This window comes from Nocardiopsis sp. iso_237, assembly GCF_056173345.1.
Genome location: NZ_CM149669.1, coordinates 6,459,404 through 6,516,457, shown reverse-complemented (window position 1 = coordinate 6,516,457; position 57,054 = coordinate 6,459,404). Strand labels below are relative to the sequence as shown.

Below are 57,054 nucleotides of genomic sequence, written 5' to 3'. Positions count from 1 at the left end.
GCGCGAGAGATCGCCTTCCGGGCCGAGGGGCTCAACCCCGGCTGACGGCGGTTGTTTCACGTGAAACACTCCGCCCGGTCGGCGTGGCCGACCGGGCGGGCGGAAACTCACAAGGAGTGTGGAGGGAGTTGCCGGTGAGCCAGCAGCGGCGCGGACTGGGCAAGGGGCTGGGGGCGCTCATCCCGCAGGGGCCGGCGGCCCCCGCGCCGGTGGACGTCCGCGACACGGTGGTGTCCGTCCCCGAACCCCCTGCGGCCCAGGGGCCGACGGAGATGCCGGACGGGACCTACATGGAGGAGGTCGAGCTCACCTCGATCACCCCCAACCCCCGTCAGCCCAGGACGTACTTCGACGACGAGGCCCTGGACGAGCTGCGGGACTCGATCATCGAGGTCGGTCTCCTCCAGCCCGTCGTGGTCCGCAAGCTCGAAGGCGGGGACGAGCCCCGCTACGAGCTGATCATGGGCGAGCGGCGGTTCCGGGCGAGCAAGCTCGCGGAGCTGGACCGCATCCCCGCGATCGTCCGCCGGACGGACGACGACGAACTGCTCCGGGAGGCGCTCCTGGAGAACCTGCACCGGCAGCAGCTCAACCCGCTGGAGGAGGCGGCCGCGTACCAGCAGATGCTGGACGACTTCGGCACCACCCAGGGGGAGCTCGCCCAGCAGGTCGGCAAGTCGCGTTCGCACATCGCCAACACACTGCGTCTGCTCAACCTCCCCGGGAGGGTGCAGACGCGGGTGGCGGCCGGGGTGCTCAGCGCCGGCCACGCGCGTGCCCTGTTGTCGATCGACGACCCGGAGGCCCAGGAACGTCTGGCCAAGCGGGTCAACGACGAAGGGCTGTCGGTGCGGTCCCTGGAGGAGATCGTCGCGCTCCGGGAGATCCCGGAGGAGGACAAGCCCCGCAGGGCCTCCGCCGGACGGATCGACAATCCCCCGCAGATCGAGGAGTGGGCCACCCGTCTGGGGGACCGGCTGGACACCACGGTGAAGGTGGACATCGGTCGGAAGAAGGGCAAGATCGTCGTGGAGTTCGCGACGATGGAGGACCTGGAGCGGATCATCGGTCAGATGGACCGCGAGAACTGACCTCTCCACCTCGCGGGCGATGGCGGTGTTTCACGTGAAACACCGCCATCGCCGTGTCCGGAGTCGGCAGGGGTTGGTCGGCCTCCGGAGGTTGTTTCACGTGAAACAGCCGGTCAGGGACTCGCCACTGCCACCCCCGGGCCTCCAGGTGACCGTGGGCGGCCGCGGGGGCGCGACCCCGGGGTGAGTTCGTCGGGACGCCGAGAGGCCCTCAGGATCCACCTGAGGGCCTCTCGTGCGTGTGTGTGGTGCTCCGGGTTACAGGAACTCCGCGAGCTCCTTCTCCAGCAGACGCGTCGGCTTCGCGCCGATGATCTGCTTGACGACCTCGCCGCCCTTGTAGACGTTCATGGTCGGCAGCGACAGGACGTTGTACGCGCGCGGCGTCTCGGGGTTCTGGTCGGTGTTGATCTTCACGACGTCGATCTTGTCGCCATGGTTGGCGGCCAGCTTGTCCAGGACCGGGGCCATCTGCTTGCAGGGACCGCACCAGTCGGCCCAGAAGTCCACCAGGACGGGCTTGTCGTTCTTGAGGACGTCCTCCTCGAAGGAGGCGTCGGTGGTGTTCTTCACGGTGGACACTGCTTGGTTCTCCTTGGTTCGACGAAACCGGACGAGGGGGTCGGGGAAGCTAGTTGCCGATGGCGGCGAGGAAGCGCTCGGCGTCCAGGGCGGCGGAGCAGCCGGTGCCCGCGGCGGTGATCGCCTGGCGGTACTGGTGGTCGACCACGTCGCCCGCGGCGAAGACGCCCTCCAGGTTGGTCCGCGTGGACGGGGCGTCCACCTTCACGTAACCCTCCTCGTCGAGCTCGATCTGCTTCTGGAAGAGCTCCACGCGCGGGTCGTGGCCGATGGCGACGAACAGACCGGTGACGTCCAGCGTGCTGGTCTCGTTGGTCTTGTTGTTGACGAGCCTGAGGCCGCTCACGCGGTCCTCACCCACGACCTCGGTGACCTCGGTGTCCCAGAGGAAGCTGATCTTCTCGTTGGCGAGGGCGCGCTCGGCCATGATCCGGCTGGCGCGCAGCTCGTCGCGGCGGTGGATCACCGTCACGGACTTGGCGAAGCGCGTGAGGAAGAGGGCCTCCTCCATGGCGGTGTCGCCGCCGCCCGCCACGGCGATGTCCTGGTCGCGGAAGAAGAAGCCGTCGCAGGTGGCGCACCAGGAGGTGCCCCGGCCGGACAGTTCCTTCTCACCGGGGACGCCGAGCTCGCGGTAGCCGGAGCCGGTGGCCAGGATGACGGTGTGCGCGAGGTAGGTGTCCCCGCCGACGGTGACCTCCTTGACCGGCTTGGTCAGGTCCACGTCGGTGACGTCCTCGGGGACCAGCTCGGCGCCGAAGCGCTCGGCCTGCTTGCGCAGGTTGTCCATGAGGTCGGGGCCCATGATCCCGTCCGGGAACCCGGGGAAGTTCTCCACGTCGGTGGTGTTCATGAGCGCACCACCGGCCGTGATGGACCCCTCGAACACCAGCGGGCGCAGTTCCGCGCGCGCGGCGTACACGGCAGCGGTGTATCCCGCCGGTCCGGAACCGATGATGATGACATTGCGGACGTCACTCACGCTCTAGGCCCTTCACACAGTCGCTGCCCGGCCACGGTGGTGTGACAGGGAAAGATGGTTAGCACAACCGATGGTAGGCGCACGCCATTCCCGGTCCGACATCCGTGCAGCGTACGGGGGTGGGGTATGGGCCTCAGCCCTTCCGGGACCCCCGCCCCAGGGCCGCCCCGACGGCGAGGGCCAACCCCCCGGCGACCGCGCCCCACACGGCGTTCACGGCCAGCACCGAGACCACGGCGAGGGGATGGGTGAGCGGCCCCTGGAACCCCTCACCGAGGAGCGGCGACAGTACCGCGCCGAGCAGGATCGCGAGCACTCCGTAGGCGACGCCCGCGCAGACGAGGGTGACGAAGGGCCGGGGCACGTGCGCGACGACCACGGCCACCACCCACGCCGCCGTCACCAGCAGTGTGACGCCCAGCTGCGCCCAGGGCGCTCCGATCGCCTCCGTGACCCCGGTGACGCTCATCAGGGGGCGCACCAGGGCCAGCGCGCCCAGGCTCACGACCAGGGGCCAGGGTACGCCGGGCGGGGCTCCGGTGGCCGGGGACGGGTGGCGGTTCATGGGGTTCCCCTCGTGGACGCTGGGCGGCGGACGCCGCACCGACCCCTCGCACGCTACGGACGCGACCCCCTCCGAAGCGTCCGTCCGGGCTCCCCTCCCGGTACGTCGAAACGCGTAGCCGGACGCGCCCGTGAACAGGGGCGCCGAGGGGCCCGGCTCCGTAGAATCGCCGCATGCCCGACCGCCCCGGCCCGCAGGGCCAGCAGGACCAGTCCGGCCACACCGATCCCGCCGACCGTCAGGCCGTCGTCGTCGACGCCCTCCTGGGGTTCGCCGTCTTCGCGGTGGTGGCGATCGCGATCGGGGCCGGGATCGGAGGGGGAGACCTCCCTCCGGCCGTGGCCTACGGATTCGCGACCGCCCTCGGGCTGCTCATGCTGGTCCGGCGCCGATGGCCCCTGACGGTCCTCCTGCTCACCGCCGTACTGCTCATCGCCTACTACGTGGCGGACCTGCCGGTGATCGGGCTGGCGGTGCCCGCCGCCGCAGCGCTCTACTCCGCCGCCGTCTTTGACCGCACCCGTTGGGCGGTGGGGACCGCGGCGGCGCTCGTCGTCGTCTCCACGGTGGCGAGACTGGCGGAGGGGCAGGACCCGGCCTTCCTCCTCGGGTACGAACTGGTGTCGACCGCGGCCATCATGGGGGCGGCGATCGCCCTGGGTGACGGGGTCCGTCAGAGGGCCGAGGGCGCCCGCCAGCGCGAGCTGATCGCGGTGCTGGACGCCCAGGCGAGGGAGGCGGAGTCGGCCGAACTCCTGGCCCGTGAACGCGCCCGGATCGCGCGGGACCTGCACGACGCCGTCGGCCACCACCTGTCCGTGGTCTCCCTGCACACGTCGGTGGCGGCCGAGGCACTGGAGGAGGGCGAGGCGGACCCGACCGTGGCCCGTGCCGAGCTGGACCACGTCGCCCAGGCCGCGCGCGACGGACTGCGCGACCTGCGTTCCACGGTGCGGGCGCTGCACGGCCCCGGGGGCGGGCCCGGCGAGGTCGACCGGGTCGCCGGGCTCGCGCACCTGGACGAGCTGGTGGCCTCCGTACGCGCGGCGGGGCTGGCCGTGGAGGTGACCGGCGCGGGCGGACCGGGGCTGCCCGGCCTGGTCGACGCGACCGCCTACCGAGTGGTCCAGGAGGCGCTGACCAACACACTCCGGCACGCACGGGCCGAGACCGCCGAGGTGGGCCTCGAACGCGTGGACGGACTGCTCACGGTGACGGTCACGGACGACGGGACGGGGCCCCTGCCGGGCGGAGCGCGCCGGTCGTCCGACGGAGGGCGCGGCGGATCGGGACTGGCCGGGATGAGGGAGAGGGTCCGGATGGTGGACGGAACCCTGGAGGCGGGGCCGGTGCCCAGGAACGGGTTCCGGGTCCGCGCGCGGCTGCCGCTCGGGGGCGGGGAGTGAGCGCGCCGACGAGGGTCCTGCTCGTGGACGACCAGGAGCTCGTCCGCGCAGGGGTGCGTTCCCTGCTGGAGCGCGACGGCGACATCGAGGTGGTGGCGGAGGCCGCCGACGGGCGCGGTGCGCTGGCCGGGATCGACCGCCACCACCCGGAGGTGGTGCTGCTGGACCTCCAGATGCCCGTCATGGACGGCCTCGGCGTGCTGCGGGAGCTGGAACGTCGACGTGTCGACACGTCGGGGCGGCGACATGTCGACACGCGGGTGGTGGTCCTCACCACCTTCGGGGAGGACGCCAACGTGTTCTCGGCGCTGCGCCTGGGCGCCGCGGGGTTCCTGCTCAAGGACGCCGGGCCCCGTGAGCTGAGGGACGCGGTCCGCACGGCGGCGGCGGGGGAGGCGCTGTTGTCCCCCGGGGTCACCCGGCGCGTCATCGAACGCCTCGCCGGGAGCGAGCCGGCGCCCGAGGCCGTCGCCCGGCTGGACGGGATCACCGTCCGGGAGCGCGAGGTGCTGGCCCTGGTCGGGCGGGGGATGTCCAACCAGGAGATCGGCGCGGAACTGCACCTGAGCCCGGCCACCGCGCGCACGCACGTGGGGCGCCTCCTGGCCAAGCTCGGGGTGCGCGACCGCGTGGGGCTGGTGGTGCTGGCCTACGAGAGCGGTCTGGTGCGTGCCGGGGACGGCCGCTGAGGACGGTGGTCGCGCCGCCGGTGGCGCGGTCGTCCACCGGGGCCTCGTCTACAGGGGGCCCTCGGAGAGCACACCGGTGCCGGGGTCCCCGTCCGCGCAGCTGCCCGGGTCGAGGACGACCACCCCGGTGCCGTCGTCGTCCCGGGTGAACAGGACCCACGCGGGCACGGGGCCGTCACCGGCGTCGAAGAGGGCGTCGTCGACCAGGGTGACCCGCGTTCCGGCGTCCTTCTCGAAACGGGTGACGCACTCCTGCGCGTCGGCGGTCAGCTGGGTGAGCTGCTGGGTGCCCGTCTCCTCCTGGGCGCCCTCCGTCTCACGCGAGGCGGACAGGACCTCGGCCGCCTGGGCGCCGAGCCGGTCCTCGGTGTAGACCGTGCCGCTCGCCACCGAGGTCGCGGAGTAGGACTGGGCGGTGTCGGGGGCCGACCCGGACTCGGAGTCCTCCAGCAGCGGCGACGCCGCGGTGGACTCCTGCTGGTCGTTCATCTGCCCGTTGAGGATGGCGGCGCCGCCACCGACCACGAACACGGTCACGGCCGCGACCGCCATCAGGTGGGGCAGGCCGAAGCCCCGCCGCCGGTTGAGGGGGACCACCGGTGCCAACGTGTCCGCCCCGGGCTCCTCGGACACCCCGGGGGACCGGGATTCGGAGGGAGGGGGTTCCCCGGCCGCGGTGTTCGCGGAGCGTTCGCGCACGGCCTCGGCCACGCGGTCGTCGAGGAGGTCGGCGACGTCCTGCGGCAGCGCCGGCACGGGTTCGTCGGCGAGGACCCGGGTGACCCCCGAGAGCTCGTCGAGGGCCGTGGCACAGGACGCGCAGGTCTCTATGTGGGTGGCAACGAAGCGTTCCTCGTCGGGGTCCAGAAGGTCCTCCGCGAAGAAGGCGAGTGCCTCCACGTCAGGATGGGACGTCACGATGGGTTGGCACCTCCTCTCCCAGATGTGACGTCTCGCGGAGGCTGAGGGTTCCTTAGATGGGCCAGCGAGGGAAGAAGTTTGGCGCGACCTCGCGCACACCGGCTCTTGACCGTGCCCGACGCGACCTCGAGGATCTCCGCCGCCTCGTCCACCCGGTAGCCGAGCATGTCCACGAGGGTCAGCGCCATCCTCTGGTCCAGCGGGAGGAGTTCCATCGCGGCGTGCACGTCCAGCCGGGCCTCGGTCTGCGCGGCGTGGTCGTGGCCGCCCCCGGAACGGCTCAGGCGGTCGTTGGAGATGACGTCGAGGGTCTCGTCCTCGGTCGGGGTCGCCGGACGCACCTTGCGGCGTCTGAGGCGGTCGTGGCAGGCGTTCACCACGATGCGGTGCATCCAGGTGCTGACCTGGGACTCGCCACGGAACCGGTCGGCGGCGCGGAACGCGGACATGAAGGCGTCCTGGAGGGCGTCCGAGGCCTCCTCGGGGTCGCCCGTCATCCGGACGGCGACAGCCCACAGGCGCTCACGGTGACGGCGAACCAGTACCGCGAACGCCTGTTCGTCACCCTGAGCGTGCCTCGACAACAGCTCCGTGTCAGGAAGCTCCTGGGCCGCGTCCATCAGCGCTGATCACATACCCCACAAAGTAGTACTAGGTCCCGCGAACCTCGACCTCGTAAATGGTCCCACGGTACTTCGAACCGTCGGCGGGCAGGTCGGTGAACCAGACGAGGACGTACCGGCCGGTGGCGGCCTCGTCCAGGGTGACGGTCTGTTCACCGCTGACCTGGCCCTCCCACGCTGCGGGGAGGCTGGAGTCCAGGCTGGCGTCGTCGGAGACGGAGTCGCTGTCACCGACCCTGATCTGCACCCCGTAGTCGCGCGAGGGGACCACCAGGTCGACCTCGTGGACCTCCTGGCTGGAGCCCAGGTCCAGGATCAGCCCGACACCGGACTTCTCGGTGCCCATCGGGTCGTTGTAGCCCTCGGTGTTCCAGGCGGTGCCGGGGTCGCCGTCATAGGCCAGCGGCGCGTTCTGCCCGTGCTCGGAGTTGTCACCGAGCGGGTCGAAGCCGTCGGAGTCCGCGATGTCCAGGACGTTCAGCTCGGCGGTGTCCGGGGTGTCCTCGGTCTCGCTGACGCTGGGGTCGGCCTCGCCGTCCGTGCCGGAGTTCATCATCGAGCCGAACGACCAGGCGCCGACGACGACCGCCACGAACAGCACCACCGCGACCGCGCCGACCAGGACGCGCTTGGCGGACGAGCCGCCCTCACGGGAGGCGCGCTGTTCCACGCGGGAGGGAGCCGGGCGGGAAGCGCCGCGGGCCGGGGCGGAGGCGGCGCGGCTGGTCCGGCGCTGGTTGTTGGTGGCGTCGAACTCGCCCGTGCGCCGGGAGGTCCCGGGCTCGGGCGGCGCGGCCTCGGCCGGGGAGACGGGCAGCGGGATGAGCCGGGGGACCTCCGCCATGGCGGCGCAGAACTCGGCCGGGCTGGAGATGGGCGGGCCGGGCACCATCTGGCCCACCAGCTGCGGCAGGGCCGCGCGGGTGGTGATGGAGGCCAGGGGTTCGCCCACGCCCTGTCTGAGCTGACCGGGCGGGTAGGGGCCCATGGGCCCCTGGGGTGCGCCGGGCAGGCCGCTCTGCGGACCGCCGGGCCAGTACCCGGTGAGGGCCGCGTAGAGCAGGTTGCCCAGCCCCTGGGCGTCGACGGCGGCGGGCTGGGGGACGTTGTTCCCCAGCAGGGCGGCGTCCACGCCGATACCGGTGACCTTGACCGCTCCGCCGCTGCTCCACATGAGCTTGCTCGGGGTCAGGCACAGGTGGTGCAGGCCGCCCGCGTGCGCGGCGGCGATGGCCTCGGCGGCCTCGGCCACCAGACCGGCGGCGCGCTCGGGCTCCATCGGGCCCTGGGCGAGGAGTTCGGCGAGGGAGGAGCCGATGACCCACTCCTCGACGACGTAGGGGACGGGGGTGGTGTCGTCGGCGTCGAAGACCTGGGTGACGCGGGCGTCGGGGATACGGCTCGTCGCGCGGGCGGCGCGCACCACTTCGGACGTGCGGGGGAAACCCTCCGCGAAGGTCCACACCGCGACGGGGCGCGCGAGCGTCTCGTCGGTGGCCTTCCAGCGGGTCGCGCCACCGGTCTCGCTCACCACGGTGTCGAGTCGGTAGCGGTTGGCCAGCTTCGCCCCGGGTTCGATCAGGAAGGTGCTCATGATGGGAGTGACGGGTGACAGTGCCGTGTTTCGCGTGGCGCCGTCGCGGGCGCACGCGCGGGGGTTCGGCGCTGTCTGCTGTCCCCAGCCTCCCTTCGGGCAGCTCGGATAAACGATGCTCTGGCGGTAAAGCGGTGTCTGTCCATGCTAGGACGCTTGAACAGCCTCTTTGGAGGACACCGGATGGTCACGCTTCTTCCGGGACGTACCCGGACGCGACCACCCAACGTCATCCATTACAGGTGATCAGCGGCGTCGTAGCCGTGTTCTGACCAAATCAAGGAATGCTGTGACTTCAGTCACATTGAGGAACTTGGCGGCAACCACGAACAGTACGGCACCGACCAGTCCTCCGGCCACCATCGACGCGAGGGCTGGCCACACGTCGCCCGGCAGACCGCTGAGGGCGAAGATCATCAGGACGCCGAACGCCGCCGCCGGAACCGTGGCCACGTGCAGCTTGAACAGCGTCAGCGCGGTCCTTCGGCCGTCGAGTCCGTTCAGCCTCCTGTTGAGGAGGTACCACATGATGGCCGAACCCACCACGTAGTAGAGACCGTAGGGCACGGGCAGCCACACGACGATGTCCTGCGGGTTGTCGGCCATGAAGTACAGCAGGCTGAGCGCCGTGACGGCGTGGGCGATCTCGGAGGGGATCGACACCAGCGCCGGGGTCCGCGTGTCGCCCAGCGCGTAGAACACGCGCATCTGCAGCTGGAACAGCGTGAACGGGATCAACATCACGCAGAAGACCATGAGGATGCGCCCGATCGCGGCCGCGTCCTCCGCGCTCGTGCTGCCCTGCGCGTAGATCATCACGCAGAAGGGCACGGCGAAGACGATCATCGCCACCGCGATGGGCACGATCAGGACCGACGAGAGCCGGAAGCCCCGGGAGAAGTCGCTGCGCACCTGGTCCTTGCGCCCGGCCGCGACGTGCTCGCTCATCCGGGGCAGCAGGGCCGTGATCACCGAGACGGCGATGATCGCGTACGGCAGCTGGAACAGCATCGACGCGAACTTGTACGCCGCGATGCCCGAACCGGTCTCGTAACCGAGGTCGGCGGCCATCGAACCGGCGCGCGTGGCGACGTTGGTGGAGACGAGCGCGCCCACCTGGGCGACGACGATGTAGAGCATCATCCACGAGGCCGCGCTGGCGGCCTCGCCCAGCCCGGAGCCGCGCACGTCCAGGCGGGGGCGCCAGCGGAAGCCCGCGGCGGCGAGCGCCCAGACCAGCACGGCCGCCTGGACGACCTGGCCCACGGCGGTGCCCAGGCCCAGCAGGGCGAGCTCGCCGGAGGTGATGGTGTCCGGCGTCCGGCCCGGACCGGCCACGGACAGGAACCACAGGCAGACGCCGATGATGACGACGTTGTTGAGCACCGGCGCCCACATGGGGGCGCCGAACTTGTTCCGCGCGTTCAGCATCGCGCTGGCCAGACCGCTGGCGCCGATGAAGAAGATCTGGAGCACCAGGTAGCGGGCGAGGATCACGGAGACGTCGTACTGCGCCCCGCTGAACCCGCCCGCGTAGATCCGGATGAACCATTCGGCGATGAGCACCGACACCAGGGTCAGCACGAACAGCGCGAGCAGCATGAGGGTGACCAGGCGCTGCTCCGTCCGGTCACCGCCGTCCGCGTCCAGCTTGCGCCGCTTCACCAGGAACGGCACGAACACGCTGGCCAGCAACCCGCCGATGAGCAGGTCGTAGATCATGTACGGCACCATGCCGGCGGTCTGGTAGGCGTCACCCAGCAGCTGGGTGCCGATCGCCGCCGCGAGCACGATGGTGCGGACGAAGCCCGTCACACGGGAGGCGATGGTGCCGACGGCCATGATCGCCGTCGACTTGGCGATGTTGCCGGGACCGGTGTGCGTCGCACCGCCGATCTCGTCGCCGTCCTCCAGACCCGCGCGGTCCGCCGTGCCGACGTCACCGATCTCGCTCGGATCCCGGACCGTCCTCAGTCCGGTCTCCGGCTCGGTCCGGGGTTCGGCGCGCTCGTAGGCGTCGAGCACGTCCTCGGGCATCACCATGTGGTGCCGGGACGCGCCCTCGCGGGTCTCCTCGGGTCCGGGTTCCGGACCGTCGGCGTGCTGACGGGGATGATCGCTGGACACCGTGGGGTGGTCCTCTTCCTCTGACTCTTGCGGCTGGGGTGTCCGGCGGGGGCGGGGCCGGAAGGGCTCACGGCATCTAACGACGCAGGCGGCCGCGGATCAGTTCCATGGCGGCGCTCAGCTCGGGGACGCGCAGCAGCCGGGCGAAGACCAGGAACAGCAGGGCGCCGACGGCACAGCCCACGAGGGGGGCGCCGACGTAGGTGGCCAGACCGGGCCCGACCCGCGTCTCGAAGAACCAGAGCACACCGAAGCCCGCCGCGATGCTGGGAACGACGGCCAGGTGCAGCCGCAACAATGTGCCAATCACGTGCTTTCCGTCAAGCCCCCCGATACGGCGGCTGAGGATCTGACCGGCGATGGTCAGGCCCGACAGGAACGAGAGCATGAAGCCCGAGGCGACGCCGACGACGACCAGGTTCGGCGGCAGGAGCAGGTAGGCGACCAGGGCCAGACCGCTGTGGACGGCGAGGTTGGCCAGGCCGATCAGGGCCGGGGTACGGGTGTCGCCCATGGCGAAGAACACGCGCAGCATGAGCTGGAACACGGTGAACGGAAGCAGGCCGAGCGACATCACGGCGAGGATCTGGCCGATGGCGGCCGCGTCAGCGACCGACACCGAGCCCCGGGCGAACGCCAGGACCGACAGCGGCTCCGCGAACATCGCGACCGCGAAGGCGATCGGGACGAGCACGAACGCGGAGATCCGCAGGGTGCGGGAGAAGTCGGAGCGGACGGCGTCCCAGTCGTGGTCGTCGGCGTGCGCGCTCATGCGGGGGAGGAGGACGGTGATCAGCGAGACCGCGATGATCGCGTACGGGAGCTGGAAGAGCTGGTACGCCAGGTTGTAGGCGCTGATACCGGCACCGACGTCCAGGCCCTGCTCGATGCTGGCCACGTTGGCGGCGTTGGCGATGTTGGTGGTGATCCACAGACCCGCCTGGGTCAGGAGGGTGTAGAGCATCATCCACCCGGCGGTGCGCAGCGCCTCACCGAGGCCGGAGCCGCGCAGGTCGAGGCGGGGGCGCCAGCGGTAGCCGGTCCGTGTCAGGGCGACGAACAGCACCAGCGCCTGGAGCGCCATGCCGACTGCGGTGCCCGCGCCCAGCAGGGTGAGCTCGCCGGTCGTGACGGTCTCCGGGGTGCGGCCCGGACCGGCCACGACCAGGAACATCGCGGCGACGCCCATGATGACGACGTTGTTGAGCACCGGGGCCCAGACCGCCGCGCCGAACTTGCCGCGCGTGTTGAGCATGGCGCTCAGCAGGCCGCTCAGGCCCACGAAGAAGATCTGCGAGAGCAGGAAGCGGGCCAGGTAGACCGACGCCTCGAACTGCAACGGGGTGAACCGGGAGCCGTACAGCCAGATGAGGGCCTCGGCGGCCAGGATCGCGACCGCGGTCACCAGCAGCAGAGCCAGCACCATGGAGGTGAACAGGCGGTCCTCGGTGGCCTTGCCACCGTCGGCGTCGCGCTTGCGCCGCTTGACCAGGAACGGGATGACCACGGAGGCCATCAGGCCGCCGATGAGCAGGTCGTTCAGGATGAAGGGGATCGTGTGCGCCGTGTGGTAGGCGTCACCGAGCAGGTGGGTGCCGATGGCGGCGGCCAGCACGATGGTGCGGGCGAAACCGGTGATGCGGGAGGCCATGGTGCCGACGGCCATGATCATGCTGGACCGCATCATGCCGCCGGAGTCGGAGCCCTCCGCCGGGGCGGGCGCCTCGGGCTCGGGGAGCTCGCCCTCCTCGTAGGAGGGGGTCGGCCCGCCGGAGGGGCGGACGGCGCTGTCACCGGGCATGGCGCCCTCGTGGGGGTGCCTGGTGTGTTTGGGCGTGTAACGGGGGGACTGTTCGTCGCCGTTCGGGGAGTCGGTGACCACCGTGGATCAGGGTTCCTTTCGTCTGCGGGGAGGGTTCGGGCCGCGACGCCCGTGGGGACGGCGCCGCGGATCAGGGTGTGGCGGTCACTTTCCGGAGCCGCTGCCGTCCGGGTCGTCCTTGGTCGTGGGGGAGTCGTCCGTGGTGTCGCCGTCCGCCGACCGGTCCCCGTCGCCGGGAACCCCGTCGGACGGCCGCCCGGAGGCGGGGGCGTCCGGGGCGGTGCCGCCCGGCTCCCCGTCACCCTCGGGCGCGTCACCCTCGGGGCCGGCGTCCGTCTCCGAACCGCGGTCGGATTCGGAACGGTCGTCGGACACCGGTACGCCGTCGGCCTCGGAGCCGTCGGCGGTCTGCTCGCCGCCCGTCGGCCCCTCGCCGGCCTCGGCCGCCTTCGCCCTGGCGGCCTGCTTGCGGGCCCACTTGCGCAGCGCGCGGGGGGCCAGCGCCGCGACCAGGATCAACAGGCCGATCCCGCTGATCAGCAGGGCCTGCGTGCCCAGACCTGTCGCGTTCACCTGGATCAGCGTGTCCTGCGAGCTGATCGGCTCACCGTCGGCGTTCTGGAGGCTGACGTGCACGTTCGTGCTGCCGTTGATCCGGGCCGACAGCGGGACGTAGACCGTGGTCTTGGCTCCGGGGGCGATCTCGAAGTGGTGCGTGTACTCACCGATGCTCAGCCGCTCGGAGTTCTCCGAATAGAGCGACAGGTACACGTAGACGGCCTCGTCCTCGAGGTCGTTGGCCACGAGCACACCGGTGGTCCCGGTGCGGCTGGCCAGGGTGACCGGCTCGCCGGGGATGACGCGCACGTCCTCCCGGCGGCTCTGCACCGACTTGACCACCAGGGTGCGGGTGGCTCCGGCGAGCGCCTCGCGGTCCCGCCAGTGCACCGACTCCAGGCGCACCAGCGCGGGTCGGAACGGGTCGCTGTCACCGACCAGGATGCTGTTGAACAGCCGCACGTCCCGGCTGACGTCCTCGATCTGGCCGAGGTAGGTGGAGCTGAGCCCGTCGCCGTAGGCCTGGTCCGGGTAGTCCAGCTCCTGACGGGTCTCCTCGCGGTCCTTGGAGTCGGGGAGCTCGACCCGGTCCAGGCGCTCCGGGGAGAGCCAGGGCAGGTCGTCCGTGGCCCGCAGCACCCCCGAGGCGAACTCGGGGCTGGGGTCCCAGCCGGGTTCGGGGGCGGCGACGACCACCCGGTCGTCCTCACCGCTCTCCCCGGCGATCATCGCGGTCTCCGCCGCGAAGCGCTGGAGGGCCAGGGCCGACTCGCCCGGCTCCCACGAGGGCATCGACAGCACGTCGGTCAGACCGGAGTCCGAGACCAGCGCGTAGGGCTCCTCGTCCGCCTCCTCGTCCCCGCTCGCGGGCAGGGGGGCCTGCGCACCGGGGGTCGTGGACATCCAGGAGGCGGGCGGAAGCGCCTCCTCGGACAGCAGGAAGCGGTGGGCGCCGTGCTCGGTGAACAGCTCCTGGACGCGCTCGTCCATCATCCCCTCGGCCGGGACCGCGAACCGGTCGTCGGCCTCCAGGGCGAGAGCGCGCGCCACGGCCTCCTGACCGAGCCGCAGCGAGGCCTCGGCGTCGCCGTTCATGTCGTTGAGGAGCAACGCGACCAGATCGGCGTCGGCGTACGGGGAGGCCACGACGGTGTCGGCGGCCAGGACCCCGCGCGCCTCGCGCAGCCACACCTGGGCGGCCTCGTCCGCGGCGCGCCCCTCGCTCCCCGGTTCCTCGACCGGGTCGTCCAACGGGCCCTCCAGGACCTGGTGGTCGGCCGCGGCCATGCGGAGGATGTCGTCGAGCGTGCCGGGGTCGACGGACCAGGTCACCGGGATGCCCTCGGTCCGCGACGGCCTCTCCTCGCCACCGTCCTCCTCGCCGTCCTCCTCCGGGGCGGCGGAGGGGTCCGCCTCCTCGTCGGTGCCCTCTTCGGAGGCCTCGGGGGAGACCGAGTCGGCGCTCTCCTCGGAGGTGGCCTCCTCACCGGCGGTCGGTGAGCTCTCGTCCGTGGCCTCGGGGCTCTCCTCGCCCCCCTGGTCCTCCTCCAGCCCCAGTTCCTCGACGAGGTCCTCGTCCCCCGCCTCGAAGGACAGGGGCACCTGCGCACCGGCCTCCAGGAGCCGTCCGAGGCGTCCGTCGGCGCCGACCGACCCGTGCAGCTCGTCGCTGAGGAAGGTGTCGTCGTCGGCGCGCTGGGGGGAGTCCATCAGCGGCCAGACCCAGGCCAGGTCCAGGGTGGGGACGTCGTCGGCGGCGGTGTAGGGGAGGAAGGTGTACTGCGCGCCGAGGGAGGCGCCGTCAGCGTCGACAGCCTCGATGACCATGGGGTACACCCCGTAGGAGCCCAGGTCCAGGTCCTCGGCGGGGGTACTCAGCGAGTACTCCAGGGTGCCGTCGGGCTCCAGCTTCCCCTTGAACTCCTCGTCGGGCCCGGAGGCGCTGGGCTGCCAGTCCTCGCCGGAGGCGAAGTCGTCCAGTTCGTCGCGCGACGTGAAGGGGTGCCGGGAGTAGCGCATGCGGACGGTGACGTCCTCGACGGTCTCCCCGGTGGTGTTGGTCACCTCGCCCGCCACCCGCAGGGTGCTGTCCTCGTCCACGGCGTCCGGGGTGATCCGGTCCACGACGAGCGGGGAGGCCGCCCCCTCCTCGTCGGGCTCGGCCGACGCGGGTGTGAGGGTGGCCGGTATCGGAAGCAGAGCGGCGGTCATGGCCATGACCGCGGCCGCGGAAGCAGTTCGACGCAACGCTTGGTTTCCTGATTCGGGTCCAGGTGTCCGTCCCGCCAGGGATACGGAAGGTGGGGCGGGGTCGGTCGGGGTGCCCGCGCGGCGCGCTCGGCCCAAGCGGGGCTGGTGGCCTCGGACTGACCGTGACATGCCACCACTTCACCCGAAGATACCGCGTTCCCCGAACCCCGGCTCTTGCGCGGACCGTTGTTCGTGGTCGTGGTCGGCCCACCCTTTCATTGACCGGGGTCCGACACCAGGGCCGCCACAGGGCCTCGGCGGTGTCGAACTGATTCGCGGTCACCCCGTGTGGCCGCCTAACCTGCGTGGTGTGCCGAACACAGAGCCTTCGCGTGAGAACGACGCCGCCCAGAACCCGTCCACGGGGGTGAACCCGCCGGCGGGTGTGCTCAGTGGTGCGCAGCGAGCGGCGGTCGCCGCGTTGGTCGACGCGATCCAACCGGTGGCCGACGAGCTCGGCGACCGTTTCGACGCCCAGGGGCAGCAGCTCGCGATCGTCGGCGGTCCGGTCCGCGACGCGCTCCTCGGCCGCGACTCCAACGACGTCGACCTCACCACCGACGCCGTGCCCCAGCGCGTCCTCGAACTCATCGACGGCTGGGCGGACTCCGTGTGGACCGTCGGCATCGAGTTCGGCACCGTCGGCCTGCGCAAGCGCGGACTCCAGCTGGAGATCACCACCTACCGCAGCGAGGCCTACTCGCCCAAGTCCCGCAAGCCCGAGGTGGCCTACGGCACGAACATCCACGACGACCTGCTGCGCCGTGACTTCACCGTCAACGCGATGGCGGTGCACCTGCCCAGCCGGGAGTTCGTGGACCCCTTCGGCGGGCTCGCGGACCTCAGGGCCAAGGTCCTGCGGACCCCGGGCCGCCCGGAGGACTCCTTCAGCGACGACCCGCTGCGCATCATGCGCGCGGTCCGCTTCGCCGCGCAGCTCGGCTTCTCCCTGGCGCCCGAGGTGGCCGAGGCGGCCCGGAACATGGCGGACCGGCTCTCCATCGTCTCGGCCGAGCGCGTCCGGGACGAGCTCACCAAACTCATGCTGAGCCCGGACCCGCGCCGGGGGATCGAGCTCATGGTGGACCTCGGCATCGCCGAGCACGTCATGCCCGAGATCCCCAGGATGCGGCTGGAGATCGACGAGCACCACCGCCACAAGGACGTCTACGAGCACTCGCTCACCGTCCTGGACCAGGCCATGGACCTGGAGCGCGAGCGGGGCCACGAACCCGACCTCGTGCTTCGCCTGTCCGCCCTGATGCACGACGTCGGCAAGCCCCGGACCCGCGCCTTCGAGGGCGGCAACAGGGTGACCTTCCACCACCACGAGGTGGTGGGCGCCTCCATGAGCCGCAAGCGGCTGTCCGCCCTGCGCTTCCCCAAGGACGTCATCTCCCAGGTGGGCACGCTGGTCGCGCTGCACCTGCGGTTCCACGGCTACGGCCGGGGCGAGTGGACGGACTCGGCGGTGCGCCGGTACGCCCGGGACGCCGGTGACCAGCTGGAGCGCCTGCACATCCTGACCAGGGCCGACTGCACCACCCGCAACCGGCGCAAGGCCGCCGCGCTCGCCCGTTCCTACGACGACATCGAGCGCCGCATCTCCGAGCTGGCCGAGCAGGAGGAGCTGGACCGCATCCGGCCCGACCTGGACGGCAACGAGATCCAGGAGATCCTGGGCGTGAAGCCCGGTCCGCTGGTGGGCAAGGCCTACCGGTACCTCCTGGAGTTGCGCCTGGAGAACGGCCCCATGGAGAAGGAGAAGGTCGTCGCGGAGCTGCGCTCCTGGGCGGCGGACCACCTGGAGCAGGACGGCCGCCGGGACGGGTAGGCCGCACGGGGCGCGGGGAGGGACGGCCCGGCGCCCCTCAGAGTCCGGGCTTGACCGCCGTGACCGCCATACCCGCGCCGAACACCCGCAGCGGAGTGCCCTCCAGGGCGCCCGAGACGCTCGGCAGGGACGGCGGACGGCGGTCGAGGGACGGCATGAGGTAGTCGATCGCGCGCACGCGCAGCCCGTGGCCGCGCAGCAGGCGCCCCAACTCCTGGCTGCTGAAGGACCGCGCGTCCGACATCCGCGCGTGGAGGGGACGCACCCAGGGCAGGAACGGGGCGGTGGCGGCGGGGCGCCGCCGCACCCCCCAGAGGACCCCGTTCGTCTCGAAGGGGAACCAGCGGTTGGACGTGGTCAGGGACAGCGCGCCGCCGGGCCTGAGCACCCGGTGGATCTCGCGCAGGGCGCCGTCCAGGTCGTCCAGGTGCTCGATCACGTCGAACGCGGTGACCCGGTCGAAGGTGTTGGTGTCGAAGGCCAGGGAGTCGGGGGTCATCTTGTGCACCCCCACGCGGTCCTCCAGCTCGGTACCGGCGATGCGCACGCCGAGTTCGTCGAGCAGCGCGGGGTCGGTGTCGATGGCGTCGACGCGCACGTAGCCCGGGGCGAGCGCCACGGTGTGGGAGCCGTCACCGCACCCGACGTCCAGGAGGCGGTCGCCGCGGACGGGCAGTTGGCGGGTGACGGCCCCGACGCGTTTGGCCACCCCTCTGTCTCCACCGGACCCGCTCCTGGACCCGCTCGAAGGACCGCCGGGTCCGAAACCGCCGCTCATGGCCACCATCCCCTGCTCGTGCGCGAATGCCTGCGGGGGACACTACATTAAGTGTTGCTTTGGCTACTCATAGAGAGGGCGACATGTCGACTCGTGGTCAGAGGGCCTGACGGCGCCCTCTCCCGGAAGGACCCGCGCCCCCGGAGCGGATCCGCCGGTGCGAGGATGGCGCGATGACGATCACCACCTGGTACCTGGAGACGACCGACCCCGCCGAGCTCAGGCCCGGCCGCGAGCCGGAGGGCACCGTGGGCTTCGTCCGCGCGGAGGTACCCAGCCCCGAGCTCTCCCGGTTCCTCTACACGACGGTCGGCGGCGACTACCAGTGGACCGACCGCGCCCCCTGGAGCACCGACCAGTGGCGTGAGCGGGTGGCGGACCCGAACGTGGAGACCTGGGTGCTGTACGACCGGGGCACGCCCGCGGGCTACGCCGAGCTGGAGTCCCAGCCCGAAGGGGCGGTCGAGGTGGTCTACTTCGGCCTGCTGCCCGGCTTCCTCGGTCGGGGCCTGGGCGGGCACATGCTCACCGAGGCGCTGCGCCGGGCGTGGGACCTGGGATCCCGCCGACCGGACCGCGGAGCCACGCGCCGGGTGTGGCTGCACACCTGTTCCCTGGACGGTGACCGCGCCCTCGACAACTACCGGGCCCGGGGGCTGCGCCTCTACCGGGAGACCACCGAGGAGCAGCCGGTGGCCGGGGGCGTCGGCGGATAACGCGACCAGTCGACTCGTCGACGAGTCGACACGTCCACCCCGCTACCCGCGCGGGGCGGGCTCCCGGCCGGTGTCCTCCGGACGGGAGGGGGCCGACGGCGCGGCGGACTCCGGACCGGACGCGGCTCCCACCACCGCACGCGGGCGGCGGGCGCGCACCGCCCAGGCCGCCGCCATGAGCAGGTAGGCCAGGACCATCCCGCCCACCACCGGGGGACTGACACCGGACGGCGGGACCAGACCCGCGACGAGCGCCGCACCCAGCACGAACGTGGCGTTGAACAGCACGTCGTAGACGGAGAAGACCCGGCCCCGGTAGGCGTCGTCGACATGTCGCTGAACCAACGTGTCGACAGTGACCTTCACCGCCTGCGACACGAAGCCCAGGACGAAGGCGGCCACCGGGAACAGGGCGGCGGAGAACGGCAGGCCGAACAGCAGCAGCGCGACGGCGGCCGTGCCGAGCAGACCGGCGATCCACGCGTCCTCACCGCACCGGGCGGTCGCCCACGGGGTGGCCACCGCGCCCAGGAAGAACCCCAGGGCGAGCAGACCGGCGGCCACCGTGAAGCCCGCGATCCCGGCGACACCGCCGCCGGTGAACGTGTTGTCGTACAGCAGCAGGGTCAGGAGCGTCGAGACGCCGAAGAGCACGCGGTGCCCGCCGATGGTGAGCAGACCGTCGCGGGCGGGCACCCGCTCTCGGATGTGCCGGACCCCGCTGGCCATGCCCCGTACGACGTCGCGCAGGGCCGCGCGGACCTCCTCCGGCTCCTCCTCCAGGTGCGGGCCCAGCTCGTCGCGGCGCAGGGTGAGCGAGACCAGGGCGGCCCCGGCGAAGCCCAGGGCCGCGACGAGGAGGACCAGCCCGGTCCCCAGGGCCTCCGCCCCGCCCGCCACGCTGATCGCCAGGCCCGCGCCGGTCCCGAGCGAGCTCGCCACGGTCCCGCAGGTCGGGGTGACCGCGTTGGCCGTCATCAGCTGGTCCCGGGGCACCACGTAGGGCAGGCCCGCCGAGAGACCGGAGAGGAAGAAGCGGTTGACGCTCAGGACCAGCAGGGCCGCGACGAAGAACGCCGGTCCCTCGCCGGTGACGACGAGCAGCGCCGTCACCGCGGCCAGGGCCGCCTTGACCAGCGACGACACCAGGAGGACCTGGCGGCGCGGCCAGCGGTCGATGAGCACGCCCGCGAGCGGGGCGACCAGGGAGAAGGGGAGCAGGAGGACGGCGAAGGCGGCCGCGACCTCCCCGGCGCCCGCGTGCTGCTCGGGGTTGAAGAAGACGAAACCGGCCAGCCCGGCCTGGTAGATCCCGTCGGAGAACTGGGAGACCAACCGGGTGCCGAACAGACGGCGGAAACGGGGTCCCCGCAGGACCACACGCAGGTCAACGAAGAAGGACACGACCTGAAGACTAGGTCGTGTCCGGGTGCGGAGAGCGTGCCCGGGGCCGATCGGCCCCGGGCAGAGGGGGTGCGGCTACTCGCCCGCGATGAAGCTCTCGACCTTGTCGTGCGCCTCGGCGTCGCTGTACTGCTCCGGCGGCGACTTCATGAAGTAGGAGGAGGGCTCCAGGATCGGGCCGCCGATCCCGCGGTCCTTGGCGATCTTCGCCGCGCGGACCGCGTCGATGATGATCCCGGCGGAGTTGGGGGAGTCCCACACCTCCAGCTTGTACTCCAGGTTCAGCGGGACGTCACCGAAGGCGCGGCCCTCAAGGCGGATGTAGGCCCACTTGCGGTCGTCCAGCCACGGCACGTGGTCCGAGGGACCGATGTGCACCGCACCGGCGTTGAGCTCGTGCGGGATCTGCGACGTGACCGACTGGGTCTTGGAGATCTTCTTCGACTCCAGGCGCTCGCGCTCCAACATGTTCTTGAAGTCCATGTTGCCGCCGAAGTTCAGCTGGTAGGTGCGGTCGACGATCACACCCCGGTCCTCGAACAGCTTGGACAGCACCCGGTGGGTGATGGTGGCGCCGATCTGCGACTTGATGTCGTCACCGATGATCGGCACCCCGGCCTTGGTGAACTTCTCGGCCCACTCGGGGTCGGAGGCGATGAACACCGGGAGCGCGTTGACGAAGGCCACGCCCGCGTCGATGGCGCACTGCGCGTAGAACTTGTCGGCCTCGTCGGAGCCCACCGGGAGGTAGGAGACGAGGACGTCGGCCTTGGCCGCCTTCAGGGCGGCGACCACGTCCACGGCGTCCTCGGGGGACTCCTGGATCATCTCGCGGTAGTACTTGCCCAGACCGTCGTAGGTCGGGCCGCGCATGACGGTCACGCCGGTCGGCGGGACGTCACAGATCTTGACGGTGTTGTTCTCGCTCGCGGTGATGGCGTCCGCCAGGTCGTGCCCGACCTTCTTCGCGTCCACGTCGAAGGCGGCGACGAACTCGATGTCGCTCACGTGGTACGGGCCGAACTGGACATGCATCAGGCCGGGGACCCGCGACTCCGGGTCGGCGTCCTTGTAGTAGTGCACACCCTGGACGAGCGACGCCGCACAGTTGCCGACACCCACGACGGCTACACGTACCGAACCCATTGGTCCTTGCTCCTTCTTCTCCGCGAACATGGATTCCACAGCGCACGGCGACGGGCCCGCTCCGACGGCGGTCCGGGGCTCGTCATCCTGCGTCGTATTCCGTATGTGGTCAGCAGCGCGCACGGCGGTTCTGTTCCCCCTCACGGCCGTCGAAATCAGGGAGAACTGTCCATGTCTGGCTGGTTTGTTCTGATCTGACTCTATCCACGCCCGGTGGTGGGGACGCAGGCGGTCAACGGTGACGATGACACCAGGGTGGCCGCTGGTGACCACGGTGCGGGGCGGTCCCGCGCGATCCGGTGCGTGATCCCACACGAACACCTCCGAACAGGGACGACACCGAGCCGACCCGCCCGGGTGACCGCAGTCACACGCTGCGCCCCCTTCGGCCCCGAGCCGCTGAACTGCCAGGACCGGCGGTTCCAGGCAGAGGGTGACGAGGTCTTCCAAAGCGAGCGATACCCTCGCGCGTGGGTTGTGCTATATCGTTCGATCGCTCTAACGTGACCTTTGATTTGCGTGCGAAGCCGGTACAGACCCCCGAACGAAGCCATGCCGCGGCGACGTTGACGTCGGCCCAGAGCACCGACGCGACAGGGGAAGCGCTCCCGCAGGCCAACGATCAGGAGGAAGTAGCGGCCAACGTCTTCGCGACCTGTTGAAAACCTTCACCCCCGGGTGGGCGTCTCTTTATCAAGCCTTGACCACAGGCGAAAGCGGCGGAACCGGGCGAACCGCACCCGAGCCGCGCCGCTCCACGAGTACAGGTCGTGAATCACCGATCCCCCAGGGGGACCGACCCCCGTTTCCACCAAGGAATCGTCAGGCCGAGCGGCCGTGAGAGGCAATCGAGGACCACGTGAGTACCGAACGACGACGGAATGCCGACGGCGGCCGTCGCCGGGCCGACGGCCCGGACGACGGTCCGCGCGGCGACGGCGGAAGGCGCAGGGCCGGTGGCCCTCCCCGGGAAGAACGTGCGGGCGGACGGCGCCGACCTGACTCCGAGGACGCCCCGCGAGGAGACGACAGGCCCGCCCCGCGCTCCCGCAGAGCCCGCCCCCCCGGGGACGAGGCCCGCTCCGAGGGGCGCCCCCGCCCCGAGGGCGGACGCCGCCGCGCCGAGGGAGAGCGGCCCCGCCGCCCCGACGGTGAACGCCGACGCCGCCCCGAGGACGACGGTGAACGCCCCCGTCGCCGCCCCGACGGCCAGCGCCCCCGACGCCCCGAGGACGGCGACCGCCCCCGCCGCCGCCCCGATGACCCCCGCGCGGGCGGACGCCGCCGCTCCGAGGGCCCGCGTGACCCCCGCGACCGTGAACACGGCTCCCGCTCCGAGGGGCGCCGCTCCGGAGGACGGGGCTCCCGCGCCGCCGCCGCCTCGGGCGGACGCGGTGGACGAGGTGGTGGCGGAGGCCGCCGTCGCCCCCGCGAGGACGAACCGGACGACCGCCCCTGGTTCAAGCGCTTCCTGTCCAAGGCCTGGAAACCCGCGCTGGCCTTCTGCGGCCTGATGTTCATCGCCGGTGTGGCCGCCTTCGCGGTGCTCTACGCGATGGCCCCCGAACCGACGGAGCTCGCGAGGAACGCGGAGAAGGAGGCCTCGGCCACCCAGATCCTGTGGGCCGCCACGGGAGACGCGGACAAGGGTGAGGTCGCGCTCACCACCGGCGAGGTCCAGCGCGTCGCCGTCCAGCGCGACGACATCCCGGAGGAGGTCGTCGACGGCGTGCTCGCCGCCGAGCAGGCCACCTTCTACGAGGACCCGGGCATCAACATCAAGGGGATCGGCCGCGCCGTCCTCTCCGGCGGCGAGGCGGGCGGTGGCTCCACCATCACCCAGCAGATGGCCCGCAACTACTACAGCGAGCTCGACGGCGACCCGCCGCTGACCCGCAAAATCCGCGAGATCTTCATCTCGATCAAGCTGGGCCAGCGGCTCGAACCCGACGAGATCCTCACGACCTACCTCAACACGATCTACTTCGGCCGCGGTGCCTCCGGCATCGAGATGGCGGCCCAGAAGTACTTCGGCAAGAGCGTGAGCGAGCTGGACCGGGCCGAGGGCGCCTACCTGGGCATCATCATCCAGATGCCCAGCAACTTCGAGAACCCCGAGCCGGACTCCTGGACCGCCAACTACCTGGACAAGGAGCGCTGGCCCTACGTCCAGCGCCAGCTGGCCGCCATGTACGAGAACACCGGCGGCGAGCGCGGTCTGCCCGAGGCCGAGGCCCAGCAGCTCGAGGTCCCGGACTCGATCATCCCCTACGAGCCCGAGGCCGACCTGGACGACCCCAAGCAGGGGTACATCCGGCAGGCCGTGATCAACGAGGTCGAGCGGCGCTACTCGGAGCGGAACATCACCGGCGCGGACATCGCCACCAAGGGACTGGTCATCCAGACCTCCCTGGACCCGGATCTGATGACCGCCGCGGAGGAGGCCTTCGCCGTCCTGCCGGACAGCGCGGCCGACGACACCATGCACGGGCTGACCGCCGTCGACCCGAGCACCGGTGAGATCGTCGCCTTCAACGGCGGGCCGGACGTGGCCACGGTGATCAACAACTCCCTGGTGCACCAGACCCAGGCGGGATCGGCCTACAAGCCCTACGTGCTGGCGCGCGCCCTGGCGGACGACATCGGTCTGCGCAGCCAGTTCAACGGCGACAGCGGACTGGAGTTCCCCGGTCTGGCCAGCCCGGTGATCAACTCCGGCAACGTCGACTACGGCGAGGTGGACCTGATCCAGTCCACCGCCGACTCGGTGAACACCAGCTACGTGGACCTGGCGATCAAGGTCGACCCGGCACGCGTGGACGAACTCGCGGTCGAGATGGGTGTGGACCCGATCCGGCAGACCACCTCCACGGTCGGTCCGCTGGTCGCGCTCGGCACCCACCAGGTGAACGCGCTCGACATGGCCAGCGGCTACGCGACCTTCGCCGCCCAGGGCCGTCACTTCCCGGCGCACATGGTCACCCAGGTGACGACCGCGGACGGCGAGGTGATCGAACCGGACGACGAGGCGGAGCTGGAGAGCGGCACGGAGGTCCTCTCCGAGGGAGTCGCCGCGGACGCCACCTACGCCATGCAGCAGGCGGTCCTGGAGGGCGGCGCGAAGGAAGCGGCCCTCTCCGACGGGCGCCCGGTGGCAGGCAAGACCGGTACCTCCTCCGACGCGGTCTCGGCCTGGTTCGTGGGGTACACCCCGCAGCTGTCGGCCTCGGTGGGGCTGAGCCGCGCCCAGGGCGATCCGCTGGACTTCGGCCCGGAGGTCGGTGACGTCTACGGTGGCACCACCTCCGCGAAGGTCTGGAAGGCCTTCATGGAGATCGCCATGGAGGGCCAGGAGCACCAGCAGTTCCCGGCCCCGCAGTGGGTGGGCGAGGACCAGCGGTTCCTGCCGACCCCGAGTCCGACCCCGTCTCCGAGCGAGACCCCGGAGGAGACCGAGGAGCCCAGCGACGAGCCGAGCGAGCCCGAGTGCGAGCCCGGCGATCCCGGTTGCGAGGTGGAGGAGTCTCCCGAGGACTGCCACTGGACCGACCCGGACTGCAACGATCAGGAGAGCCCCGATCCGGAAGAGTGCGGTGGCGTCTTCCAGCCGGCGTGCGAGGACGACGAGGAGCCCAACCCCGGTGTCCCGCCGCCCGGTGGCGACCAGAACAACCAGGCCAACGGCAACAACAGCCTGATGAGGCCCAGGGACTGATCGGCTGACGGCACGGCTGAGGGCCGGTGCGCGGAGGGGAGACCCTTCGGCACCGGCCCTTCGTCGTGGAGGGCGTCGCCCGGGTCGGCCCCGCGATCCCCGGCCCAGCGCCGGTGGTACTCCGCTGCTGGTAGCCTTGGGTCCCGTATGGCTCAGAGCCTGAGCGATGCCCCCGGTGGGACCGGGCGGCGGACCGCCGGGCTCCTGCCCTCCTGCCATGGAGATTCCATGGCCGCAACAGTCCAGAGGAGGAACGTACGCTCATGCGTCGTTACGAAATCATGGTCATCCTCGACCCCAACCTCGACGAGCGCACCGTCGCCCCGTCGCTGGAGAACTTCCTGGGCGTCGTCCGCAACGACGGCGGCTCGGTCGAGAAGACGGAGATCTGGGGCAAGCGTCGCCTCGCCTACGACATCAACAAGAACTCCGAGGGCATCTACGCGGTCATCGACCTGACCGCCAAGCCCGCGACGGTCAAGGAGCTCGACCGTCAGCTCGGCATCGCCGAGGCCGTGCTCCGCACCAAGGTTCTGCGTCCCGAGGTTCACTAGGCACCCCGGTGCCCTGACCCCCTGACCCCGCTCGTTTTGTCCCCAGGACTGTTTTGTCTCTAGGGGCGCGGATGATGCGGGGAGCAGGCGAAACCGCCTGATCCCGAACTATCTCGAACCGGAGCCGATCCATGGCAGGCGAAACCCAGATCACGCTCGTCGGCAACCTCGTCGACGACCCTGAACTGCGCTTCACGCCCAGTGGAGCCGCGGTCGCCAACTTCCGTGTGGCCTCGACGCCCCGCACCTTCGACCGTCAGTCGGGGGAGTGGAAGGACGGAGAGTCCATGTTCCTCTCCTGCACCGTCTGGCGTCAGTACGCGGAGAACGTGGCCGAGAGCCTTCAGCGTGGCATGCGCGTCATCGTGCAGGGCCGCCTGAAGCAGCGGTCCTTCGAGACCCGCGAGGGTGAGAAGCGGACCGTCTTCGAGATCGACGTCGAAGAGGTCGGCCCGGCCCTGCGCAGCGCCACCGCCAAGGTGACGAAGACGCAGCGCCAGGGTGGCGGCGGCTTCGGCGGCAACCAGGGCGGCGGTGGTTTCGGCGGTGGCCAGCCCCAGGGCGGACAGTCCCAGGGCGGCTACGGCAACCAGGGCGGCGGCTTCGGTGGCCAGCAGGGTGGTCGGGGCGGCGCCCCGGCCGACGACCCGTGGGCCACCAACGGCGGCGGCGGTGGTTTCGGCGGCGGCAACAGCGGAGGATTCTCCGACGAGCCCCCGTTCTAACCAGCGGCTTCCCCACGTAACACCCGACCCGGCCCCTCCGGGGGCCGCGTCACCTTTCCATTGTCCCAGCCCATCCCCGGGAGGACCCCGGGGCTCTTGCGAAGGAGCACCACGATGGCTAAGCCGGCAGCGCGCAAGCCCAAGAAGAAGGTTTGCCTCTTCTGCCAGGAGAAGCAGTCCTACATCGACTACAAGGACACCACGCTTCTCCGTAAGTTCATCTCCGAGCGCGGCAAGATCCGTGCCCGTCGGGTGACCGGCAACTGCACGCAGCACCAGCGCGACGTCGCGACCGCGATCAAGAACGCGCGCGAGGTGGCCCTGCTGCCCTACACCAGCACCGCTCGCTAGCGGCGATATCCGAGGGAGGTCTTTGTCGTGAAGCTGATTTTGACCCACGAGGTCAACGGTCTCGGAGCCCCCGGCGACGTCGTCGAGGTGAAGAACGGTTACGGTCGCAACTACCTGCTGCCCCGAGGGTTCGCCATTCGGTGGACCCGCGGTGGTCAGAAGCAGATCGACCTCATCCAGCGTGCCCGCAAGGCGCGTGACATCCGCACCCTGGACGAGGCCCAGCAGGTCGCCGGCCAGGTCGGTGCGCTGAACGTGCGCCTCAAGCAGCGCGCCGGTCAGGGTGGTCGTCTGTTCGGTTCGGTCACGCCCGCGGACATCGTCGAGGCCGTCAAGGCCACCGGCGGTCCCGAGCTGGACAAGCGCCGGATCGAGATCAAGAACCCGATCAAGTCCGTCGGTGCCCACAAGGTCCAGGTCCGCCTGCACCCCGAGGTCGCCGCGACGATCAAGCTGGACATCGTCGGCGCCTAGTACGCGCTGACCGTTCCGGTCGGAACCCCGTCCCTCCTCGGAGGGGCGGGGTTCTTCTGTTCCCCGTGAACACGCCGAAGGGTCGAAAAGCCCCCTTTGATTACTCTTTGTAATCTAACGTGTTCTCTGTGTCGCGTTACTTTCAGTGACGCTCCGCACGGAGAGGACAGCATACCGATGGCCGTTGAAAGACTGCCCGAGACAGACCACCCTCTTGCGGTGGATCGTAGGACGATGCTGCGAGGGGCCGCCCTGACCGCCGGGGGAGTACTGCTCGGCGGGGCACTGGGTGTGTCGGTGACCGGCCAGGCCACCGCGTCCGCGACGCCCAAGGTGTACACCCGGTCCGACTGGGGCGCCCGCGCGCCCAAGGGAAGCATCGAGGTGCTCGCCAAGGGGCCGACCCACATCGTCGTGCACCACACCGCGACCTCGAACGTGTCCGACACCTCCACCAGCCACGCCGCCGCGCTCTCCCGCTCCATCCAGCGGTACCACATGGACAACAACGGCTGGAGCGACACCGGCCAGCAGCTGACCATCAGCCGCGGCGGCCACATCATGGAGGGCAGGGACAAGTCCCTCCAGGCCATCCGCGACGGGAAGCACGTGCTGGGCGCGCACACCGCCAACCACAACTCGCACACGATCGGCATCGAGAACGAGGGCACCTACACCTCGTCCACGCCGCCCGGCGCGCTCATGACCTCGCTGGTCGACACCTGCGCGTGGCTGTGCCTCGTCTACCGCCTGGACCCGCAGGAGGCGATCGTGGGACACCGCGACTACAACGCCACCAACTGCCCCGGCGACAAGCTCTACTCGATGCTGCCCAAGCTCCGTGACGACGTGGGGAGCAAGCTCCGGCAGCAGCTGAGCCACCTGAGTGGCCCCGCCGGACAGGAGCTCAGCCTGGAACAGCTGCCGAGCTACCCGTCCGTGCCGAGCTCGGAGCGGATCGCGACCTTCTACCACGGTCCCACGGTGGGAGACCTCGACACGGGTTTCTAGGGAAGAGCCCGTTCCTGACCAGCCGCCCCTGTTCCCCCGCAGGGGCGGCTGTACCCCTTTGCACCTCCGCTTCGCTTCGGTGCGTGTTCGGCGCCTTTGCAGAGGGATTCTTCATCCTCGTCCACGCCTGACGCTCGTTCCTCGCTGGCGGCTCGACTCGTCTTGCAGAACCCTCTCCGGCGCTCGAACGGGGCACCCCCTTGTGGTGGAGATGGACAGGCGGGACTCACGCCTGTGGCTGATGCGATCGAATGGGGCACCCCCTTGTGATGGAGGTGTGTTTGAGGCATTGGGTCACCCGTACGACGACGCCCTTGTTCTTCTGAGGTAGCTGAGGGGGGCGGTGAATCTCGTGCCCGTGGCCAGGGTCGACTTGGTGACTTGGTGACTTGGGGATCAGGGGCGGTGGGCGCCGGTGACGAGCCAGGCCTCGCCTCGGGCACGCAGGCCCAGCGTGACGGCGCGGGCGAGGATCCACACCGCGAAGGCGACCCACAGACCCACCAGGCCGCCGGTCTCCGAGGTGGCGAGGTTGGGAATGACCAGGGCGAACGGCAGGAAGGCGAGCATCGTCCACAGGGAGGCCCAGGCCAGGTAGCGCTGGTCCCCGGCGCCCATGAGGACACCGTCGAGCACCATGGTGACGCCGCTCAGCGGCTGCATGAGTGCCACCACCACGAGGGACGCCGTGATGAGCGCGGCCACGCTCGGATCCGAGGTGAAGGGCACGTGGGCCCAGGGCAGCACGAGGAAGACCACAGCGGTGAACAGGAGCCCCGACATCACCCCCCACTCGACCATGCGCCGGGTGGCGTCCCTGGTGCCGCGGACGTCGCTGGCGCCGAGGTAGCGTCCCACGATGGACTGCCCGGCGATGGCGATCGCGTCCATCGCGAACACGAGCAGGGCCCAGATGTTGTAGCTGACCTGGTGCGCGGCGATGGACTCGTCACCGAGCCGCGCGGCCACGGCGGTGGTCACCAGCGCCACCACGCGCATGGACACGCTGCGCAGGAACAGGGCGAAACCGGCCGAGGCCGAGGAACGCAGGCCCGCCACCGACGGTGCGAGCGAGACGCCCTCGCGCCGGGCGGAGCGGGCGATGACGGCCACGTACCAGAACGCGCCGCCGCCCTGGGCGATCACCGTCGACCAGGCGGATCCGGCGATGCCCCAGTCGAACACGAGCACGAAGCTCGCGCACAGCACCGCGTTGCCCACGTAGGAGGCGACCGCGACCACCAGCGGGGTGCGGGCGTCCTGGAGTCCGCGCAGCACCCCGGTCCCGGCCATGACGATCAGCAGGAACGGCGTGCTCAGCAGGCTGATCCGCAGGTAGGTGAGGGCGTAGGGGGCGACCTCGGGCGAGGCGCCCAGGAGGTCGATCATCCACGGGCCCAGCGGCCAGCCGATCCCGATCGCGGCGATCCCCAGCAGGATCGCGAGCCAGAGCCCGTCCACCCCGTCCCGGACGCCGCCGGGGATGTCTCCGGCGCCGAACTTACGCGCCACCGCGGCGGTGGTCCCGTAGGCGAGGAAGACGCACACCGCGGCCAGGGTCAGCAGGACCTGTCCGGCGATGCCGAGCCCGCCCAGCGCCTGGGTGCCCAGGCTGCCGACGATGGCGGCGTCGGTGAGCAGGAACAGGGGTTCGGCGATCAGCGCGAAGAACGTGGGGACGGCGAGGGCGAAGATCTCGCGGTCGTGGCGGTGCCGGAAGGGGGCCGCCGAGAGCAGTTTGGCCATGACGGAGCCACAGTACCGGACAGGCGTTCGACGGCCCGTGTGGCGTCGGGCACCAAGGCGGCGAAGCCTGTGGATAACCTGTGGAAAGCCGCCCTGTGAGACATCTTGCACCTCCCGGCGGTGAACCGTGTTTTCCCAGTTCAAACGGTCTATGGGCGACTCGCGACAAAGTTATCCACAGGTGATGTGCATAACCTCTGTGCGCAATGCCCCACGGGGCTTCGGTTGTGGTGGTAGGGGTTGTCCACAGGCGCGCCGAGCGGCGTCTTCGGCACCCCGGATGGGGCATCCTGGAAGAGTCGGTCCGATCCGGGCCGACGCACGCGGCCGGTGTGGGGAGAAGTACGTGAGTGTCGCTGAGCAACCACCTGAAGAGGGCGGATACGAGCGCACCCCACCGCACGACATCCAGGCCGAACAGAGCGTTCTGGGCGGCATGCTGTTGTCCAAGGACGCCATCACCCAGGTCGTCGAGATCATCCGCTCCGCGGACTTCTACCGCCCCGCGCACCAGATCATCTACGACAGCGTCGTGGACCTCTTCTCCCGGGGCGAGCCGGTCGACGCCATCTCGGTCAACGCCGAGCTGACCAAGCGCGGCGAGGCCACCCGGGTCGGCGGAGCCCCCTACCTGCACACGCTCACCGAGGCGATCCCCACCGCCGCCAACGCGGGCTACTACGCCAAGATCGTCTCGGACCGCGCGGTCCTGCGCCGCCTGGTCGAGGTCGGCACCCGCATCGCGCAGATCGGCTACGCGGGCGACGGCGAGGTGGACGACCTCGTCGACCACGCCCAGGCGGAGATCTACAAGGTCGCGGAGAAGCGTACCGGCGAGGACTACGTGGTCCTCGGTGACATCATGCCCGGCGCCCTCGACGAGATCGAGGCGATCGGCGCCAACGACGGCAGCATGACCGGCGTGCCCACGGGCTTCGCCGACTTCGACGCCCTCACCAACGGCCTCCACCCCGGCCAGATGGTGATCATCGCCGCCCGTCCGGCAGTGGGCAAATCGACCCTGGCCCTGGATTTTGCTCGGGCCGCGTCCATCAAGAACGAGATGGCGTCGGTCTTCTTCAGCCTGGAGATGGGGCGCAACGAGATCGTCATGCGTCTGCTCTCCGCCGAGGCGCGGGTACCGCTGCACACCATGCGGTCCGGTCTGATGACCGACGAGGACTGGGCCCGGCTGGCGAGACGGATGGGCGAGGTGGCCAGCGCGCCGCTCTTCATCGACGACTCCCCGAACATGTCGATGATGGAGATCCGGGCCAAGTGCCGTCGTCTCAAGCAGCAGCACGACCTCAAGCTGGTGATCGTCGACTACCTCCAGCTGATGAGCTCACCCGGCCGGGTGGAGAGCCGCCAGCAGGAGGTCTCCGAGATGTCGCGTTCGCTCAAGCTCCTGGCCAAGGAGCTGGAGGTGCCCGTGGTGGCGCTGTCCCAGCTGAACCGTGGTCCCGAGCAGCGCACCGACAAGCGCCCCCAGGTCTCCGACCTGCGCGAATCCGGGTGTCTGGTGGCGGAGACCCGGATTCTTCGAGCGGACACGGGAGCCGAGACGACACTGGGTGAGCTTCACTCGAGTGGGGAACGGGACGTACCCGTCTGGTCGCTCGACGAACGACTCCGCATGGTGCCCCGTACCATGTCACACGTCTTCTCCAGCGGGCTCAAGGAGGTCTTCCGGCTCAGACTGGCCTCCGGTCGTGAGGTGATCGCCTCCGGGAACCATCCCTTCCTGGCGTTCGACGGTTGGGAGGCCCTTGAGAAGCTGTCCGCCGGTGACCGTGTCGCCGTGCCGAGGAGCGTGCCGAGGCCGGAGACGCTGAGGAGGTGGCCCGAAGCCGAGGTCATCATGCTGGCTCACCTCATTGGTGACGGTTCCTTCGTGAGGCGTCAGCCGCTTCGTTACGCGAACACGGACGAGGACAACCTCGCAGTGGTGACCGAGGCGGCGCAGCACTTCGGTGTCACGGCGGTGCGGGACGAGTACGCTTCGGCCCGGACGATCACGCTCCGACTTCCCGCTCCGTTCCACCTCACCTACGGGAAACGCAATCCCATCGCGAAGTGGCTGGACGACCTGGGTCTCTTCGGTCTGCGCAGCCACGAGAAGTTCGTCCCCGAGGAGGTTTTCGCCCTCTCGAACGAGCAGGTCTCGCTCTTTCTCCGGCACCTCTGGGCGACCGACGGATCGGCCCACTGGAACGAGAACGGGGGCAAGGCGCGGATCTACTACGCATCCACCAGCCGCCGCCTCGTGGACGACGTGGCCCGTCTTCTGGCCCGGTTGGACATCATGAGCCGGATCAAGAAGGTCCGCAAGGGAGAGCACCGGGTCGGCTACACCCTGGACATCAACGGTGTTGACGAACAGAGGCGCTTCGCCGAAGTGGTCGGGTGCCACGGTGCTCGTGCGGAGCGGCTCGCGGCATGTGTCTCCGGTCTGGCCGCTCGATCGTCCAACACCAACGTGGACACGGTGCCGGTCGATGTCTGGGGACGAGTGCGTACGACGCTCACCGAACGGGGCATGAGTCATCGTCGGTTCGCCACGGAGATGGGCACGAAGTTCTCCGGGAACGCGGTGTGGAAGTCCGCGCCCAGCCGAACCCGCCTGTCCCGTGTGGCCTCGGTGCTCGGCGACGCGGATCTGGAACTGTTGGCCACCAACGACGTCTTCTGGGACACCGTGGTCGAGGTGGAACCGTTGGGCGAACGCGAGGTCTTCGACGCGACCGTCGCTGGCACGCACAACTTCGTCGCGAACGGCATCAGTGTCCACAACTCGATCGAACAGGACGCGGACATGGTGATCCTGCTCTACCGCGAGGACGTGCACGACAAGGAGTCCCCGCGTGCGGGCGAGGCCGACATCATCGTGGCCAAGCACCGTAACGGCCCCACCGCCGACGTGACCGTGGCCTTCCAGGGCCACTACAGCCGGTTCGTCGACATGGCGCCGGGCTAGCCGGTGGGTGGGACGGCCTTCTGACGGTGTAGGTACGGGGCGTGACCACGGGCGGCTGGATGGGCCGCTTCGGTCACGCCCCGTTGTATCGGTCAATCCATTAGTCGACTTATGTGCTAGCCGTAATGTCGACAAAGAGACACGTCGACATTACTGTGCGGAGTCGCTGGTCACGGCCCCTTCGCGGAGTTCCAGACGTCGACCGGTGAACCTCTGGCGCGCCCTGCGGTCGTGCGTCACCAGCACCAGGGCGCCCGTGTACCGGGACAGCGCCTCCTCCAGCTCCTCGACGAGGCCGGGGGAGAGGTGGTTGGTCGGCTCGTCCAACAGCAGCAGGTCGTGGGTGCCCGAGGTCAGCCGTGCCACCTCGATCCGGCGGCGCTGCCCCACGGACAGCGAGGACACCGGCTGGTCGAGGTCACCCACCCGGAACAGCCCGAGCGAGGCGAGTTCGTCCCGGTACTCCTCCGGGTGGCCGGGGCGTCCGGAGGAGTAGGCCTGGAGCACGGACCGCCCCTCGGGCACCGGGGCGTCCTCCTGGCGCAGGAGACCCACGCGTCGGGGCGGAACCACCCGGCCGGAGTCAGGGGTCAGCTCCCCGGACAGCACCCTGAGCAGGGTGGTCTTCCCCGCACCGTTCGGACCCGTGACCAGGACCCGTTCGCCGGGGGCCAACGACAGCGCGCCGACCTCCAGCCGGTGGTCCACCCGGACCCGCTCCAGCTCCGCGACCGGGGCGTCCTCCGGTGCCGGACCGGTGAACCCGGCGGCCATCCGGAGGGGGACCGGCGGGGGCGCCACAGGGTGCGCGGTCAGCCGGGCCATCCTCTCCTTGGCGTTGCGGATCCGGCCCATCGAACCGTGCGCCGCCCCGCGCATCCGGAACGCCCCGTGCCCGAAGCCGGCCTTGTCCATCATGCGCGGGATGGCCCGCAGGGCGGCGATGTTGTTGTCGGCCAGGCGCCGCTGCCGGGCCAGGTCCCACTTCCAGTCCTCGTACTCGCGGGACCAGCGCGCCCGTGCCGCGGCCCTGGCGGTGAGGAACCCGTCGTACCCGTCGCCGTACCTCCGGACCCCGTGCGTGTCCGCGTCCAACTCCAGCACCGTGTCGGTGACCCCGGCCAGGAAGGCCCGGTCGTGGGTGACCGCGACGACCGTGCCCCGGTGGTTCCGGAGCCGCGCCTCCAACCAGGCGACCGCCTGGTCGTCCAGGTCGTTGGTGGGCTCGTCCAGCAGGAGGAGTTCGGGCGAGGCGGCCAGGGTCGCCGCCAGCGCCAGCCGCGAACGCTCCCCGCCGGACAGCGTCCGCAGCGGTCGGTCGCGGTCCAGGGAGGGCAGGCCCAGGCCGTGCAGTCCGGCGTCGACACGGGCGTCGGCGTCGTAGCCGCCGCGCGCCTAGAACTCCGCCAGGAGGTCGCCGTAGGCGTCCAGCTCCTTGGGGGTGGCGCCGCCGAGGGAGGCCTCGGCGGCGTGGACGCGCGCCTCCAGGTCCCTGAGGTCCCGGAGTGCGTCGTCCACCGCGTCGGCGACGGTGCCGTGCCGAACACCGCCGGACACCCGCTCCAGGGTCTGGGGCAGGTACCCCACGCCGCCGGGGGCGCGCACGGTGAGCTCCCCGTTGTCGGGGGCCTCCGCGCCGGCGAGGAGGCGGAGGAGGGTGCTCTTGCCGGAGCCGTTGTCACCGATCACGCCCACGCGTTCGCCGGGGCGGACGGTCAGGCTGACCCGGTCGAGGACGGTGTGGTCCCCGTAGCGTTTGGTGATCTCGCTCAGGGCGAGTTGGGATCGGTGTCGCATGCCTGTTCCGAGCATGTGGCCCTCCTGTTCTGCGTGGTTCCGGTGTGGGGTGCCACGGAGCGCGGGGGCGGGCCGGTGTTTCGGTCATGGGTGCACAGGGGTGCTGAAGGACCGGAACACGGAGAAGGAAGGGCTGCCCGTACGCGACCGCGGTGTGGGGACGCCGACGGAGCGGGCCCGGACCGCGGTGCGGTGGGGCGTGTGCTCGGAACGTGGGCGTCCGGCGCGGATCACAGGTGGATGTGGAGCCTCATGGACAAGACGATACGTCTCGTTGTGGGCACTGTCAAGGCTGCGGGGTGAGACGGGGATCACTAGAGAGGGTTGCTCTGGGGCCTAAATAGAGACATCCACATTTGGATTTATGGTCTTGCCGATTTGTCGACATAGCGACGAAGGGGCTCCGAAGCGTAAGGGGGCCGCGCATGACGAAGGGCCGCCCGCGTGGTGCGGGCGGCCCTTCGTGAGCTGTCGTCGGCGTCGCGGGCTAGAGCCAGCGCGCCTCGGGTCGAGTGCGGCCACTCTCGTCGGTGACCAGGACCCAGTGCATGATCGGGTGCTCCGAAGTGGTGTCGGTGTCCTCGTGGTCCGTGCGCGGACGCGGGACCAGCGCGGGCTCGGGGGCCAGGCCGGAGAGTCGGCGGCTCGCCGCGGTGGACCGGGTGCGCCGGGGGGCGGTCGTGGAGTGAGAGAGGTGCGGCCCGTTCTCGGTCCTGCGTGCCATGAAGCCCTCCTCGTTTCCTTATCAGATGACCCAAGTTAACCCTATGTTCACCTTCGAGTCAATTGGGTTCCTTCGTGGCGAGTCCGATGCGCAGGGCCTGCGCGCCGGGCCGGGCTCCAAAGTGAACGGAAGGTGAACGGATCGGTAACCGGGTTGTACCCGGGGCGCGCCCGGTTCACTCCGGTCCCCGGACACGAAGAAGCACCCGCCGCTGGGGCGGGTGCTCCGTGAACGTCCGTGGTCGGCGCGTCCGGCTACTCCTTGAAGATCAGTCCCACGACCTCCAGGTAGAGCTGCTCCGGGTAGGGAATGAAGGCGATCTTGCTGAGCGCCTGGTCCTGACCGGCGGACTCCATCACGAAGGTGCCGTATCCGAGGAAGCGGCCGATCAGCGTCCGCTCGAACCTCATGTCGGTGACCTTGCCCAGCGGCATCATGTTCACCTGCCGGGTGATCAGCCCCGTGGTCAGCAGCAACCGCGCCGACGTGATCACGAAGTAGTCCACGGACCACTCTGCGACCCGCCAGACGAACCACACCAGTACGAGCAGCCACAACCACCACACGAGGGCCAGGGTCGCGGCGCTGTTGGCGCCGATCGTCTGGCTCAGGATGGCCGCGAACACCAGGGCCGCCAGAACCGCACCCACGGGTCCGATGAGGACCGCGGGGTGCCGACGGATGGTCACGACGTCCTGCTCGTGCGGCAGGAGATAGCGGTTCACCGATGCCGGAGCCGCGTTACTTGAGGCTACGAGCTTCATGAAACCCGACCCGTCCCCGCCTACGACAGCAGCGTGTTGACGAACCGGGACATCGACTCAGCGCCGCCCACCAGGAGATCCAGTCCGCTCTGGATCACGCCGGCCGCGCTTTCAGGTTGCGTGAGCAGATAAAACGCCACGAAACCAATGAGCGCGTAACCGCCCCATTTCTTCAACTTCGCCACGACTGACTCCCCTTGGAATCCACCTGACCCACCAACCCAGCTGCGATTGTCGCACCGACCATCTTGCCCGTAAAGCCTGGACCACACTCTCGGCGTGGCGGTATGTCGGACGTTCACCCCTTGCGGGCTGTGTCCGGTTTCGGTGGCGTTGGTAACCGAGTGACTGAAGGTCCGGAAAGAGTTCCCGTTCTGGTGCAGGTCAGGGCGGTGGCGCCGGTCGCGGTGGCGCGCTCTCCCGTGTCTGGAACAGGGCACGGGGCACGTCTCCAGGCTCCGGAGGAGGGGCCACCGACCCCGGGGGACGGGTGGCGGAGAGCCAGGATCTTCGCGAACCGAAGAGGCGAGTAGTGCGCGCCCGAAACCGTTACGGGGGTGCCGTGTGGGCTCTAGCGCTGTTCCGCGAAGGCCAGTGCGAGTACCTGGAGGTGCTGCCGGGCGATCCGCTCCACGAGGTCCGGGGTGGCCCGGCCGGTCACGTCCTGGGCGCCGTGTCTGGCCGCGTCCACGCACCGCGAGACCGTGGAGGAGTGGTGCACGTCGGAGAACTCCGACGACAGGCGGTTGACGACGGGGCTGAAGTGCGGGTCGCGGGCGGCCTGGGCGGTCGAGGGGGAGGTGTTCTCGGGCATCTCACTCCTTGGGGCTGCGGGGCTGCGGGGGCGGAACAGCACGGCGCGTGTACGGCTCGGGGCTTTGAGTAGCCACTGGAGGGTTGCCGGAGCGCCGCGCCGGAAAGGGGCGGCGACGTTCGGATATCAGTGGGCTGAGCCCCTTGTGGGGTGGTTTCGGTCTGGCAGGTGCACCCGGTTACGGGTAGTCAGGAACCATCATCACTCTAATCTGTTACGTTCCAATCTCGAAATGAATTCGGCTAATGCAACACCGTGTCGGTTGCCCCCCGACCAAGCCAGCTCCACCTGGGGAGACGCCTCGGGGTGTGGGCGCGTGATGGGACCAATGCCCGATTTTCGGGCGTTCATTCACCCCGGCACTAAAAGAGCCGAAAAAGCGCCCAACCGGTGATCCGGTTGGGCGCTCGTGCCTCGCGTCGCGGGGTTCTGGTTCAGGAGCAGCCGTACAGACGGTCGCCCGCGTCGCCCAGCCCCGGGAGGATGAAGCCGTTCTCGTCCAGGCGCTCGTCCACCGCCGCCGTCACCACGCGCAGTGTGGCGCCGTGGTCGTCGGGCAGGGTTTCGGCCAGCTTCTGCTCGACGGCGACCAGGCCCTCGGGCGCCACCAGTAGACAGATCGCGGTGATGTGGTCGGCGCCCCGGTCCACCAGCAGCTTGAGCGCCGCGGCCAGGGTTCCGCCGGTGGCCAGCATCGGGTCCAGCACGTAGCACTGGCGGCCTGACAGGTCCTGCGGGAGGCGGTCGGCGTAGGTGGCGGGCTGGAGGGTCTCCTCGTCGCGCGCCATGCCGAGGAAGCCGACCTCGGCGGTCGGCAGCAGGCGGGTCATGCCGTCGAGCATGCCGAGGCCGGCGCGCAGGATCGGGACGACCAGCGGCGTGGGGCGCGTCAGCTGGGTGCCGGTGGCCTCCACGAGCGGGGTCCGGATGGTGACCTCTGTCACGCGGACGTCCCGTGTCGCTTCGTAGGCGAGCAGGGTGACCAGCTCGTCCGTCAGCCGCCGGAAGGTCGGTGAGTCGGTCCGCACGTCGCGCAGGGTGGTCAGCTTGTGCGCGACCAAGGGGTGGTCGACGACCAGGGTTTCCAAAGCGTTCTCCGGGTGAGCTGGGATAACGGGACGGTGGATGGGGAGAGGGGCCAGCCCGAGTCTAACCGCGCGTATCACCCGAACCAGGGCTCCCCACAGCCCCCGCCTCCCCTTCCGCCCGTTCTCGGCGGCGTCGGGTGGGAAACAGGTGCGCACGGGTTCGGTCACGGGGGCGCGGTGAACCCGTGTCTCGTGAGAGCGTTAGGGCGTTCCACGGCGGACGAGGGTCCACGACGCAGTGAGGGTGATCGTTACCATGGCACTCGCACGGGCGGGCCGGGCTCCACTCGTCCGCACCGAAACACCGTCCGGGTTGGGGTGACGATGACAGTGCTCGATCATGGTGACGACGACTCGGGTGACTTCGCGGCCGTCGCGTACAGGGAAGAGGAGTACTGGGACGTCGACCTCCTCCCGATCGCGCTGACACACGATCTCAAGGGGCTCATCCACGCCCTGCGCCAACAGCCGAGCATCAGCGGCTCCCTCGGGCTGGTGTCGGTCGGTGACGACTTCTTCATCATCGTCCGGGTGTACGGCGAGGAGGTGTCCCTCTTCCTGTCCGACGTGACCGCCTCGGTCGACTGGCAGGTGGCCCGGGACGCCCTCGACTACCTGGACATCGACCTCCCGGAGGACGACGACCTCGACCAGGTCCTGCCCGCGGGCGACCTGTCCGTGGTCGCGGACCTCGGCCTGGACGAGATGGAGCTGGGCGCCCTCGCGGGCGACCTGGACCTGTATCCGGACGAGGTGCTCGCGAGCGTGTCCGAGCGTCTGGGATTCGCCCAGGCCTTCCAGCGTGTCCTGGACGGTATGGGGTAGGGGCACGCCTGGAAGACCACCAGGGTAGAGATCAGGAGGGCACGCGGTGTCGACCTTCGCAGCCGTCTTCGCTCCGAACGGCAAGACGTGGCGGGGTACTGAGGTCGATCTCGGTGACGTGGACGCCATCGACGACGTCACCGACCTCATGCTGGACCTCGCCACGGACTGGGGCAGCGAACTGACCCTCCTGTTCGTGGACGCGGACGACGAGTGGTTCGCCGTCGTCCGGATGGACGAGTCGGATCCGGATCCGAGGGTGTACCTCTCGGACGGCCGGGTGGTGCACGACCACCCGCTGGCCGGAGTGCTCTCCGAGGCCGGGGGGCTCGGTTCCTCGCAGCCCGTCGAGAGCGCGGGATCCCGTCCCGACCCCCGCCCGGACGGTGATGGGCGGCTCCTCACCGACCTCGGGGTGACCGAGGACGAACTCGCGGACCTGTCCGTGGGTGGCGGGGTCCTGCCCGGTGACGTGATCGCGATCATCGCGGAGCGCTCGGGGTTCGCCGACATCTTCGACTCGATGAGGCTGTGACCGGGTGACCGGCCTGCCCGAACTCGACCGGGGCGCGGTCGACGAGGCGATGCTCGCCGCCCTGGCCGAGGCCGAGCGGGCCCTGGCCACCGACGACGTCCCGGTCGGCGCCGTGGTGCTCGGGCCCGACGGCGCCGTGCTCGGACGGGGACACAACAACCGTGAGGCCACCGGGGACCCGACCGGCCACGCCGAGGTGCTGGCGCTGCGCGCGGCCGCCGAGGGGCACGGTGAGTGGCGCCTGTCCGGGTGCACCCTCGTGGTCACCCTGGAGCCCTGCGTGATGTGCGCCGGGGCCACGGTGCTCTCCCGGGTGGACCGGTTGGTCTACGGCGCGCGCGACGCGAAGGCCGGTGCGGTGGGCTCGATGTGGGACCTGGTCCGGGACCCGCGCCAGAACCACCGTCCGGAAGTCGTTCCACCCGATCTGATCAGCGCCGACATCGCCGCTCGGTGCTCGGATCTGCTGACGGGGTTTTTCGCACGGCGCCGAGTCCGGTAGAGTACCTCTCGGTGGATTCGCCTAGTGGCCGATGGCGCCCGCCTCGAAAGCGGGTAAGGGGCAACCCTTCGAGGGTTCAAATCCCTCATCCACCGCCACCAGCCGCCCCCGGCACAGCCGGGGGCGGTTTTTTCGTGCCTGCGGCCCCCTCAGGCGGTGGAGCCGCCCGCCGGTCCGGGGCCGGACAGGTCAGCGATGGCCCCGTCCAGCCAGGTCACCCAGAAGAGCTCCAGGTCGATGCCGCCCTGGAGCACCAGCCCCTGGACCCGGTCCCTCTCCGTGCCGTGCCCGCGCGCGGTGTCGCGCCGCTGGAACTCCCGGTACTCCGCCAGGCGGGCGGCGTGCAGCTCGCGGTGGCGGCGCAGCTCCTCAAGCAGGTCGGCGCCGACCCCCACGACCCCCGCCGCGCGCAGGCGCAGCATCAGGGGGTCGCGGAGGGCGCGCGGCTCCTCCTGCTCACCGACCCAGCGCCCCAGCTCGTCCCGGCCCGGGCCCAGTACCTCGTACGCCTTGCGCTGGCCCCGGGTGGGCGAGTCCGTTGGCAGCGCCCGGATGAACCCCGCCTTCTCCAGCTTGCCCAGCTCCCGGTAGATCTGCTGGTGGGTGGCGGACCAGAAGTACCCGATGGAGCGGTCGAAGCGCCGGGTGAGTTCCAGTCCGGAGGAGGGCTTCTCCAGCAGGGCGGTCAGGATCGCGTGGGGCAGGGACATGAGCGCATTCTAGGCAGGGGCGGCTACAGGGCGGCGGCGAGCTCGGTGCCCTGCTTGATGGCGCGCTTGGCGTCCAGCTCGGCGGCCACGTCGGCGCCGCCGATCACGTGCACGGTGCGACCGGCGGCGGTGAGCGCGTCGGCCAGGTCGCGGCGCGGGTCCTGTCCGGCGCACAGCACCACGGTGTCGACGGCGAGCACGCGCTCCTCTCCGTCCACGGTCACGTGCAGGCCCTCGTCGTCGATCCGGCGGTAGTCGGCGCCCGCCACCATCTCCACGCCCCGGTGGCGCAGCTCCAGGCGGTGGATCCAGCCGGTGGTCTTGCCCAGGCCCTTGCCGACCTTGGAGGTCTTGCGCTGGAGCAGGTGGACGGTGCGGGGCGGGGCGGCCCGTCGGGCCGTGCCCAGTCCGCCGCGCTCCCGGTACCCGGTGTCCACGCCCCACTGTCGGAAGAACGTCTCGGGGTCCTGGCTGGCGTCCTCCCCGCCGTCGGTGAGGAACTCCGCCACGTCGAAGCCGATGCCGCCGGCGCCGATGATCGCGACCCGCTCTCCGACCTCGGCGCCGCCGCGCAGCACGTCCACGTAGCTCACCACGCTGGGGTGGTCCGCGCCCGGGATGGCGGGGGTGCGCGGGGTGACGCCGGTGGCGATCACGACCTCGTCGTACCCGTCGAGGTCGGCGGCGGTCACGGTGGTGTCCAGGCGCACGTCCACGCCGTGCCTGTCCAGCTGGACGCGGAAGTAGCGGAGGGTCTCGTCGAACTCCTCCTTGCCGGGCACGCGGCGGGCCATGTTGAGCTGGCCGCCGATCTCCGGTGCGGAGTCGAAGAGGGTGACGGTGTGGCCGACCTCGGCGGCGGAGACGGAGAAGGCGAGCCCGGCCGGGCCTGCCCCGACCACGGCCACGTTTCTGCGGGTCCGCGTGGGGGACAGGACCAGCTCGGTCTCGTGGCAGGCGCGCGGGTTGACCAGGCACGAGGTGATCTTGAGCTGGAAGGTGTGGTCCAGGCAGGCCTGGTTGCAGCCGATGCAGGTGTTGATCTCCTCGGCCCTGCCCGCTTCGGCCTTGGCGACGAAGGCGGCGTCGGCGAGCATGGGGCGGGCCAGGGAGACCATGTCGGCCCGGCCCTCCGCGATGATCCGCTCCGCGACCTCGGGGGTGTTGATGCGGTTGACCGCCACCAGGGGGACGGTCAGCTCCTTCTTGAGGCGCTGCGTGATCCACGTGTAGGCGCCGCGCGGCACGGAGGTGGCGATGGTGGGGACCCGGGCCTCGTGCCAGCCGATGCCGGTGTTGATGATGTCGGCGCCCGCGGTCTCGATCCGCCTGCCGAGCTCGACCACCTCGTCGTAGGTGGAGCCGTCGGGGACGAGGTCGAGCATGGACAGCCGGTAGACGAGGATGAACTCCTCGCCGACGCGCTCGCGGACCCGGCGGACGATCTCCAGGGGGAGGCGGACGCGGTTGTCGAAGGAGCCGCCCCAGCGGTCCTCGCGCTTGTTGGTGGCGGGCGCGATGAACTGGTTGATGAGGTAGCCCTCGGAGCCCATGACCTCGACGCCGTCGTACCCGGCGCGCCGGGCGAGCTCGGCGCAGCGGGAGAAGTCCTCGATGGTGCGCTCGATCTCGTCCTCGGTGAGGGCGTGCGGCACGAAGGGGCTGATGGGGGCCTGGAGGGCGCTGGCGGAGACGGACTCCTCGCTGAAGGCGTAGCGGCCGGTGTGCAGGATCTGCATGGCGATCCGGCCGCCCTCGCGGTGCACGGCCTCGGTGATGAGACGGTGCTGGGCGACCTCGTCGTCGTTGGTGAGCTTGGCGCTGCCGGTGAAGGTGGCGCCCTCGGGGTTGGGGGCGATGCCGCCGGTGACGATGAGGCCGACGCCGCCGCGCGCGCGTTCGGCGTAGAAGGCGGCCATCCTCTCGAAGCCTCGGGGGGCCTCCTCCAGGCCGACGTGCATGGAGCCCATGATCACGCGGTTCCTGAGGGTGGTGAAGCCCAGGTCCAGGGGTTCCAGAAGGTGGGGGTACTCGCTCATGACCTCTCCTCGCGGGGTGCCTCCGGCCGGTGTCCTGCCGGTCCGACTTCATTATGCAACAAGTTGCACAATAAGTCGTGAGGCGCCCCGGGCCCCCGGACGATCGGGGGCTCAGACCACCACGGGCAGGGGGACCGGGCGCTTGGCGGTGCGGCCGTCCCCGGAGGAGTGCCCCCGCAGGCGGCGCACGGCCCAGGGGCCGAGGAACGACCCCAGCCACCGCACCTCCGACGCGGCCGACCGGAACACCCCGGGAGCCGACCGCTCCGGCAACGGGTCGGCCCAGGTCTCGTCGCTCCCCGGGATGCCGAGCGCGTGCGCCACCGCCCCGGCGATCCTCCGGTGCCCCTCGGGGGAGCAGTGCAGCCGGTCCGCGCCCCACAGGCGGCGGTCCGCGGCCACCTCGTGGGCGGCGGTGTCGGCCACCGCGACCCCGTGCCGCCCGGCCGCCGCCCGGACCCGCTCGTTGAAGTCGAGCACGCGCGGCACCAGGGGCCGGGCCAGCGGGGCGATACGCGCGATGTCGGGGAAGGTCATCGTGGCCACCCGCGCGCCGACCCCGGTGAGCTCCGCGAACATCGTCTCCAGGTGGTCCACCACCGCGTCCGCGTCGTACCCCGGCCGGATGAGGTCGTTGACCCCGGCGAAGACCGTCGCCACGTCCGGGCGCAGCTCCAGGGCGTCCTTGAGCTGCTCCTCGTGCACCTGCCGGGCCAGACGGCCGCGCACCGCGAGGTTGGCGTAGTCCACCCGCGCGCCGGTCGCGGCCAGGTGCTCGGCGAAGCGGTCCGCCCACCCCCGGTACCCGGACTCCTCGTCGCCGTCCCCGATCCCCTCGGTCTGGCTGTCCCCGAGTGCGACGTACCGCAGATTCCCGTCCAACCTCATGTCCCACACCTTTCCTGGGTGTCAGCGAACAATAATCAAGAAAACGACTATTCATCTTGTTCACCACCCAGGTTCGGATCAACCCCTCGAACCGGTCCGGATTCGGCATGGCCGCGACCACGAGCGTGGCGGTCCGGCACTTCCGGCCGGGGCGCTCCTAGCGTGGGCCGGGGGCGACACGTCCGGCCCCCGGCCACACCGTGTCCCGGGAGGGTCCCTTGAGCAGGAACACCGTCGCTGAACAGCTGGTCCGCACCCTGGTCGCGGTGGGGGTGACCCGCATCTACGGTGTCGTGGGGGACAGCCTCAACCCGGTGGTGGACGCCGTCCACAGCACCGACGGCATCGAGTGGGTGCACGTCCGCAACGAGGAGACCGCGGCCTTCGCGGCGGCCGCCCAGGCCCAGATCGACGGGAAGCTGGCCGTCTGCGCGGGGTCCTGCGGCCCCGGCAACACCCACCTCGTGCAGGGCCTCTACGACGCCCAGCGCAGCGGAGTCCCCGTGCTCGCGCTGGCCTCGCACATCCCCTCGCGCCAGATCGGCACGGGCTTCTTCCAGGAGACCCACCCCGAGCGGCTCTTCGGCGACGTCACCGAGTTCCGCGAACTGGTCTCCCACCCCGACCAGATGCCCCGCCTGGCCCGGATCGCCGTCCAGCACGCCCTGGGCACCCCCGGCGTGGCCGTCCTCGTCCTGCCCGGCGACATCGCGGGACGCAGGGCGACGGGACCCGCTGACACGAGCCCCGTCACCGCCGGGCGGGCCACCGCCTGGCCGAGCGAGGACGACGTCCGCGAGCTGGCCCGGCGGATCAACGAGGCGGACACGGTCGCCCTGTTCTGCGGCGCCGGGGTACGCGACGCCCACGAGGAGGTCATGGCCCTCGCCCAGCGGGTCAAGGCACCGGTCGGCCACACCCTGCGCGGCAAGGAGTGGATCCAGTACGACAACCCGTACGACGTCGGCATGATCGGCCTCCTCGGCTACGGGGCCTGCTACGACGCCCTCCAGGAAGCCGACCTCACGGTGTTGCTCGGCTGTGACTTCCCCTACGACGACTTCCTGCCCAAGGACAACGTGGTCCAGGTGGACCACGACCCGCGCAGGCTCGGCCGCCGCGTCCCGCTCCGGCTCGGCGTGCAGGGGGACGTCGCCGCGACCCTGCGCGCGCTGCGCCCCTCGGTCCGGCCGAAGGAGGACGACACCTTCCTCCGGGACGTCCTCCGCCGCCACGAGCGCGCCCTGACCAAGGTCGTGGACGCCTACACGAAGAACATCGAGCGCCACACCCCGATCCACCCCGAGTACGTGGCGAGCGTCCTCGACGCCCTGGCGCCGGACGACACCGTCTTCACCGTCGACACCGGTATGAACAACGTGTGGGCCGCCCGGTACCTCACCCCGAACGGCCGCCGCCGGGTGATCGGCTCCTTCACCCACGGCACCATGGCCAACGCCCTGCCGCACGCCGTCGGCGCCGCCTACGCCGCCCCGGACCGCAAGGTGGTGTCGCTGTCCGGTGACGGAGGCCTGAGCATGCTCCTCGGTGAGCTCATCACCGTCCACCAGCACGACCTGCCGATCACGACGGTCGTGTTCAACAACTCCTCGCTCGGCATGGTGCGGCTGGAGATGATGGTGGACGGGATGCCCGCCTTCGAGACCGACCACGCGCCGGTCGACTACGCGAAGATCGCGGAGGCCATCGGCATGCGGGCGATCCGGGTCGAGGACCCCCGGGACGTGCACGACGCCCTGCGCGACGCCCTGGCCGCCCGTACCCCCGTGCTGGTGGACGTGGTCACCGACCCCAACGCGCTGTCGATGCCCTCCCGGATCACCGCCGACCAGGTCACCGGCTTCGCCCTCTCGGCGGGCCGCACGGTCCTGCGCGGCGGGGTGGGGTCGATGATCGACCTCGCCCGCTCCAACCTGCGCAACATCCCCCGGCCCTAGGACCCGTCGCCCCGTTGACGAATCGCCGTGTCGACATGTCGTCGAGTCAACGGTCCCGGCTCTGGAAGGCCCTCCGGTAGGCCTGCGGGCTCGTGCCCACCACCGCGCGGAACCGCTCACGGAACGCGGTGGGGGAGCCGAACCCCGCCTGGGCGGCGATCCGGTCCACCGGGTGACGGGTGGACTCCAGCAGGTACTGGGCCCGGCGCACCCGGGCCCGGTGCAGCCACCGCAGCGGCGTGGTCCCGGTCTGCTCACGGAACCTGCGGCTCAGGGTCCGGGTGCTCACCCCGGCGTGCGCGGCGACGTCCGCCAGGGTGAGGTCCCGCCCGGAGTTCCGCGGCGGCCGTGTGCGTCGGCGCGTGGGCTGAGCCGGGCACGCGGAAACGACGAAGGCCCCGACCGGTCTCCCGGTCGGGGCCTTCGCTCCTGTGGCGGAGGATAGGGGATTCGAACCCCTGAGAGGTTGCCCTCAACACGCTTTCCAAGCGTGCGCCCTAGGCCACTAGGCGAATCCTCCGTGGACAACTCTACAGGCTTCGCGACAGTGCTTCGAACGGCTTCCGGGCCGCCCGGGGGAGGGGCCCGGCGCGGGTTGCGGGGGTCTCCGGTTCGGATACACTCGGGGCAGACCCCTCGTGCGGCGTCACCCTACGAACCTCCCCAGGGCCGGAAGGCAGCAAGGATAAGTGGGCTCTGGCGGGTGCGCGGGGGGTCCTTTCTTGTTTCCGGGGGTACCTCGCCCCAGCGCCGCCCCCTTCCCGGTTTCCCCGACCAGGTGCGAGTTGTCTCCGCCAGCGGGTTGAATGGGACCGAGGCAGGGACACAGGGGAGTGATCACACCGTGAGCATCGCGCTGTACCGCAAGTACCGTCCCGCGACGTTCGGTGAGGTGCGCGGTCAGGAACACGTGACCGACCCGCTGCGCCAGGCGTTGCGCAGCGGACGCATCAACCACGCCTATCTCTTCAGCGGTCCGCGCGGCTGCGGCAAGACCACCAGCGCGCGCATCCTGGCCCGCTCCCTCAACTGTGAGCAGGGCCCGACCCCCGACCCGTGCGGCACCTGCGACTCCTGCGTGGCGCTCGCCCCCGACGGCGGCGGCAGCATCGACGTGATCGAGATCGACGCCGCCTCCCACGGTGGTGTCGACGACGCCCGCGACCTGCGGGAGCGCGCGTTCTTCTCGCCGGTCAACTCGCGGTACAAGATCTACATCATCGACGAGGCGCACATGGTGACCCGCGAGGGTTTCAACGCGCTCCTCAAGCTGGTGGAGGAACCCCCGCCGCACCTGAAGTTCGTGTTCGCCACGACCGAACCCGAGAAGGTCATCGGCACGATCCGTTCGCGGACCCACCACTACCCCTTCCGGCTCATCCCGCCGAGCACCCTCCGGGAGCTCATGGAGGACCTCCTCAAGCAGGAGGAGGTCTCCTACGACCCGTCCGCGCTGCCGCTGGTCGTGCGCGCGGGCGCCGGTTCGGCCCGGGACACCCTCTCGGTCCTGGACCAGCTCATCGCCGGTTCGGACGAGGGCGGCATCACCCGTGAGGGCGCCGTCTCCCTGCTCGGCTACACCGACTCCAGCCTGCTCGGTGAGATGGTCGACGCCCTGGGCGCCCGCGACGGGGCCGCCGCGTTCGGCCTGGTGGACCGGGTCGTGGAGGGTGGGCACGACCCGCGGCGCTTCACCACGGACCTGCTGGAGCGCTTCCGCGACCTCGTGGTGCTGGCCGCCGTCCCGGACGCCCTGGACAAGGGGCTGGTGAACGTCTCGCCGGAGTCCGTGGAGCAGATGAAGGACCAGGCCGCCAGGTTGGGTCCGGCCACGCTGTCCCGGGCCGCCGAGATCCTCAACCAGGGGCTGACCGAGATGCGCGGCGCGACCGCGCCCCGGCTGCTGCTGGAGCTCATGTGCTCGCGCATCCTGCTGCCCGCCACCGACGGCGACCAGGGCACGGCGCTGCTGGCCCGCGTGGAGCAGATGGAGCGGCGACTGGCCTCCGGTGCGGCGGCCCCGGCCCCGGCCACGGCCGCGCCGGTGACACCCGCACCCGCGCCGGTCGCCCCCGCTCCGGCCCCGCAGGCGGCTCCGGCCCCCGCGCCGCAGGCCGCGCCGGTACCCGCTCCCGAGGCTCCCGCGCGCCCCAGCTCTCCTGAACCCGCGCCGAGCCCGGCGCCGAAGGCCGCCCCGAAGCCCCCCCAGGCCGCGACCGGTGAGCCCGAGGGGTGGGACGCCCCGCCGCGCAGCGCCCCCGCACCGGCCCCGCAGCGTCAGGCCCCCGCCGGTGGCGGCGGACTCGACCTGGGCCGGGTCCAGGGCGCCTGGCCCCAGATCCTGGAGGCGGTCAAGGGCCGCCGCCGGTTCACCTGGATGGTGCTGACCGGCGGCGACGTCCAGCCGGTCGGGGTCGAGGGCAACAGCGTGCTGCTGCGCTTCAACAAGCCCAACGAGGCCAAGGGGTTCAGTAACAGCGGCAGTGACCAGGTGGTGGCCGGCGCCATCCAGCAGGTCCTCGGGATCGAGGTCCGGGTGGCCCCCGCCACCGGCGGGGCACAGGCCGCGCCCCAGCGCCGAGCCGAGCCCGCACCGGCACCGGCGCCCACGCCGCAGGCCGCCGGTGAGCCCGAGGGGTGGGACGCCCCGGCCTCCCGGCCCGAACCGGCACGGCCCGCCGAACCGGCCCCCGCACCGGAGGCCCCGCGCCCCGAGCGTTCGGCCGGACCACCGCCAGACCGGATCGTCACCGGCCTCCAGGAGCCGCCGCCCGACCCCTACGAGGACGGCGCCTCGGCTCCGCCGCCGGACGACGGCGGTTTCGGCCGCCCCGCCCAGCGTGCTCCGGAGCGGGCGCCCGAGCCGAGCCGTCCGGCCCCGGGCGGCCCCGCCCCGAAGCCCCAGGGGGGCACGGGCGGTACGGCGGCTTCGGCTTCCCCGGGCAGTGGTGCCGGGCTCATCGAGACGGAGCTCGGCGGCAAGCTGCTGGAGGAGATCGAGCACAACGGCGAGGGTTAGCTCGGGACGGTTCCGGGTCCGGTCAGGGGCGCAGTCCGCGCAGGACGGTGTCCACGAGCCGGTCCACGTACTCGTGGGTGATCGGCGCGGTGCGCAGCAGCCACCGGTGGTTGACCGGGCCGTTGAGCAACTCCACGACGAGGTCGAGGTCGACGTCCCGCGCGAGCTGACCGGCGGCCTGCCCGGAGCGCAGCCGGTCCTTGACCGCCTCGCTGTTGGGTCGGACGAGCTGCTCGGTGACGGCCCGGGCGAACTCCTCGTCGTGCTGGACCTCGGCGGTGAAGGCCCGGGTGGTCCGGTCCATCGCGGGGTCGTTGAACTCGTCGACGGTGGCGCGGAGTACCGTCCTGAGGTCGGCGGCGAGGTCGCCGGTGTCGGGCAGCGGTTGACCGGCCTCGGCTCCGGTCAGGCGGGTGAAGACCTCGAAGACGACGGCGGCCTTGGACGGCCACCAGCGGTAGATGGTCTGCTTGCCCACCCGGGCGCGGGCGGCGATGGCCTCCATGGTGAGTCTGGAGTAGCCGACCTCACCCAGCAGTTCCTCGGCGGCGTCGACGATGGCGTTCTGCGCGCGTTGGCTCCGACGGCGGGGGTCCGGGGCCCGTCGGCTTTGTTCATCGGTGTTGTCGGCCATGTCTCCACGGTAACCGCTCCAAAATGACGAGACGTATCGTCTCGGCAGGGGTAGCATCAGGTGTGACGGCTAAGACGAGACGATATGTCTCGCCTGCCTGATGACGAGAGGAGTCAACGGCATGGCCAAGAACAGTGACAACCTCCTCGGGATGGGTGGTCAGCGCACCACCGTCTCCCGTTCCACGCTCCGTGGCGGCCAGGGCGGAACCAAGGGCGGGCCCAGCGACACCGCGCGTGAGCAGAAGCAGGAACTCCTGCGCAGGCTTCGTGAGAAGCACGCCACCCCGGAGCCCGGGGACACCGAAGGCCGGTCGTGACCCTCGGCGTCGGCCCCCGCCCGAGAACGGTGGGGGCCGACCCGGCTCAGGGTGAACCGGCCGCCCAGGACCGCCCGTCCGGTGTGTCCAGCCACACCCGCTGCCCCCCGTCGGCTCCCACCGCCAGGCCGAACCGGTCCGGGCCGGGTTCCCCCAGGTCGGACCAGGTGGTCAGGGCCTCCTCCACCTCGTCCCAGATGCTCCTGGGGCCGCCCTGCTCGATCATCCACGAGGTGCCGTAGGGGTAGACCCGCACCCACGAGTCCCCCCGCGCGTCGCACAGCCACATGCCTGACCCCGTACCGATCCACCGCCGCCGCATCCGCCAGTCGGGGACCATCACCGAGACCGCGAAGGCCGAGGCGAAGGCGAGCATCGGGGCGACGGGGTCGACCTGGGTGAGCCGGTACTCGTCCGGCTGCTGACCGGCGTCCCTGGCCGGGAGGGGCGTTGCGTCCGGGGTGCGCAGGGGTACGAACCCCACGCCTCCGTGGAACCGGCCCACCGCCCTGACCCCGGCCGTCCCCGCATCCGTCGCGGCCCGTTCGAGGCGCATGAGCACCCCGGCGCTCTCCAGCAGCCCCCAGGGGCACACGACCAGCCCGTCGTCGGTGAGCTGGTCCAGCCAGGCGCCGGGCACGCGGCGCACCCCGCACGCGCTGACGATCCGGTCGAAGGGCGCCCCCTCCGCGTACCCGCCGTACCCGTCGGCCAGGCGCGTGTCGGGGGCGAGGCCCGCGTCGCGGAGCGCGCCCCGGGCGGCGCCGAGCAGCCGTTCGTCGATCTCCACCGAGGTGACCGCGCCGTCCCCGAGCCGGTGGGCGAGCAGCGCCGTGTTCCACCCCGTCCCCGTGCCGACCTCCAGCACCCGCTGCCCGTTCGCGAGCCGGGACAGCTCCAGCATGCGCGCGAGCACCGTGGGCGCGGAGCTGCACGAGGTGGCCGGATCCCGGCCGCCTCCGCGCTGCGCCGGTACCTCCGGACCCTCGACCCGGGTGACGATGGCGTTGTCCGCGTAGACGGCGGCCAACCAGCGGTCCGGGTTGCCGGAGGCGTTGAGCGCGCTGCCGTTCGCGGCGAGCGCTCCGTGCTCCGGGATGAACAGGTGGCGGGGCACGGAGCGGAAGGCGTCGACGAGTGCGGCGTCGGTCAGCGTGCCGTCCGCGATTATCGCCTCGATCAGAGCCGAGTTGCGCTCTCTGGCGGTCAACACGTCCTCAGTCCCCTGGTGGTCCGGCTGTCCTCGGTCGGGGTACGGCCGCCGGAGCGGCCGACCAGCCCCGTCGAACATCCTTTCAACCCAGGGTCACACTTGCGCTACTCTTCGCTCTCTTGCCTGGTGAAATCAGGTCAACGGTGCGACCAAGCGCGCGTTGTCCCGACGTGTCCCCGCCTGTTCGTACGCGGGGTAGTCCACGTAGCCCCGGGCGCCGGACGTGTAGTGGAAGTCCTTCTCCCTGATCACCGACCACGGGACCCCGGCCGCGAGCCGCTCCACCACGTCGGGGTTGGCGATGTAGGGGCGGCCCACCGACACGAGGTCGGCGCGCCCTCCGGCCACGAGCGCGGCGGCGCTCTCCGGGGTGGTGGCCTCGTGCTCGCCGGTGTTGCCCACCAGCGTGCCGGGCCAGTCCCGCCGCGCCTCGGCCAGTGCGGGGTGCACGGGGTCGGCCGTGACGTGCAGGTAGGCGAGGCCGAGCGGGGCCACCTGGCGCAGCAGCTCCCGGTAGACCGGGGCGGGATCGCGCTCGACCATCTCGAACTGGCTGTTGCCGGGGGAGAGCCGCAGCCCCACCCGGTCCGCGCCGACGGCGTCCGCGACCGCCTCGGTGACCTCCACGGGGAACCGGATCCGCCCGGCGGTCCCGCCGCCGTACGCGTCCGTGCGCCGGTTGGTGTTGTCCGCGAGGAACTGGTGCGGCAGGTACCCGTTGGCCCCGTGGATCTCGACCCCGTCGAACCCGGCCCGCACCGCCGCGCGCGCGGCCTCCGCGTACGCGGCCACGGTCCCGGTGATCTCCCGGAGGGTCAGCGCGCGCGGGGCGACCGGGGCCACCTTCCCGTCCAGCGTGTGGACGGGGTCCGTTCGCGGGACGACCGAGGGGGCCCCGGGGGTCCCGCCGTCGGGGCGGTTGGCCGGGTGGCCGCCCCGTCCGGCGTGCATGATCTGGGCGAAGATCCGCCCGCCCGCGGCGTGCACGGCGCCGGTGACCCGCCGCCAACCCTCGACCTGCGCCTCCGAGTACAGGCCCGGTTCGGTGAGGAACTGCTGCCCGTCGACGCTGGGCGAGATCCCCTCGGAGACGATCAGGCCCGCGCTGGCGCGCTGGGCGTAGTAGGTGGCCATGAGCTCGCCGGGCACACCGTCCTGGTCGGCGCGCAGGCGGGTCATCGGGGCCATGACCACCCGGTTGGGCAGGTGCAGCGACCCGAGTTCGTAGGTGTCGAGGAGCGGGTTGCCGTGGGTCTTCGCGGTGTTCATGTGAGGAGCGTAGAATCTGACACCCGTGTGAGGTTCAAGCGTTCGTGGCCAGGGTCACAGGAGAAGACGGGAGGCGCCCGTGCGCATCGGAGAGCTGTCCGCGCGGAGCGGGGTGAGCCCCCGTTCGCTGCGCTACTACGAGGAGCGGGGTCTGCTCGCCTCCACACGCACCGTGGGCGGGCACCGCGAGTACGGCGAGGAGGCCGTGGAGCGGGTGGACCGCGTCCGGTGCCTGCTCGGGGCCGGACTCTCCACCGAGGTCATCCGTGATCTGCTGCCCTGCGTGTACGCGCGGGAACGCGGCGAACCCGCCCCGGACCTGCTCGACTGGCTCAGGCTCGAACGCGACCGGGTCACCGGGGCGATCCGGGGGCTGGAACGCACCCGCGAGGCCCTGGACCAGGTGATCGAGAACGCCCGCGTCTCCCCGCCCGACGTCCGGGCGAACGGCCCCCGGGCCGCCGCGCGTGACCGGGACGCCGGTGCGCGCGGCCGGGGCGCCCCGGTCGGACCGGTTACCCTCACAGGCAAGTGACACGAAGCTATGAACAGCACCACGTGTGTGGCGAGGAGACGGCCGTGAACCCTGGCGGAATGGACATGCAGGCCCTGCTCCAGCAGGCCCAGCAGATGCAGCAGCAGCTGGCACAGGCCCAGCAGGCCCTGGAGGAGGCCGAGGTCGTGGGCACCTCCGGCGGCGGCCTGGTCAAGGTCAAGCTGAGCGGGCGCGGTCAGGTCGAGGACATCACCGTCGACCCCAAGGCCGTGGACCCCACCGACGCGGAGGAGACCGCGCAGACCGTGGCGGACCTGGTCCTGGCGGCCATCCGTGACGCGGAGGCCCAGGTCGAGCGCCTCCAGCAGGAGAAGATGGGCCCGCTGGCCGAGGGCCTGGGCGGCGGCGGGATGCCCGGCGGCATGCCCGGCCTCCCCGGCTTCTAGCCGCCCGGGGCACCTTCCCGGTGCCCTCCGGGGACCCCGCGCGGGCTCCCCGGAGCCCCTCACGGTCGCCGCGTCGCCGCTCCGGTACCGCCAGTCGGCACGGGAGCGGCGACGGACCCCGGCGGCTTTTCCACGACGCGGTCGGGAGACGGGCGCGAGAGGTCACCGCCCCCCGATACGGTGGGGGGAGGGGCAGGAGTGGCCCCGCCGGGCCCCTGCCCGGTTCCGACCGAGTGGGTAGGCATGTACGAGGGCGCGGTTCAGAGTCTGATCGACGAGCTGGGGCGACTGCCCGGCGTCGGTCCGAAGAGCGCGCAACGCATCGCCTTCCACCTGCTGTCCGCGGAACACGCGGATGTCAAACGCCTGGTCAACGCACTCGTCGAGGTCAAGGAGCGGGTTCGCTTCTGCTCGATCTGCGGCAACGTCGCAGAGGAGACCGAGTGCCGTATCTGCCGTGACGCCCGCCGCGACGCCGCCGTCATCTGCGTCGTCGAGGAGTCCAAGGACGTCGTCGCCATCGAACGCACCCGCGAGTTCCGCGGGCGCTACCACGTGCTCGGGGGCGCCATCAGCCCCATCGAGGGCGTGGGCCCCGACGACCTCCGGGTCAAGGAGCTCATGACCCGCCTGGCCGACGGTCAGATCACCGAGCTGATCCTGGCGACCGACCCGAACCTGGAAGGGGAGGCCACCGCGACCTACCTGGCGCGGCTGGTCAAACCCATGGGCCTGAAAGTCACCCGGCTCGCCAGCGGGCTCCCCGTCGGCGGCGACCTCGAGTACGCCGACGAGGTCACTCTGGGGCGCGCCTTCGAGGGCCGCCGCAGCCTGGAGTTCTAGCTCACACTTCGCCGTAATCGGCCCGAAATATGAGTAACCTCCGCTCTGGCGGGTAGCCCGAACGCCGGTGTGTCAAGACGCCACGCCCTCCCCTCCGCAGGTCGGAAGGGGTGCCTTGGTCGTCGCTGGCTACACTTCATTGTTAATTGTCTTGATCCCAACTCCTCAGGAGCATCGATCGTGGCCCTAATCGTGCAGAAGTACGGTGGGTCTTCCGTGGCTGACGCGGAAGCCATCAAGCGAGTAGCCCAAAGGATCGTGGCTCAGAAAAAGGCGGGACATGACGTCGTGGTCGTGGTCTCGGCCATGGGCGACACGACCGACGAACTGCTGGACCTGGCCGAACAGGTCTCCCCGATGCCCCCCGCCCGCGAGCTCGACATGCTCGTCACCGCGGGTGAGCGCATGTCGATGGCCCTCGTGGCGATGGCCATCGAGAACCTGGGCTACGAGGCCCGATCCTTCACCGGCTCCCAGGCCGGGGTCATCACCACGTCGTTGCACGGCAACGCCAAGATCATCGACGTGACCCCGGGCCGTATCCAGGAGGCCATCGGTGAGGGCTCGATCTGCATCGTGGCCGGTTTCCAGGGCGTCTCCCAGGACACCAAGGACATCACCTCCCTGGGCCGTGGCGGTTCCGACACCACCGCCGTCGCTCTCGCCGGCGCGCTGAACGCCGACGCCTGCGAGATCTACAGCGACGTGGACGGCGTGTTCACCGCCGACCCGCGCGTCGTTCCCTCCGCGCAGCGCATCCCGCAGATCTCCTACGAGGAGATGCTGGAGATGGCCGCCAGCGGCACGAAGATCCTGCACCTGCGCTGCGTCGAGTACGCGCGCCAGTACAACATTCCCCTGCACGTCCGTTCGTCGTTCAGCCAGAAGCCCGGAACGTGGATCGTTTCGGAAGTCGAGGAAAGCGAAGGCATGGAACAGCCGATCATCTCCGGGGTCTCCCACGACCGGAGCGAAGCCAAGATCACCGTCGTCGGCGTCCCCGACAAGGTCGGTGAGGCCGCGACGATCTTCAAGTCGCTCGCGGACGCCGAGATCAACATCGACATGATCGTGCAGAACGTGTCGGCGGTCTCCACCTCCCGCACGGACATCTCGTTCACCGTCCCCAAGGACTTCGGCAAGGAGGCGGTCGGCGCCCTGAAGAAGGTCCAGGAGCAGGTCGGCTACGACTCCCTGCGCTACGACGACAAGATCGGCAAGGTCTCCCTGATCGGTGCGGGCATGCGCTCGTACCCGGGCGTCACCGCGCGGTTCTTCGACGCGATCGCCTCCTCCGGCACCAACGTCGAGATGATCTCCACCTCGGAGATCCGCATCTCGGTCATCGTCGAGGAGGACCAGGTCGACGCGGCGGTCCAGGCCGCGCACAGCGAGTTCCAGCTCGACGCCGACCAGGTCGAGGCTGTCGTCTACGGAGGTACCGGCCGATGAGCAACCGTCTTCCCACCCTGGCCATCGTCGGTGCCACCGGCGCCGTCGGCACCGTCATGCTCGACATCCTCACCCAGCGTGAGAACGTGTGGGGCGAGATCCGGCTGGTCGCCTCGGCGCGCAGCGCGGGCAAGGTCCTGAGCGTGCGCGGCGAGGACGTCGTGGTGCAGGCGCTGGCCCCCGAGGTCTTCGACGGCGTGGACGTCGCCATGTTCGACGTGCCGGACGAGGTGTCCAAGGAGTGGGCGCCGATCGCCGCGGCCCGCGGCGCGGTGGCCGTCGACAACTCCGGCGCCTTCCGCCTGGACTCCGACGTCCCGCTGGTGGTTCCCGAGGTCAACGCGGACCAGGTGCGCAACCGTCCGCGCGGCATCATCTCGAACCCGAACTGCACCACCCTCTCGATGATCGTGGCGATCGGTGCGCTGCACCGGACCTACGGCGTCAAGGAGCTCGTGGTCTCCTCCTACCAGGCCGCCTCCGGCGCCGGCCAGGAGGGCATCGACGTCCTGCGCGACCAGATGGCCAAGGCCGGCGGGGACCGCACCCTCGGTGACAGCTCGGGCGACATGCGCTCGGCCGTCGACGAGCTCGGCCCCTTCCCGGCGCCGCTGGCCTACAACGTCGTGCCGTGGGCGGGTTCGCTCAAGGACGACGGCTGGTCCTCCGAGGAGCTGAAGGTCCGCAACGAGTCCCGCAAGATCCTGGGGCTGCCGGACCTGAAGGTCTCCGCGACCTGCGTGCGCGTCCCGGTCATCACCACGCACTCGCTGGTGGTCCACGCGACCTTCGACAGTGAGGTCGCCGCCGACGACGCCCGCAAGCTGCTGGCCGGCGCCGAGGGTGTCAAGGTCGTGGACGACCCCGCCAAGGGCGAGTTCCCGACCCCGAACGACGTCGTGGGCACCGACCCGACCTGGGTCGGCCGCATCCGGCAGTCGATCGACGACCCGAAGTCGCTCGACCTCTTCCTGTGCGGGGACAACCTGCGCAAGGGCGCGGCGCTGAACACGGCGCAGATCGCCGAGGTCGTCGCCAAGGAGTTCACCCAGGCCTGAGCCGTCACCGAAGGGCGGTGGCCCGTTCCCCCGCGGAACGGGCCACCGCCCTTCGGCGTGCCTACCGGCGGCCCCGGGGCCGGGCCAGTGACAACTTGTAGAGAAGTCGACACTGCTCGACCGAGCCGATGAGGTCGGAGGTCTCGACCGGGCGGTCGCCGCAGTAGTGGGTGCGTTCGACGACCAGGACCGGCACCCCGGGGGCGGAGTCCAGGAGGGCGGCCTCGGAGTCGCGCAGCGCGCGGACCCCCACCTCCTCCACGACCCGGTCCACGGGGAACCCGGCGGCGCCCAACCGTTCCAGGGTGCCGGTCTCGGTGGCGTCGAAGGGTGTGCGCAGGGTCCCGGCGGTGAGGATGGCCGGTTCCCAGGACCGGTGCAGGGTGACCGGACGGTCGGAGGAGAGCCCCCGCGAGGTGGTGCGGTACACCGGGTCGCCGTCGCGCAGGCGGAGCCGGGTGCTCAGCGGGGCGGTGCACCGCTCCTGCTCGGTGCTGACCCGTTCACGGCTGAGTTGCCCCAGGCCGGAGCCGGAGGTGGCGTCGGTCCGGGAGAGCCGGAAGGTCTCCGGGACGGTCCGCACGAAGTACCCGGAGCCGGGCCTGGCCTCGACCAGCCCCTCGGTGACCAGGAGGCGCAGAGCTGTGCGGGAGATCTGTTCGCTGACCCGGTAGGACCGGGCCAGGCGGGTGCGTGACGGGAGACGGGTGCCCGGGGTGATCTCGCCGTTGAGGATCGGTTCGCGGAGCTGTTCGGCCAGCCACAGATACCGGGGTTGCCTGGACACCGCTCACCCGTCCTCTGCCGCGCCCCTGCTCGGAGGGGTGGCTCTGGCCGGACGCGCGGATCGGTGGTCACGGGTGGCCGTGCGGTCACCGTCGCCGGTGCCGACCGCGGGCCGGAGGGAGGGAGTGGACCTGCCAGTTCGCCGAAGCTCGCCCATGGTTCCAGTAAAGCAGTGGGAAAGCCCGGCGGGGGGCGCTACCGGAAAGTAGTCGTCCGGAAGCCCTGCGGAACCAC

At 70.8% G+C, this 57,054-nt stretch carries 50 protein-coding genes, 2 tRNA genes, 1 other RNA gene and 1 pseudogene (1 of these 54 running past the window's edge); 26 read left to right on the top strand and 28 right to left on the bottom strand.

Going from position 1 to position 57,054, the window contains the following annotated elements:
- Positions 1-45: the 3' end of a ParA family protein gene (locus tag AC0VYM_RS29165; protein ID WP_475457535.1), read on the top strand. Its footprint begins 783 nt before the window's first position; the window shows 45 of its 828 coding nt (coding positions 784-828); the start codon falls outside the window, past its left edge; its stop codon occupies positions 43-45.
- Between the two features lie 89 nt (positions 46-134).
- The gene (locus AC0VYM_RS29160) at positions 135-1,091 is read left to right on the top strand and encodes a ParB/RepB/Spo0J family partition protein (protein WP_475457533.1); all 957 of its coding nucleotides are present in this window, start codon (positions 135-137) and stop codon (positions 1,089-1,091) included.
- 258 nt (positions 1,092-1,349) lie between these two features.
- On the opposite strand, the gene trxA is transcribed toward AC0VYM_RS29160, so the two are convergent.
- The 3 genes from trxA to AC0VYM_RS29145 all read right to left on the bottom strand — a co-directional run bounded on the left by trxA (position 1,350) and on the right by AC0VYM_RS29145 (position 3,220).
- Positions 1,350-1,673, bottom strand: coding sequence for a thioredoxin (gene trxA, locus AC0VYM_RS29155; RefSeq protein ID WP_475457531.1), 324 nt, complete (start codon positions 1,671-1,673; stop codon positions 1,350-1,352).
- A 49-nt stretch (positions 1,674-1,722) separates the two neighbouring features.
- Entirely contained in the window at positions 1,723-2,655 is a 933-nt protein-coding gene (gene trxB, locus AC0VYM_RS29150; RefSeq protein ID WP_475457529.1) for a thioredoxin-disulfide reductase, read from the bottom strand.
- 133 nt (positions 2,656-2,788) lie between these two features.
- Positions 2,789-3,220, bottom strand: coding sequence for a hypothetical protein (locus AC0VYM_RS29145; protein ID WP_475457527.1), 432 nt, complete (start codon positions 3,218-3,220; stop codon positions 2,789-2,791).
- 173 nt (positions 3,221-3,393) lie between these two features.
- Between AC0VYM_RS29145 and AC0VYM_RS29140 the strand changes: the two genes are divergently transcribed.
- On the top strand, positions 3,394-4,626 hold the full coding sequence (locus AC0VYM_RS29140; protein WP_475457525.1) for a sensor histidine kinase: 1,233 nt from the start codon (positions 3,394-3,396) through the stop codon (positions 4,624-4,626).
- Complete coding sequence (locus AC0VYM_RS29135) at positions 4,623-5,315, top strand: response regulator (protein ID WP_475457523.1); 693 nt, start codon at positions 4,623-4,625, stop codon at positions 5,313-5,315. Before AC0VYM_RS29140 ends, AC0VYM_RS29135 begins: the two co-directional genes overlap by 4 nt.
- A 48-nt stretch (positions 5,316-5,363) precedes the next feature.
- Here AC0VYM_RS29135 and AC0VYM_RS29130 read toward each other — a convergent pair whose 3' ends face one another.
- From AC0VYM_RS29130 to AC0VYM_RS29105, 6 genes are all read right to left on the bottom strand, one after another.
- The gene (locus tag AC0VYM_RS29130; protein ID WP_475457520.1) at positions 5,364-6,233 is read right to left on the bottom strand and encodes an anti-sigma factor family protein; all 870 of its coding nucleotides are present in this window, start codon (positions 6,231-6,233) and stop codon (positions 5,364-5,366) included.
- Positions 6,230-6,856, bottom strand: coding sequence for an RNA polymerase sigma factor SigM (sigM, locus tag AC0VYM_RS29125; protein WP_475457518.1), 627 nt, complete (start codon positions 6,854-6,856; stop codon positions 6,230-6,232). The genes AC0VYM_RS29130 and sigM overlap by 4 nt, the downstream gene beginning before the upstream one ends.
- 31 nt (positions 6,857-6,887) lie before the next feature.
- Entirely contained in the window at positions 6,888-8,453 is a 1,566-nt protein-coding gene (locus AC0VYM_RS29120) for a protein kinase family protein (protein ID WP_475457515.1), read from the bottom strand.
- Between the two features lie 246 nt (positions 8,454-8,699).
- Positions 8,700-10,496: a murein biosynthesis integral membrane protein MurJ gene (murJ, locus tag AC0VYM_RS29115; protein ID WP_475463297.1), complete on the bottom strand. Its 1,797-nt coding sequence runs from the start codon at positions 10,494-10,496 to the stop codon at positions 8,700-8,702.
- Positions 10,497-10,656: 160 nt separating this feature from the next.
- Positions 10,657-12,462 carry a murein biosynthesis integral membrane protein MurJ gene (gene murJ, locus AC0VYM_RS29110; RefSeq protein ID WP_475457513.1) on the bottom strand — a complete coding sequence of 602 codons (1,806 nt, stop codon included), beginning with the start codon at positions 12,460-12,462 and terminating at the stop codon, positions 10,657-10,659.
- Between the two features lie 84 nt (positions 12,463-12,546).
- Positions 12,547-15,177, bottom strand: a complete 2,631-nt coding sequence (locus AC0VYM_RS29105; RefSeq protein WP_475463295.1) for a DUF6049 family protein — start codon at positions 15,175-15,177, stop codon at positions 12,547-12,549.
- A gap of 343 nt (positions 15,178-15,520) precedes the next feature.
- On the opposite strand from AC0VYM_RS29105, the gene AC0VYM_RS29100 reads away from it, so the two are divergent.
- Entirely contained in the window at positions 15,521-17,044 is a 1,524-nt protein-coding gene (locus AC0VYM_RS29100) for a CCA tRNA nucleotidyltransferase (protein ID WP_475457511.1), read from the top strand.
- Positions 17,045-17,081: 37 nt separating this feature from the next.
- Here the strand turns inward: AC0VYM_RS29100 and AC0VYM_RS29095 are convergent, their stop codons facing one another.
- On the bottom strand, positions 17,082-17,822 hold the full coding sequence (locus tag AC0VYM_RS29095) for a class I SAM-dependent methyltransferase (protein WP_475457509.1): 741 nt from the start codon (positions 17,820-17,822) through the stop codon (positions 17,082-17,084).
- A gap of 173 nt (positions 17,823-17,995) precedes the next feature.
- On the opposite strand from AC0VYM_RS29095, the gene AC0VYM_RS29090 reads away from it, so the two are divergent.
- On the top strand, positions 17,996-18,538 hold the full coding sequence (locus AC0VYM_RS29090; RefSeq protein WP_475457507.1) for a GNAT family N-acetyltransferase: 543 nt from the start codon (positions 17,996-17,998) through the stop codon (positions 18,536-18,538).
- Positions 18,539-18,580: 42 nt separating this feature from the next.
- Here AC0VYM_RS29090 and AC0VYM_RS29085 read toward each other — a convergent pair whose 3' ends face one another.
- Positions 18,581-19,942, bottom strand: a complete 1,362-nt coding sequence (locus AC0VYM_RS29085; protein ID WP_475457505.1) for an MFS transporter — start codon at positions 19,940-19,942, stop codon at positions 18,581-18,583.
- A 75-nt stretch (positions 19,943-20,017) separates the two neighbouring features.
- The gene (locus AC0VYM_RS29080; protein ID WP_378735446.1) at positions 20,018-21,088 is read right to left on the bottom strand and encodes an inositol-3-phosphate synthase; all 1,071 of its coding nucleotides are present in this window, start codon (positions 21,086-21,088) and stop codon (positions 20,018-20,020) included.
- Positions 21,089-21,947: 859 nt separating this feature from the next.
- On the opposite strand from AC0VYM_RS29080, the gene AC0VYM_RS29075 reads away from it, so the two are divergent.
- The 6 genes from AC0VYM_RS29075 (at position 21,948) to AC0VYM_RS29050 (ending at position 27,918) form a co-directional block, all read left to right on the top strand.
- Positions 21,948-24,803, top strand: coding sequence for a transglycosylase domain-containing protein (locus tag AC0VYM_RS29075; protein ID WP_475457502.1), 2,856 nt, complete (start codon positions 21,948-21,950; stop codon positions 24,801-24,803).
- Between the two features lie 263 nt (positions 24,804-25,066).
- The gene (gene rpsF / locus AC0VYM_RS29070; protein ID WP_017545727.1) at positions 25,067-25,357 is read left to right on the top strand and encodes a 30S ribosomal protein S6; all 291 of its coding nucleotides are present in this window, start codon (positions 25,067-25,069) and stop codon (positions 25,355-25,357) included.
- A 131-nt stretch (positions 25,358-25,488) separates the two neighbouring features.
- Positions 25,489-26,082 carry a single-stranded DNA-binding protein gene (locus AC0VYM_RS29065; RefSeq protein WP_475457499.1) on the top strand — a complete coding sequence of 198 codons (594 nt, stop codon included), beginning with the start codon at positions 25,489-25,491 and terminating at the stop codon, positions 26,080-26,082.
- 114 nt (positions 26,083-26,196) lie between these two features.
- Positions 26,197-26,433, top strand: coding sequence for a 30S ribosomal protein S18 (rpsR, locus tag AC0VYM_RS29060; protein ID WP_013155832.1), 237 nt, complete (start codon positions 26,197-26,199; stop codon positions 26,431-26,433).
- Between the two features lie 27 nt (positions 26,434-26,460).
- Positions 26,461-26,907, top strand: coding sequence for a 50S ribosomal protein L9 (gene rplI, locus AC0VYM_RS29055; protein ID WP_017579428.1), 447 nt, complete (start codon positions 26,461-26,463; stop codon positions 26,905-26,907).
- A 177-nt stretch (positions 26,908-27,084) separates the two neighbouring features.
- Positions 27,085-27,918: a peptidoglycan recognition protein family protein gene (locus tag AC0VYM_RS29050; RefSeq protein WP_475457497.1), complete on the top strand. Its 834-nt coding sequence runs from the start codon at positions 27,085-27,087 to the stop codon at positions 27,916-27,918.
- Positions 27,919-28,314: 396 nt separating this feature from the next.
- Here the strand turns inward: AC0VYM_RS29050 and AC0VYM_RS29045 are convergent, their stop codons facing one another.
- Positions 28,315-29,664, bottom strand: coding sequence for an MATE family efflux transporter (locus AC0VYM_RS29045; RefSeq protein ID WP_475457495.1), 1,350 nt, complete (start codon positions 29,662-29,664; stop codon positions 28,315-28,317).
- Positions 29,665-30,010: 346 nt separating this feature from the next.
- Here AC0VYM_RS29045 and AC0VYM_RS29040 point away from each other — a divergent pair, with 346 nt between their 5' ends.
- A complete protein-coding gene (locus tag AC0VYM_RS29040) occupies positions 30,011-32,641 on the top strand; it encodes a replicative DNA helicase (protein WP_475457493.1) in 2,631 nt (876 codons plus the stop codon).
- A gap of 150 nt (positions 32,642-32,791) precedes the next feature.
- Here the strand turns inward: AC0VYM_RS29040 and abc-f are convergent.
- The 6 genes and pseudogenes from abc-f to upp form a co-directional block, all read right to left on the bottom strand.
- Positions 32,792-34,438: pseudogene (abc-f, locus tag AC0VYM_RS29035) on the bottom strand (ribosomal protection-like ABC-F family protein).
- A gap of 487 nt (positions 34,439-34,925) precedes the next feature.
- A complete protein-coding gene (locus tag AC0VYM_RS29030) occupies positions 34,926-35,162 on the bottom strand; it encodes a hypothetical protein (RefSeq protein ID WP_475457490.1) in 237 nt (78 codons plus the stop codon).
- A gap of 254 nt (positions 35,163-35,416) precedes the next feature.
- A complete protein-coding gene (locus AC0VYM_RS29025; protein ID WP_378735462.1) occupies positions 35,417-35,926 on the bottom strand; it encodes a PH domain-containing protein in 510 nt (169 codons plus the stop codon).
- 20 nt (positions 35,927-35,946) lie between these two features.
- The gene (locus AC0VYM_RS29020; protein WP_017545737.1) at positions 35,947-36,111 is read right to left on the bottom strand and encodes a hypothetical protein; all 165 of its coding nucleotides are present in this window, start codon (positions 36,109-36,111) and stop codon (positions 35,947-35,949) included.
- A 386-nt stretch (positions 36,112-36,497) separates the two neighbouring features.
- The gene (locus tag AC0VYM_RS29015; RefSeq protein WP_431868011.1) at positions 36,498-36,740 is read right to left on the bottom strand and encodes a hypothetical protein; all 243 of its coding nucleotides are present in this window, start codon (positions 36,738-36,740) and stop codon (positions 36,498-36,500) included.
- 434 nt (positions 36,741-37,174) lie between these two features.
- Positions 37,175-37,828 (bottom strand): uracil phosphoribosyltransferase, encoded by a 654-nt coding sequence (upp, locus tag AC0VYM_RS29010; RefSeq protein ID WP_475457487.1) that lies wholly within the window; start codon positions 37,826-37,828, stop codon positions 37,175-37,177.
- Positions 37,829-38,152: 324 nt separating this feature from the next.
- Here upp and AC0VYM_RS29005 point away from each other — a divergent pair, with 324 nt between their 5' ends.
- From AC0VYM_RS29005 to AC0VYM_RS28990, 4 genes are all read left to right on the top strand, one after another.
- Positions 38,153-38,653: a tRNA adenosine deaminase-associated protein gene (locus AC0VYM_RS29005; RefSeq protein WP_378735469.1), complete on the top strand. Its 501-nt coding sequence runs from the start codon at positions 38,153-38,155 to the stop codon at positions 38,651-38,653.
- A gap of 46 nt (positions 38,654-38,699) precedes the next feature.
- Complete coding sequence (locus AC0VYM_RS29000; RefSeq protein ID WP_475457485.1) at positions 38,700-39,188, top strand: tRNA adenosine deaminase-associated protein; 489 nt, start codon at positions 38,700-38,702, stop codon at positions 39,186-39,188.
- Between the two features lie 49 nt (positions 39,189-39,237).
- Positions 39,238-39,690 (top strand): nucleoside deaminase, encoded by a 453-nt coding sequence (locus AC0VYM_RS28995; protein ID WP_475463294.1) that lies wholly within the window; start codon positions 39,238-39,240, stop codon positions 39,688-39,690.
- 10 nt (positions 39,691-39,700) lie between these two features.
- A tRNA-Ser gene (locus tag AC0VYM_RS28990) sits at positions 39,701-39,788 on the top strand.
- A gap of 51 nt (positions 39,789-39,839) precedes the next feature.
- On the opposite strand, the gene AC0VYM_RS28985 is transcribed toward AC0VYM_RS28990, so the two are convergent.
- From AC0VYM_RS28985 to AC0VYM_RS28975, 3 genes are all read right to left on the bottom strand, one after another.
- Positions 39,840-40,400 (bottom strand): PadR family transcriptional regulator, encoded by a 561-nt coding sequence (locus AC0VYM_RS28985; RefSeq protein WP_475457483.1) that lies wholly within the window; start codon positions 40,398-40,400, stop codon positions 39,840-39,842.
- Positions 40,401-40,423: 23 nt separating this feature from the next.
- Positions 40,424-42,439, bottom strand: coding sequence for an oxidoreductase (locus AC0VYM_RS28980; protein ID WP_475457480.1), 2,016 nt, complete (start codon positions 42,437-42,439; stop codon positions 40,424-40,426).
- A gap of 111 nt (positions 42,440-42,550) precedes the next feature.
- Positions 42,551-43,327 (bottom strand): SGNH/GDSL hydrolase family protein, encoded by a 777-nt coding sequence (locus AC0VYM_RS28975; protein ID WP_475457477.1) that lies wholly within the window; start codon positions 43,325-43,327, stop codon positions 42,551-42,553.
- Positions 43,328-43,545: 218 nt separating this feature from the next.
- On the opposite strand from AC0VYM_RS28975, the gene AC0VYM_RS28970 reads away from it, so the two are divergent.
- Positions 43,546-45,285, top strand: coding sequence for a pyruvate dehydrogenase (locus AC0VYM_RS28970; protein WP_475457475.1), 1,740 nt, complete (start codon positions 43,546-43,548; stop codon positions 45,283-45,285).
- Positions 45,286-45,331: 46 nt separating this feature from the next.
- Here AC0VYM_RS28970 and AC0VYM_RS28965 read toward each other — a convergent pair whose 3' ends face one another.
- Together AC0VYM_RS28965 and AC0VYM_RS28960 are read right to left on the bottom strand one after the other, a co-directional pair.
- The gene (locus tag AC0VYM_RS28965) at positions 45,332-45,601 is read right to left on the bottom strand and encodes a helix-turn-helix domain-containing protein (RefSeq protein ID WP_475463292.1); all 270 of its coding nucleotides are present in this window, start codon (positions 45,599-45,601) and stop codon (positions 45,332-45,334) included.
- Positions 45,602-45,717: 116 nt separating this feature from the next.
- Positions 45,718-45,805: transfer RNA gene (locus tag AC0VYM_RS28960), tRNA-Ser, on the bottom strand.
- Positions 45,806-45,912: 107 nt separating this feature from the next.
- Between AC0VYM_RS28960 and ffs the strand changes: the two genes are divergently transcribed.
- Both ffs and AC0VYM_RS28950 read left to right on the top strand, forming a co-directional pair.
- Positions 45,913-46,008, top strand: an RNA gene (ffs, locus tag AC0VYM_RS28955) — signal recognition particle sRNA small type.
- A 121-nt stretch (positions 46,009-46,129) separates the two neighbouring features.
- Complete coding sequence (locus AC0VYM_RS28950; RefSeq protein ID WP_475457473.1) at positions 46,130-48,304, top strand: DNA polymerase III subunit gamma and tau; 2,175 nt, start codon at positions 46,130-46,132, stop codon at positions 48,302-48,304.
- 22 nt (positions 48,305-48,326) lie between these two features.
- On the opposite strand, the gene AC0VYM_RS28945 is transcribed toward AC0VYM_RS28950, so the two are convergent.
- Positions 48,327-48,938 (bottom strand): TetR/AcrR family transcriptional regulator, encoded by a 612-nt coding sequence (locus AC0VYM_RS28945; RefSeq protein ID WP_475457471.1) that lies wholly within the window; start codon positions 48,936-48,938, stop codon positions 48,327-48,329.
- Between the two features lie 121 nt (positions 48,939-49,059).
- Between AC0VYM_RS28945 and AC0VYM_RS28940 the strand changes: the two genes are divergently transcribed.
- Positions 49,060-49,257, top strand: a complete 198-nt coding sequence (locus AC0VYM_RS28940) for a DUF6243 family protein (protein ID WP_475457469.1) — start codon at positions 49,060-49,062, stop codon at positions 49,255-49,257.
- 46 nt (positions 49,258-49,303) lie between these two features.
- Here the strand turns inward: AC0VYM_RS28940 and AC0VYM_RS28935 are convergent, their stop codons facing one another.
- A complete protein-coding gene (locus AC0VYM_RS28935) occupies positions 49,304-50,467 on the bottom strand; it encodes a methyltransferase domain-containing protein (protein WP_475463291.1) in 1,164 nt (387 codons plus the stop codon).
- A 135-nt stretch (positions 50,468-50,602) separates the two neighbouring features.
- Positions 50,603-51,739 (bottom strand): alkene reductase, encoded by a 1,137-nt coding sequence (locus AC0VYM_RS28930; RefSeq protein ID WP_475457467.1) that lies wholly within the window; start codon positions 51,737-51,739, stop codon positions 50,603-50,605.
- A gap of 79 nt (positions 51,740-51,818) precedes the next feature.
- Here AC0VYM_RS28930 and AC0VYM_RS28925 point away from each other — a divergent pair, with 79 nt between their 5' ends.
- The 5 genes from AC0VYM_RS28925 to AC0VYM_RS28905 all read left to right on the top strand — a co-directional run bounded on the left by AC0VYM_RS28925 (position 51,819) and on the right by AC0VYM_RS28905 (position 56,034).
- Positions 51,819-52,274 carry a MerR family transcriptional regulator gene (locus AC0VYM_RS28925; protein ID WP_475457465.1) on the top strand — a complete coding sequence of 152 codons (456 nt, stop codon included), beginning with the start codon at positions 51,819-51,821 and terminating at the stop codon, positions 52,272-52,274.
- 59 nt (positions 52,275-52,333) lie between these two features.
- Positions 52,334-52,681: a YbaB/EbfC family nucleoid-associated protein gene (locus AC0VYM_RS28920; protein ID WP_378736166.1), complete on the top strand. Its 348-nt coding sequence runs from the start codon at positions 52,334-52,336 to the stop codon at positions 52,679-52,681.
- Positions 52,682-52,924: 243 nt separating this feature from the next.
- Positions 52,925-53,524: a recombination mediator RecR gene (gene recR / locus AC0VYM_RS28915; protein WP_475457463.1), complete on the top strand. Its 600-nt coding sequence runs from the start codon at positions 52,925-52,927 to the stop codon at positions 53,522-53,524.
- Between the two features lie 180 nt (positions 53,525-53,704).
- Entirely contained in the window at positions 53,705-54,976 is a 1,272-nt protein-coding gene (locus tag AC0VYM_RS28910) for an aspartate kinase (protein WP_475457460.1), read from the top strand.
- Entirely contained in the window at positions 54,973-56,034 is a 1,062-nt protein-coding gene (locus tag AC0VYM_RS28905; protein WP_475457458.1) for an aspartate-semialdehyde dehydrogenase, read from the top strand. The genes AC0VYM_RS28910 and AC0VYM_RS28905 overlap by 4 nt, the downstream gene beginning before the upstream one ends.
- Before the next feature lie 61 nt (positions 56,035-56,095).
- Here AC0VYM_RS28905 and AC0VYM_RS28900 read toward each other — a convergent pair whose 3' ends face one another.
- Entirely contained in the window at positions 56,096-56,821 is a 726-nt protein-coding gene (locus AC0VYM_RS28900) for a GntR family transcriptional regulator (RefSeq protein WP_475457456.1), read from the bottom strand.
- Positions 56,822-57,054 lie beyond the last annotated feature (233 nt).

What these genes read in the sequence shown, in the direction of transcription:
- AC0VYM_RS29145 (WP_475457527.1), bottom strand. Translation starts at nt 3,220, where the DNA reads ATGAACCGCCACCCGTCCCCGGCCACCGGAGCCCCGCCCGGCGTACCC.
- AC0VYM_RS29140 (WP_475457525.1), top strand. Translation starts at nt 3,394, where the DNA reads ATGCCCGACCGCCCCGGCCCGCAGGGCCAGCAGGACCAGTCCGGCCAC.
- sigM (WP_475457518.1), bottom strand. Translation starts at nt 6,856, where the DNA reads ATGGACGCGGCCCAGGAGCTTCCTGACACGGAGCTGTTGTCGAGGCAC.
- AC0VYM_RS29120 (WP_475457515.1), bottom strand. Translation starts at nt 8,453, where the DNA reads ATGAGCACCTTCCTGATCGAACCCGGGGCGAAGCTGGCCAACCGCTAC.
- murJ (WP_475463297.1), bottom strand. Translation starts at nt 10,496, where the DNA reads ATGGTGATGCCCGAGGACGTGCTCGACGCCTACGAGCGCGCCGAACCC.
- AC0VYM_RS29105 (WP_475463295.1), bottom strand. Translation starts at nt 15,177, where the DNA reads ATGGCCATGACCGCCGCTCTGCTTCCGATACCGGCCACCCTCACACCC.
- AC0VYM_RS29095 (WP_475457509.1), bottom strand. Translation starts at nt 17,822, where the DNA reads ATGAGCGGCGGTTTCGGACCCGGCGGTCCTTCGAGCGGGTCCAGGAGC.
- AC0VYM_RS29090 (WP_475457507.1), top strand. Translation starts at nt 17,996, where the DNA reads ATGACGATCACCACCTGGTACCTGGAGACGACCGACCCCGCCGAGCTC.
- AC0VYM_RS29080 (WP_378735446.1), bottom strand. Translation starts at nt 21,088, where the DNA reads ATGGGTTCGGTACGTGTAGCCGTCGTGGGTGTCGGCAACTGTGCGGCG.
- rpsF (WP_017545727.1), top strand. Translation starts at nt 25,067, where the DNA reads ATGCGTCGTTACGAAATCATGGTCATCCTCGACCCCAACCTCGACGAG.
- AC0VYM_RS29065 (WP_475457499.1), top strand. Translation starts at nt 25,489, where the DNA reads ATGGCAGGCGAAACCCAGATCACGCTCGTCGGCAACCTCGTCGACGAC.
- rpsR (WP_013155832.1), top strand. Translation starts at nt 26,197, where the DNA reads ATGGCTAAGCCGGCAGCGCGCAAGCCCAAGAAGAAGGTTTGCCTCTTC.
- AC0VYM_RS29050 (WP_475457497.1), top strand. Translation starts at nt 27,085, where the DNA reads ATGGCCGTTGAAAGACTGCCCGAGACAGACCACCCTCTTGCGGTGGAT.
- AC0VYM_RS29045 (WP_475457495.1), bottom strand. Translation starts at nt 29,664, where the DNA reads ATGGCCAAACTGCTCTCGGCGGCCCCCTTCCGGCACCGCCACGACCGC.
- AC0VYM_RS29030 (WP_475457490.1), bottom strand. Translation starts at nt 35,162, where the DNA reads ATGGCACGCAGGACCGAGAACGGGCCGCACCTCTCTCACTCCACGACC.
- AC0VYM_RS29025 (WP_378735462.1), bottom strand. Translation starts at nt 35,926, where the DNA reads ATGAAGCTCGTAGCCTCAAGTAACGCGGCTCCGGCATCGGTGAACCGC.
- AC0VYM_RS29015 (WP_431868011.1), bottom strand. Translation starts at nt 36,740, where the DNA reads ATGCCCGAGAACACCTCCCCCTCGACCGCCCAGGCCGCCCGCGACCCG.
- AC0VYM_RS29005 (WP_378735469.1), top strand. Translation starts at nt 38,153, where the DNA reads ATGACAGTGCTCGATCATGGTGACGACGACTCGGGTGACTTCGCGGCC.
- AC0VYM_RS28995 (WP_475463294.1), top strand. Translation starts at nt 39,238, where the DNA reads ATGCTCGCCGCCCTGGCCGAGGCCGAGCGGGCCCTGGCCACCGACGAC.
- AC0VYM_RS28985 (WP_475457483.1), bottom strand. Translation starts at nt 40,400, where the DNA reads ATGTCCCTGCCCCACGCGATCCTGACCGCCCTGCTGGAGAAGCCCTCC.
- AC0VYM_RS28980 (WP_475457480.1), bottom strand. Translation starts at nt 42,439, where the DNA reads ATGAGCGAGTACCCCCACCTTCTGGAACCCCTGGACCTGGGCTTCACC.
- AC0VYM_RS28975 (WP_475457477.1), bottom strand. Translation starts at nt 43,327, where the DNA reads ATGAGGTTGGACGGGAATCTGCGGTACGTCGCACTCGGGGACAGCCAG.
- AC0VYM_RS28945 (WP_475457471.1), bottom strand. Translation starts at nt 48,938, where the DNA reads ATGGCCGACAACACCGATGAACAAAGCCGACGGGCCCCGGACCCCCGC.
- AC0VYM_RS28940 (WP_475457469.1), top strand. Translation starts at nt 49,060, where the DNA reads ATGGCCAAGAACAGTGACAACCTCCTCGGGATGGGTGGTCAGCGCACC.
- AC0VYM_RS28930 (WP_475457467.1), bottom strand. Translation starts at nt 51,739, where the DNA reads ATGAACACCGCGAAGACCCACGGCAACCCGCTCCTCGACACCTACGAA.
- AC0VYM_RS28920 (WP_378736166.1), top strand. Translation starts at nt 52,334, where the DNA reads ATGGACATGCAGGCCCTGCTCCAGCAGGCCCAGCAGATGCAGCAGCAG.
- recR (WP_475457463.1), top strand. Translation starts at nt 52,925, where the DNA reads ATGTACGAGGGCGCGGTTCAGAGTCTGATCGACGAGCTGGGGCGACTG.
- AC0VYM_RS28905 (WP_475457458.1), top strand. Translation starts at nt 54,973, where the DNA reads ATGAGCAACCGTCTTCCCACCCTGGCCATCGTCGGTGCCACCGGCGCC.